The sequence below is a fragment of the Nocardioides sp. S5 genome (genome assembly GCF_017310035.1).
Classification (GTDB): domain Bacteria; phylum Actinomycetota; class Actinomycetes; order Propionibacteriales; family Nocardioidaceae; genus Nocardioides.
Genome location: NZ_CP022296.1, coordinates 2265674 through 2321095, shown reverse-complemented (window position 1 = coordinate 2321095; position 55422 = coordinate 2265674). Strand labels below are relative to the sequence as shown.

52 protein-coding genes and 1 pseudogene (2 of these 53 only partly in view) are annotated in these 55422 nt (G+C 72.2%); 22 read left to right on the top strand and 31 right to left on the bottom strand.

The window, feature by feature from the left end:
• The 3 genes in view from CFI00_RS11460 to dut are tightly spaced (at most 39 nt apart) and all read right to left on the bottom strand, a layout consistent with a single transcriptional unit that may run on beyond the window.
• Window positions 1–196, bottom strand: the 5' portion of a protein-coding gene (locus CFI00_RS11460; protein ID WP_207085251.1) for an OB-fold nucleic acid binding domain-containing protein. Its footprint begins 167 nt before the window's first position; the window shows 196 of its 363 coding nt (coding positions 1–196); its start codon is at window positions 194–196; its stop codon lies beyond the left edge, outside the window.
• An 8-nt stretch (window positions 197–204) separates the two neighbouring features.
• A complete protein-coding gene (locus CFI00_RS11455; RefSeq protein WP_207085250.1) occupies window positions 205–843 on the bottom strand; it encodes a DUF3710 domain-containing protein in 639 nt (212 codons plus the stop codon).
• A 39-nt stretch (window positions 844–882) separates the two neighbouring features.
• Window positions 883–1371 carry a dUTP diphosphatase gene (gene dut, locus CFI00_RS11450; RefSeq protein WP_277988374.1) on the bottom strand — a complete coding sequence of 163 codons (489 nt, stop codon included), beginning with the start codon at window positions 1369–1371 and terminating at the stop codon, window positions 883–885.
• 27 nt (window positions 1372–1398) lie between these two features.
• Between dut and CFI00_RS11445 the strand changes: the two genes are divergently transcribed.
• Together CFI00_RS11445 and CFI00_RS11440 are read left to right on the top strand one after the other, a co-directional pair.
• The gene (locus CFI00_RS11445) at window positions 1399–1845 is read left to right on the top strand and encodes a DUF3093 domain-containing protein (RefSeq protein WP_207085249.1); all 447 of its coding nucleotides are present in this window, start codon (window positions 1399–1401) and stop codon (window positions 1843–1845) included.
• Between the two features lie 21 nt (window positions 1846–1866).
• Window positions 1867–2193 carry a DUF4235 domain-containing protein gene (locus CFI00_RS11440; protein ID WP_207085248.1) on the top strand — a complete coding sequence of 109 codons (327 nt, stop codon included), beginning with the start codon at window positions 1867–1869 and terminating at the stop codon, window positions 2191–2193.
• 73 nt (window positions 2194–2266) lie between these two features.
• Here the strand turns inward: CFI00_RS11440 and CFI00_RS11435 are convergent, their stop codons facing one another.
• The 3 genes from CFI00_RS11435 to CFI00_RS11425 all read right to left on the bottom strand — a co-directional run bounded on the left by CFI00_RS11435 (window position 2267) and on the right by CFI00_RS11425 (window position 4707).
• Window positions 2267–2557, bottom strand: a complete 291-nt coding sequence (locus CFI00_RS11435; protein WP_207085247.1) for a DUF4193 domain-containing protein — start codon at window positions 2555–2557, stop codon at window positions 2267–2269.
• A 228-nt stretch (window positions 2558–2785) separates the two neighbouring features.
• On the bottom strand, window positions 2786–3598 hold the full coding sequence (locus CFI00_RS11430; protein WP_242532807.1) for an inositol monophosphatase family protein: 813 nt from the start codon (window positions 3596–3598) through the stop codon (window positions 2786–2788).
• On the bottom strand, window positions 3595–4707 hold the full coding sequence (locus CFI00_RS11425; RefSeq protein WP_207085246.1) for a ferrochelatase: 1113 nt from the start codon (window positions 4705–4707) through the stop codon (window positions 3595–3597). The genes CFI00_RS11430 and CFI00_RS11425 overlap by 4 nt, the downstream gene beginning before the upstream one ends.
• 33 nt (window positions 4708–4740) lie before the next feature.
• Between CFI00_RS11425 and CFI00_RS11420 the strand changes: the two genes are divergently transcribed.
• Together CFI00_RS11420 and CFI00_RS11415 are read left to right on the top strand one after the other, a co-directional pair.
• Window positions 4741–5937, top strand: coding sequence for an MFS transporter (locus CFI00_RS11420; protein ID WP_207085245.1), 1197 nt, complete (start codon window positions 4741–4743; stop codon window positions 5935–5937).
• Window positions 5934–7244 (top strand): D-arabinono-1,4-lactone oxidase, encoded by a 1311-nt coding sequence (locus tag CFI00_RS11415; protein WP_207085244.1) that lies wholly within the window; start codon window positions 5934–5936, stop codon window positions 7242–7244. The genes CFI00_RS11420 and CFI00_RS11415 overlap by 4 nt, the downstream gene beginning before the upstream one ends.
• A 148-nt stretch (window positions 7245–7392) precedes the next feature.
• Here CFI00_RS11415 and CFI00_RS11410 read toward each other — a convergent pair.
• A pseudogene (locus tag CFI00_RS11410) lies at window positions 7393–7893 on the bottom strand (TRIC cation channel family protein); the annotation flags it as partial.
• Between the two features lie 182 nt (window positions 7894–8075).
• Here CFI00_RS11410 and sepH point away from each other — a divergent pair.
• Complete coding sequence (sepH, locus tag CFI00_RS11405; protein WP_207085243.1) at window positions 8076–9062, top strand: septation protein SepH; 987 nt, start codon at window positions 8076–8078, stop codon at window positions 9060–9062.
• A gap of 4 nt (window positions 9063–9066) precedes the next feature.
• Window positions 9067–9900, top strand: coding sequence for an MOSC N-terminal beta barrel domain-containing protein (locus tag CFI00_RS11400; RefSeq protein WP_207085242.1), 834 nt, complete (start codon window positions 9067–9069; stop codon window positions 9898–9900).
• Here CFI00_RS11400 and CFI00_RS11395 read toward each other — a convergent pair whose 3' ends face one another.
• Window positions 9901–10725, bottom strand: a complete 825-nt coding sequence (locus CFI00_RS11395) for a sulfurtransferase (RefSeq protein ID WP_207085241.1) — start codon at window positions 10723–10725, stop codon at window positions 9901–9903.
• A gap of 54 nt (window positions 10726–10779) precedes the next feature.
• Between CFI00_RS11395 and CFI00_RS11390 the strand changes: the two genes are divergently transcribed.
• Window positions 10780–11433 (top strand): thymidine kinase, encoded by a 654-nt coding sequence (locus tag CFI00_RS11390; protein WP_207085240.1) that lies wholly within the window; start codon window positions 10780–10782, stop codon window positions 11431–11433.
• A 9-nt stretch (window positions 11434–11442) separates the two neighbouring features.
• On the opposite strand, the gene CFI00_RS11385 is transcribed toward CFI00_RS11390, so the two are convergent.
• The 3 genes from CFI00_RS11385 to CFI00_RS11375 are packed head-to-tail and all read right to left on the bottom strand — an operon-like array spanning window position 11443 to window position 15903.
• Window positions 11443–12564 (bottom strand): nucleotide pyrophosphatase/phosphodiesterase family protein, encoded by a 1122-nt coding sequence (locus tag CFI00_RS11385; protein ID WP_207085239.1) that lies wholly within the window; start codon window positions 12562–12564, stop codon window positions 11443–11445.
• Between the two features lie 10 nt (window positions 12565–12574).
• Complete coding sequence (locus CFI00_RS11380; protein ID WP_207085238.1) at window positions 12575–13156, bottom strand: DUF5998 family protein; 582 nt, start codon at window positions 13154–13156, stop codon at window positions 12575–12577.
• 26 nt (window positions 13157–13182) lie between these two features.
• A complete protein-coding gene (locus CFI00_RS11375; protein WP_242532806.1) occupies window positions 13183–15903 on the bottom strand; it encodes a bifunctional GNAT family N-acetyltransferase/acetate--CoA ligase family protein in 2721 nt (906 codons plus the stop codon).
• Window positions 15904–16093: 190 nt separating this feature from the next.
• Here CFI00_RS11375 and CFI00_RS11370 point away from each other — a divergent pair, with 190 nt between their 5' ends.
• The 3 genes from CFI00_RS11370 to CFI00_RS11360 are packed head-to-tail and all read left to right on the top strand — an operon-like array spanning window position 16094 to window position 21092.
• Window positions 16094–18598 carry a DNA topoisomerase IV subunit A gene (locus CFI00_RS11370; RefSeq protein WP_207085237.1) on the top strand — a complete coding sequence of 835 codons (2505 nt, stop codon included), beginning with the start codon at window positions 16094–16096 and terminating at the stop codon, window positions 18596–18598.
• Between the two features lie 5 nt (window positions 18599–18603).
• Window positions 18604–19332: an LppX_LprAFG lipoprotein gene (locus tag CFI00_RS11365; RefSeq protein WP_207085236.1), complete on the top strand. Its 729-nt coding sequence runs from the start codon at window positions 18604–18606 to the stop codon at window positions 19330–19332.
• Window positions 19329–21092 carry an MFS transporter gene (locus CFI00_RS11360; protein WP_277988373.1) on the top strand — a complete coding sequence of 588 codons (1764 nt, stop codon included), beginning with the start codon at window positions 19329–19331 and terminating at the stop codon, window positions 21090–21092. The genes CFI00_RS11365 and CFI00_RS11360 overlap by 4 nt, the downstream gene beginning before the upstream one ends.
• 36 nt (window positions 21093–21128) lie before the next feature.
• On the opposite strand, the gene CFI00_RS11355 is transcribed toward CFI00_RS11360, so the two are convergent.
• Window positions 21129–22958, bottom strand: a complete 1830-nt coding sequence (locus CFI00_RS11355) for an NAD(P)/FAD-dependent oxidoreductase (RefSeq protein ID WP_207085235.1) — start codon at window positions 22956–22958, stop codon at window positions 21129–21131.
• A 100-nt stretch (window positions 22959–23058) separates the two neighbouring features.
• Here CFI00_RS11355 and CFI00_RS11350 point away from each other — a divergent pair, with 100 nt between their 5' ends.
• Both CFI00_RS11350 and CFI00_RS11345 read left to right on the top strand, forming a co-directional pair.
• Window positions 23059–24336 carry a GAF domain-containing protein gene (locus CFI00_RS11350; RefSeq protein WP_207085234.1) on the top strand — a complete coding sequence of 426 codons (1278 nt, stop codon included), beginning with the start codon at window positions 23059–23061 and terminating at the stop codon, window positions 24334–24336.
• Window positions 24315–24809: a carbonic anhydrase gene (locus tag CFI00_RS11345; protein ID WP_242532804.1), complete on the top strand. Its 495-nt coding sequence runs from the start codon at window positions 24315–24317 to the stop codon at window positions 24807–24809. The genes CFI00_RS11350 and CFI00_RS11345 overlap by 22 nt, the downstream gene beginning before the upstream one ends.
• 19 nt (window positions 24810–24828) lie before the next feature.
• On the opposite strand, the gene CFI00_RS11340 is transcribed toward CFI00_RS11345, so the two are convergent.
• Window positions 24829–25029, bottom strand: a complete 201-nt coding sequence (locus CFI00_RS11340; protein WP_207085233.1) for a hypothetical protein — start codon at window positions 25027–25029, stop codon at window positions 24829–24831.
• A gap of 131 nt (window positions 25030–25160) precedes the next feature.
• Between CFI00_RS11340 and CFI00_RS11335 the strand changes: the two genes are divergently transcribed.
• On the top strand, window positions 25161–25412 hold the full coding sequence (locus CFI00_RS11335; protein ID WP_207085232.1) for a DUF4242 domain-containing protein: 252 nt from the start codon (window positions 25161–25163) through the stop codon (window positions 25410–25412).
• Between the two features lie 18 nt (window positions 25413–25430).
• Here CFI00_RS11335 and CFI00_RS11330 read toward each other — a convergent pair whose 3' ends face one another.
• The 3 genes from CFI00_RS11330 to CFI00_RS11320 form a co-directional block, all read right to left on the bottom strand.
• Entirely contained in the window at window positions 25431–26945 is a 1515-nt protein-coding gene (locus tag CFI00_RS11330) for an aldehyde dehydrogenase family protein (RefSeq protein WP_207085231.1), read from the bottom strand.
• Window positions 26942–28525 carry a GMC family oxidoreductase N-terminal domain-containing protein gene (locus CFI00_RS11325; protein WP_207085230.1) on the bottom strand — a complete coding sequence of 528 codons (1584 nt, stop codon included), beginning with the start codon at window positions 28523–28525 and terminating at the stop codon, window positions 26942–26944. The genes CFI00_RS11330 and CFI00_RS11325 overlap by 4 nt, the downstream gene beginning before the upstream one ends.
• A 190-nt stretch (window positions 28526–28715) precedes the next feature.
• A complete protein-coding gene (locus tag CFI00_RS11320) occupies window positions 28716–30788 on the bottom strand; it encodes a DNA topoisomerase IV subunit B (protein WP_207085229.1) in 2073 nt (690 codons plus the stop codon).
• Between the two features lie 290 nt (window positions 30789–31078).
• On the opposite strand from CFI00_RS11320, the gene CFI00_RS11315 reads away from it, so the two are divergent.
• From CFI00_RS11315 to CFI00_RS11305, 3 genes are all read left to right on the top strand, one after another.
• The gene (locus CFI00_RS11315; protein WP_207085228.1) at window positions 31079–31303 is read left to right on the top strand and encodes a hypothetical protein; all 225 of its coding nucleotides are present in this window, start codon (window positions 31079–31081) and stop codon (window positions 31301–31303) included.
• Window positions 31304–31414: 111 nt separating this feature from the next.
• Window positions 31415–31891 carry a DUF456 domain-containing protein gene (locus CFI00_RS11310; RefSeq protein ID WP_242532802.1) on the top strand — a complete coding sequence of 159 codons (477 nt, stop codon included), beginning with the start codon at window positions 31415–31417 and terminating at the stop codon, window positions 31889–31891.
• The gene (locus CFI00_RS11305) at window positions 31891–32715 is read left to right on the top strand and encodes a DMT family transporter (RefSeq protein WP_207085226.1); all 825 of its coding nucleotides are present in this window, start codon (window positions 31891–31893) and stop codon (window positions 32713–32715) included. Before CFI00_RS11310 ends, CFI00_RS11305 begins: the two co-directional genes overlap by 1 nt.
• Window positions 32716–32721: 6 nt before the next feature.
• Here the strand turns inward: CFI00_RS11305 and CFI00_RS11300 are convergent, their stop codons facing one another.
• Window positions 32722–33267 (bottom strand): hypothetical protein, encoded by a 546-nt coding sequence (locus CFI00_RS11300; RefSeq protein ID WP_207085225.1) that lies wholly within the window; start codon window positions 33265–33267, stop codon window positions 32722–32724.
• 80 nt (window positions 33268–33347) lie between these two features.
• On the opposite strand from CFI00_RS11300, the gene CFI00_RS11295 reads away from it, so the two are divergent.
• Window positions 33348–34505: a CapA family protein gene (locus CFI00_RS11295; protein ID WP_207085224.1), complete on the top strand. Its 1158-nt coding sequence runs from the start codon at window positions 33348–33350 to the stop codon at window positions 34503–34505.
• Window positions 34506–34512: 7 nt separating this feature from the next.
• Here CFI00_RS11295 and CFI00_RS11290 read toward each other — a convergent pair whose 3' ends face one another.
• From CFI00_RS11290 to CFI00_RS11275, 4 genes are all read right to left on the bottom strand, one after another.
• Window positions 34513–35520, bottom strand: a complete 1008-nt coding sequence (locus CFI00_RS11290; RefSeq protein WP_207085223.1) for a M28 family metallopeptidase — start codon at window positions 35518–35520, stop codon at window positions 34513–34515.
• 8 nt (window positions 35521–35528) lie between these two features.
• Window positions 35529–37079, bottom strand: a complete 1551-nt coding sequence (locus CFI00_RS23595) for an RNA polymerase sigma factor (protein ID WP_242532800.1) — start codon at window positions 37077–37079, stop codon at window positions 35529–35531.
• Between the two features lie 121 nt (window positions 37080–37200).
• Window positions 37201–37761 (bottom strand): HhH-GPD-type base excision DNA repair protein, encoded by a 561-nt coding sequence (locus CFI00_RS11280; protein ID WP_207085222.1) that lies wholly within the window; start codon window positions 37759–37761, stop codon window positions 37201–37203.
• Between the two features lie 63 nt (window positions 37762–37824).
• Window positions 37825–38226, bottom strand: a complete 402-nt coding sequence (locus tag CFI00_RS11275; protein WP_207085221.1) for a universal stress protein — start codon at window positions 38224–38226, stop codon at window positions 37825–37827.
• Between the two features lie 124 nt (window positions 38227–38350).
• Here CFI00_RS11275 and CFI00_RS11270 point away from each other — a divergent pair, with 124 nt between their 5' ends.
• Window positions 38351–38803, top strand: coding sequence for a hypothetical protein (locus tag CFI00_RS11270; protein WP_207085220.1), 453 nt, complete (start codon window positions 38351–38353; stop codon window positions 38801–38803).
• A 7-nt stretch (window positions 38804–38810) separates the two neighbouring features.
• On the opposite strand, the gene CFI00_RS11265 is transcribed toward CFI00_RS11270, so the two are convergent.
• Window positions 38811–40274 carry a glutamate-cysteine ligase family protein gene (locus tag CFI00_RS11265; protein ID WP_207085219.1) on the bottom strand — a complete coding sequence of 488 codons (1464 nt, stop codon included), beginning with the start codon at window positions 40272–40274 and terminating at the stop codon, window positions 38811–38813.
• A gap of 65 nt (window positions 40275–40339) precedes the next feature.
• Window positions 40340–41350: a DUF4192 domain-containing protein gene (locus tag CFI00_RS11260; protein ID WP_207085218.1), complete on the bottom strand. Its 1011-nt coding sequence runs from the start codon at window positions 41348–41350 to the stop codon at window positions 40340–40342.
• Between the two features lie 175 nt (window positions 41351–41525).
• On the opposite strand from CFI00_RS11260, the gene CFI00_RS11255 reads away from it, so the two are divergent.
• Both CFI00_RS11255 and CFI00_RS11250 read left to right on the top strand, forming a co-directional pair.
• Window positions 41526–42830: a DNA polymerase IV gene (locus tag CFI00_RS11255; protein WP_207085217.1), complete on the top strand. Its 1305-nt coding sequence runs from the start codon at window positions 41526–41528 to the stop codon at window positions 42828–42830.
• A 615-nt stretch (window positions 42831–43445) separates the two neighbouring features.
• Window positions 43446–44408, top strand: a complete 963-nt coding sequence (locus tag CFI00_RS11250; RefSeq protein ID WP_207085216.1) for a sigma-70 family RNA polymerase sigma factor — start codon at window positions 43446–43448, stop codon at window positions 44406–44408.
• A 114-nt stretch (window positions 44409–44522) separates the two neighbouring features.
• On the opposite strand, the gene CFI00_RS11245 is transcribed toward CFI00_RS11250, so the two are convergent.
• Genes CFI00_RS11245 through CFI00_RS11235 form a run of 3 tightly spaced genes read right to left on the bottom strand, consistent with a single transcriptional unit; the run spans window position 44523 to window position 46925 of the window.
• Window positions 44523–45839: a glycoside hydrolase family 3 N-terminal domain-containing protein gene (locus CFI00_RS11245; protein WP_207085215.1), complete on the bottom strand. Its 1317-nt coding sequence runs from the start codon at window positions 45837–45839 to the stop codon at window positions 44523–44525.
• Window positions 45840–45879: 40 nt separating this feature from the next.
• Window positions 45880–46476, bottom strand: a complete 597-nt coding sequence (coaE, locus tag CFI00_RS11240; protein WP_242532798.1) for a dephospho-CoA kinase — start codon at window positions 46474–46476, stop codon at window positions 45880–45882.
• Window positions 46473–46925 (bottom strand): MarR family transcriptional regulator, encoded by a 453-nt coding sequence (locus CFI00_RS11235; protein ID WP_207085214.1) that lies wholly within the window; start codon window positions 46923–46925, stop codon window positions 46473–46475. The genes coaE and CFI00_RS11235 overlap by 4 nt, the downstream gene beginning before the upstream one ends.
• A gap of 83 nt (window positions 46926–47008) precedes the next feature.
• On the opposite strand from CFI00_RS11235, the gene CFI00_RS11230 reads away from it, so the two are divergent.
• Window positions 47009–48862, top strand: a complete 1854-nt coding sequence (locus tag CFI00_RS11230; RefSeq protein WP_207085213.1) for an ABC transporter ATP-binding protein — start codon at window positions 47009–47011, stop codon at window positions 48860–48862.
• A 7-nt stretch (window positions 48863–48869) separates the two neighbouring features.
• Here the strand turns inward: CFI00_RS11230 and CFI00_RS11225 are convergent, their stop codons facing one another.
• Together CFI00_RS11225 and CFI00_RS11220 are read right to left on the bottom strand one after the other, a co-directional pair.
• Window positions 48870–50147 carry an aminotransferase class I/II-fold pyridoxal phosphate-dependent enzyme gene (locus tag CFI00_RS11225; protein ID WP_207085212.1) on the bottom strand — a complete coding sequence of 426 codons (1278 nt, stop codon included), beginning with the start codon at window positions 50145–50147 and terminating at the stop codon, window positions 48870–48872.
• Window positions 50148–50227: 80 nt separating this feature from the next.
• Window positions 50228–51178: a helix-turn-helix domain-containing protein gene (locus CFI00_RS11220; protein ID WP_207085211.1), complete on the bottom strand. Its 951-nt coding sequence runs from the start codon at window positions 51176–51178 to the stop codon at window positions 50228–50230.
• Between the two features lie 113 nt (window positions 51179–51291).
• Here CFI00_RS11220 and CFI00_RS11215 point away from each other — a divergent pair, with 113 nt between their 5' ends.
• Window positions 51292–52557 (top strand): class I adenylate-forming enzyme family protein, encoded by a 1266-nt coding sequence (locus CFI00_RS11215; RefSeq protein WP_207085210.1) that lies wholly within the window; start codon window positions 51292–51294, stop codon window positions 52555–52557.
• A 27-nt stretch (window positions 52558–52584) separates the two neighbouring features.
• Here the strand turns inward: CFI00_RS11215 and CFI00_RS11210 are convergent, their stop codons facing one another.
• The 3 genes from CFI00_RS11210 to CFI00_RS11200 all read right to left on the bottom strand — a co-directional run.
• Window positions 52585–53427, bottom strand: a complete 843-nt coding sequence (locus CFI00_RS11210) for a patatin-like phospholipase family protein (RefSeq protein WP_207085209.1) — start codon at window positions 53425–53427, stop codon at window positions 52585–52587.
• Between the two features lie 89 nt (window positions 53428–53516).
• A complete protein-coding gene (gene rpsA, locus CFI00_RS11205) occupies window positions 53517–55004 on the bottom strand; it encodes a 30S ribosomal protein S1 (RefSeq protein ID WP_207085208.1) in 1488 nt (495 codons plus the stop codon).
• 229 nt (window positions 55005–55233) lie between these two features.
• On the bottom strand, window positions 55234–55422 hold the 3' end of the coding sequence (locus CFI00_RS11200; protein WP_242532796.1) for a phosphotransferase. It continues 714 nt past the right edge of the window; only the last 189 of its 903 coding nucleotides appear in the window; the start codon falls outside the window, past its right edge — the gene reads right to left on this strand; the stop codon is at window positions 55234–55236.

The window sequence follows — 55422 nt, the reverse complement described above, 5'->3', positions numbered from 1 at the left end:
GGGCGGGGACGCCCCCGCGGGGGCGCAGCGTCACGGTGCGGACCACTCCGTTGACCACGACGTGCTCGCGCTCGGGAGCCTCGGAGATGCACACGGCCTCGTCGCTGGTCTGCGACTGGCGCAGGTCACGCTGGTGGGCCTCCGAGCTGTCGGCCCACTTCGACAGCGCCTGTCGCAGGCGGCTCTTCTCGGCCACGGCTGGGCTCACCTCACCCGGCGGGCGTCGTCCGGCAGGCGCACCGGCAGCGGCTCGCCGACCGGCATCGCGCCTTCGCCACGGCGTACGACGACCTGGGCGAGGGCGTCCTCCCACTCCGAGGCGGCGTCGGGCTCGACGGCCGGCCGTCCGAGGAACGACGCGCGGAGCATCCAGCGCTCGCCGTTGATGCCGATGATGCGCGAGGGCTGGGTGGCGGCGGTGCCGTCGGGACGCTGGACCGGCATCGCGCAGACGAGCTCGGTGCCCCAGCGGCCCTCACGCTCGGTGGCGTGGCCACCGCGACGCGCCATGTCGGCCGCGATCTGCGGTCGGACGTCGGACCAGAGGTCGCCGTTGCGCGGCGCGGCGAAGGCCTGGAACTCGACGGCGCCGTCCTGGCCGGCGAGCATCACGGCCCGCACCTGACCGCTCTGCTCGTCGACCTGCAGCCGCAGCTCGCGGTCGGCGATCGCGGGCACCAGCACCGAGCCGAGGTCGGCGCGATCGATGCCGTCGCCCTCCACCTCCGAGACGTCGAACGGCCCGGACGCCGTCGTGGCAGGGGTCGGCTCGTCCGCGGCGGTGGTTGCGTCGTCGGCCGTCACGGCCGGGTCGGTGGCCTCTGCCTTGCGGCGGAACTTCACGTCAGCACTCCTTGTCGATGGGTCCGAGGCGCGCAGGACTCATGCGCGCACACCCGTACCAGTAGAACCGTAGCCCCCGGCGCCCCGCACCGACTCGGGCAGCACCCCCACCTCGACGAAGCGCGCCCGCTCGAAGCGCTGCACCACCAGCTGGGCGATGCGCTCGCCGCGGCGCAGCGTGACCGGCTCGACGGGGTCGTGGTTGATCAGCAGGACCTTCACCTCACCGCGGTAGCCCGCGTCCACGGTGCCGGGGGTGTTGACGATGGACAACCCGTGGCGCGCCGCGAGCCCGGAGCGCGGGTGCACCAGCGCGACGTAGCCGTCGGGCAGCGCGACCGCGATGCCCGTCGGCACCAGGGCCCGCTCACCGGGGGCGAGGGTGACGTCCACGGTGGTGTGCAGGTCCGCGCCCGCGTCGCCCGGGTGGGCGTAGGACGGCAGCGGCAGGTCGGGGTCGAGCCGCACGACCTGGATGTCGAGCTGGATGTCGAGCTGGGGCTCGGGCGTGAGGTGGGCGTCGGGCACGAGGAGAGAATCTATAGGCTCTGCGGCGTGGACTACGCCGAACGCCTCACCGTCCCGCTGCGCTGGTGGGTGCAGGGCACCATGCTCGTGGCGTCGCTCTGGTTGGCGGTGCTGGCCGCGACGCCCGAGGTCGTCGCGTGGTCGGTCACGGCGGTCGCGCTGGCACTGCTCGTGGCGCTGCTCGGCACCTACGGCAGCCCGAAGGTCTCGGTCGACGGACGCACCCTGCGGGCCGGCCGGGCGCACATCGGCCTCGAGCACGTCGGGGCAGCGACCGCCCTCGACGCGGACGGCGTACGCCGCCAGGCCGGGGTGGACGCCGACGCCCGCGCCTACCTCCTCCTGCGGCCCTACCTCAAGCGCGGCGTGCGGGTGGACATCACCGACCCGGCCGATCCCACTCCCTACTGGCTGATCAGCTGTCGGCGGCCCGACGCCCTCGTCTCAGCCCTAGAGGCGACGCGGACGCGCTGAGACGCTGGATAGGGTGCGTGCATGGCTTCCCAGGACTCCTCCAGCAAGTTCTTCTCCGCGTTCTCGCTCGTCGCTGCGATCGGCGCGGCGGCGATCGCCAAGAAGGGGCTGAACACCACGTGGCGCGCCACCACCGGCAAGAACCCGCCGACCAACCCGGCGGACCCCGACGTCGGGCTCGGCGAGGCGGTCATGTGGGCGGCCGTGAGCGGCACCATGATCGGCGTGGTCCGGATGCTGGCGGCACGTCGCGCGGCGGGCTACTACGCCAAGTCCACCGGGCACCTGCCCCCGCAGCTGGCGAAGGACGGACAGGACGCCTCGAAGGCCCCTGCCGCCAGCTCCTGAGCGCACCTTCCCGCACGTCACAGCGCCCGCCCCTCGTGCGAGGGGCGGGCGCTGTGCGTCGTACGTGGTCTGCTCAGACGCAGTCGCGGCAGATGAGCTTCTTCTCATCGGCCAGCTGCGAGCGGTGGTGCACCAGGAAGCAGCTCATGCAGGTGAACTCGTCGTCCTGCCGCGGCATGACCTCGACCGCCAGCTCTTCGTGCGAGAGATCGGCACCGGGAAGCTCGAAGGACTCGGCCGCCTCGGTCTCGTCCTCGTCGACCTTGCCGGAGTTCTTGTCGTGGCGGCGGGCCTTGAGCTCCTCGATGCTCTCCTCGCTCTGGTCCTCCTCGGACTTGCGCGGTGCGTCGTAGTCGGTGGCCATCGAATCCCTCTCCCCATGCAGTGGCTCAGACCGGCCGGATCGGCACGGGCGTGAGACCGAGTTGTTGCTCGTCGTCGGCGCCAGATTGTGCACCATGAACCGCCTCCGTGGTGAGCCGGTCCGCAACGTGTCGCCTGAACAGTGCACGACGTCCCGCTATTCCCGGCGTGGCACCCGTGGTCCAGCCCGGCGGACGCCACCCGTCCGGGCGTGACGCGGGCCACCCCTTCAGGCGAGGAAGCCGGTGCCTTGCAGGGCCTCGACGAAGGTGCCCCAGCCCTGCGCGGGAGCCCCCACGACGACGTTGCGCCGGGGAAACCCGGGAAGCGTCATCGTGCCGTCGAGGAGCTCGAAGCGACCCCCCGCCTCGCGCAGCACGAGACCGCCGGCCGACCAGTCCCACGGCTGCGGACCGGCCTCGACGTAGGCGTCGGCGCTGCCCTCGGCGACATGGCACAGGTCGAGCGAGCACGAGCCCATGCGGCGGATGTCACGCACCTCGGGCAGCAGCCGCGCGACGCATGCGGCCTGGTGCTCGCGGACGGCGCGCTGGTAGCCGAAGCCGGTGAGGACCAGTCGCTCGGCCAGCGGCGGGGTGGGGCGTACGCCGATGGGGGCACCGTCCCGGGTGGCGCCGAGGCCGCGGGCGGCGGCGTACTCAGTGCCGGTGGGGATGGCGACCACGGCGCCGGCCACGACCTCGCCGTCGACCTCCGCGGCGATGGACACCGCGCAGTCGGGCAGGCCGTAGAGGTAGTTGACGGTGCCGTCGATCGGGTCGACGACCCACCGCACTCCGCTGATGCCGGGCCGGTCGTCGCCCTCCTCGCCGAGGATCGCGTCGTCGGGACGCGCGGCCGTGATGCGCTCGCGCACCAGCACCTCCACGGCCCGGTCGGCCTCGGTGACCACGTCGACGGCGCTCGTCTTGGTGTCGGCGACGTCGATGCCGCCGACTCGCATCTGCCGGGCCAGCGCGGCGCCCTCGTGGGCGACGGCGCGGGCCAGGTCCCGCAGGGCGGCGGGATCCGCAGGGCTCACGAGTCGCGACCGCACAGGGCGGGGCGCGGACCGCGCGGGTTGGGGCAGCAGCCCGCCCCGCAGACGTCCGGACCGGCCGGCATCGAGCCCACGGCCGGCCGCTCGGGAGCCTCGCCCCGCTCCGCTGCGGCGCGCTCGAGGAGCAGGTCACGCACCATCGCGACGAAGCGCGGGTCCACCCCGGCGGTCGCGGCGCGCACGGCCGCGATGCCGAGGCGCTCGGCGGTCTCCATCGCCTCGGTGTCGAGGTCGTAGATGACCTCCATGTGGTCGGAGACGAAGCCGATCGGCATCAACACCACGCTGCTCACACCGTCGGTGGCCAGCTCCTCGAGGTGGTCGTTGACGTCGGGCTCGAGCCACGGCGTCGACGGCGCACCGGAGCGCGAGCAGTAGACGAGATCGTGGCGGTGGGCGCGACCCGTCGCCTCGTGCACCCGCCGAGCGACCTCGTCGACGGCGCTGCGGTGCTGGCGGACGTAGGCCTCGCGGGGCTGGCCCAGGGGGTCCTCGGAGCCGCTGGTCTCGGCCATCGCGGTCGGGATCGAGTGGGTGACGAAGACGAGGCGGGCCCGGTCACCGTCGTCGGGGAGCTCTGCGAGCGCCGCGAGGCAGGCGTCGACGGCCGGCTCGATGAAGCCGGGGTGGTTGTAGTACTGCCGCAGCTTGTCCAGGCGCGGCGCACCCTCGACCTGCTCGACGGCGTCGAAGAGGTTCTCGCGGTACTGCCGGCACGACGACCACGACGAGTACGCCGACGTGGCGAACACCGCGGCCCGCTGCACGCCGTCGGCGGTCATCTGCGCGAGCGTGTCGGCGAGGTAGGGGTCCCAGTTGCGGTTGCCGAAGTAGACCGGCAGGTGGATCCCCTGGTCGGCGAGGTCCTTCTCCAGCTCCGCGATGAGCGCGCGGTTCTGGTCGTTGATCGGGCTCTTGCCGCCGAAGAGGAAGTAGTGCTCCCCGACCTGCTCCAGGCGCTCGCGGGGGATGCCTCGCCCGCGGGTGACGTTCTCCAGGAACGGCACCACGTCCTCGGGCTTCTCGGGGCCTCCGAAGGAGAGCACCAGCAGCGCGTCGTACGGCTTCACGTCGGGTCCCGCAGGATTCATGGCGCCAGCCTAGGCGGGCCTACCATCACCTCGATGCTCGACTCCTACGCCCGGGTGCTCAGGCGCCCGGGTGCCCTCGCCTTCAGCAGCGCCGCCCTCGTCGCGCGCCTGCCCATCTCCATGGTCGGTCTCGGCATCGTGCTGCTCGTCCAGCAGCGCACCGGCTCCTACGGGCTCGCCGGCACGGTCGCCGCCGTCTTCGTGCTGGCCGAGGCAGCCTTCGCCGTGCTGCACGGCCGGTGGGTCGACCACTTCGGCCAGTCGCGCGTCCTCCCCCTCGCGATCTCCGTCTTCGGCGTCGGGCTGGCGCTGATGATGACGGCGGTCGAGCAGGACTGGGGGCGGGTGTGGACCTACGTCTTCGCCGCCCTGGCGGGCGCCTCGCTCCCCCAGGTCGGCGCGAGCGTGCGGACCCGCTGGTCGCACCTGCTCGACGAGCCGGGCGAGAAGCAGACGGCCTTCGCGCTGGAGGCGGTGCTCGACGAGGTCGTCTTCGTGGTCGGCCCGGTGCTCGTCACGCTGCTGGCCACCGGCTACCACCCCGTCGCCGGGCTCACCTTCGCCCTCGTCAGCGGCGTGCTCGGGACCTACGCCTTCGCCGTGCAGCGGCGCACGGAGCCCCCGGCCGGTCGCAGCTCGACCAGCGGCGGACCGAAGCCGCCCATGCCGTGGCGGCTGGTGCTGCCGTTGGCACTCGTCTGCCTCACCCTCGGCGCCCTGTTCGGGGCCGCGGAGGTCACGACCGTCGCGTTCGCGGAGGAGCAGGGCCAGCGCGGGGCCGCCGGCTGGCTGCTGGCCGCGTGGTCGCTCGGCAGCCTGCTGGCGGGCCTCGTCACCGGCGCGATCGCGTGGCGCAGCGGGCCGGACGTCCGCCTGCGATGGGGTTCGGCGGCGATGGCGCTGGCCATGGCGCCGTTGATGTTCGTCTCCTCGATCCCCCTGATGGCCGTCGTGCTGCTCGTCGGCGGGCTCGCCATCGCGCCCACGATGATCGGCGCGATGACGATGGTGGAGCAGGGCGTGCCCTCGGGCCGGCTGACCGAAGGCATGGCGATCCTGCACACCGGGATCGTCGCCGGCGTCGCACCGGGCGCGAGCATCGCCGGCTTCGTGGTGGACCACAGCGGGGCGTCGGCGGCCTACGCCGTGGCACTCGCCGGCGGCGTGCTCGGCGCGCTCGCCGCGCAGGCGGCCCGGCCGTCGCGCACATTGGCTACCGTTCGCTCATGACGGCGACCTGCTGGCGCAACTGGTCCGGCCTCGAGGAGGCGGCTCCCCGCGAGGTCGCGACGCCGGCGTCCGTCGAGGCGGTCGTCGAGGCCGTACGCCACGCGCGGGAGGCCGGCACCACCGTCAAGATGACCGGCACCGGGCACTCGTTCACCGCGATCGCCGCCCCCGAGCACACGATGCTGCGTCCCGACGCTATGCGCGGCGTCGTCGAGGTCGATCGACAGGCGATGACCGTGACCGCTCGCGCCGGCACCCCGCTGAAGGACCTCAACCTTGCCCTCGAGCGCCTGGGCCTGTCGCTGCACAACATGGGCGACATCGCCGAGCAGACCCTGGCCGGCGCCACGTCGACCGGCACCCACGGCACGGGCGGCACCGCCGCCGGCCTCTCGGCCCAGCTCGCCGGCCTCGAGCTGGTCACCGGCACCGGCGAGGTGCTGCGCGCGTCGGCGGAGGAGAACGCCGACGTCCTCGACGTCGCCCGCGTCGGGCTCGGCGCCCTCGGCATCCTGACGAGCCTCAGCTTCCACGTCGAGCCGCTCTTCGTGGTGGAGGCCCACGAGCAACCGATGACGTGGGACGCCGCGCTCGCGTCGTACGACGAGATGGTGGCTGCGGCGCACCACGTCGACATGTACTGGTTCCCCCACACCGACGCGATGGTGGTCAAGCAGAACGTCCGCACCGACCTCGAGCCCGGCGAGCAGGAGCCGCCCTCGCGCCTGGCGGCGTGGTGGGAGGACGAGCTGGTCGCGAACACGGTCTTCGGTGCGCTGTGCCGCGTCGGCTCCCGGTCGCCGGGCCTGGTCCCGCGGATCAACCGCGTCGCCGGCCGGGCGCTCTCCGATCGCCGCTACAGCGACCTCGCGCACCGCGTCTTCGTCAGCCCGCGCCGGGTCCGCTTCCGCGAGATGGAGTACGCCGTCCCGCGCGAGGTCGGCCTCGACGTGCTGCGCGAGTGCCGACGGGTGATCGAGGCCAGCGACTGGCGCATCGCCTTCCCCGTCGAGGTCCGCACCGCTCCGGCCGACGACGTCCCGCTGTCGACCTCCCACGGTCGCGACAGCCTCTACCTCGCCTTCCACGTGCCGGCCGACACCGACCACCGCCCCTACTTCGGCGGCCTCGAGCCGCTGCTGCGCGAGGCGGGCGGACGACCCCACTGGGGCAAGGTCCACACGCGCGCGGCCGCGGACCTCGCGCCGGTGTACGACCGCTTCGACGACTTCCTCGCGATGCGCGACCGGCTCGACCCGGACCGGGTGTTCGCCAACCCCTACCTCCGGCGCGTGCTGGGCGTCTGAGCCGCCCGGCCGCCTCAGACGTTCGCCGGGCCCTTGGGAGCGGGGCGCGCCAGTCCCGCACGAGGGCGAGCAGACGCCACCCGAGGCAGGTCGTGAAGCCCGCCGCGGCGACCACGACCAGCGGCAGGTCCGTGCGGTCGAGCAGCACCGCGACGCTCGCCCCGGCCAGCGCGGGCGTCGCGTAGAGGACGCCCTCGAAGATCACCGGCACGCTGCCCGAGAGCACGTCGCGGAGCATGCCGCCGCCGATGCCGGTCAACATGCCCATGAGCGCGGCGGGGAGCGGGTCGAGACCGTAGTCGACCGCCTTGAGGGCGCCGGTGACGCAGAAGAGTGCGAGCCCGAAGGCGTCGAAGAGGGTGACGAACCGTTCGAGCCGGCCCACCGTGGGGTGGAAGACGAAGGTCAGCAGGCCGGCGGCGACCGGCACCAGGAGGTAGCGCCAGTCGGCCAGCGCGGCGGGCGGCGTCGCGCCGATCAGCACGTCGCGGATGAAGCCCCCGCCGAGCCCGGTGACGCCGCCGAGGACGAGCGCGGCGAAGAGGTCGAGGTTCTTGCGGACGGCCACGAGCGCCCCAGCGACCGCGAAGGCGAAGATGCCGACGAGGTCGAGGACGACGAGCGTCGCGGCGAACTCGGTCTCGGGCACGCTCGAAGGCTAGATCGCCGCGGCGGCTGCCCGCCAACCAGCCGTCAGGGGTGGACACGCCCCCTGACCGAGCGGCCCCGGCGCGCCGCAGGCGCAACCAGACCCGGGCCCCGCGCTGGCGTAGGCTCGACGCGATCGGATGCCTCGCATCGATGACCACCTCAGGCAGGAGCCCTCCGTCCATGGCCAAGCTGACGTTCACCGGACGCAGCAAGGACGGCAAGCGCCTGCTGCTGGTGGACGAGTCGGGCCAGGAGCACACCCTGGTGATCGACGCCCGGCTCCGCCGCGCCTTCACCGGCGCACCCGAAAGCAACGGCCAGTTGGAGATCCCGATGGAATCAACCCTCCGTCCCCGCGACATCCAGACGCGCATCCGGGCGGGTGAGTCGCCCGAGGCGGTCGCCCACGCCGCCGGCACGTCGGTGGAGAAGATCATGGCGTTCGCGGCGCCGGTGATGGCCGAGCGCGCGCACGTCGCCCAGCGCGCCCAGCTCGCCTCCGTACGCCGTCGCGCCACCGAGTCCGGCGCCCGGACCCTCGGCGAGGCGGTCACCGCGCAGCTGCGGGCGCACAACGCCGACCCGAACAGCGTCGAGTGGGACGCCTTCCGCCGCGAGGACGGCCGCTGGACCCTGACCGGCCTGTACGACGTCGCCGGCCGCACCGGTGCCGCGACCTTCTCCCACGACCCGCGCGGCAACTTCGTGACCGTCGACGACGAGGACGCCCGCTGGCTGGTCGGCGACGCCGCCGCGGCTGCGCCCGCCGAGCCTGCCTCCGACGACCTGGCCCTGGCCCGCCAGCGCCGTCTCAGCGCGGTCGACGGCGACGTCCCGCTCGGCGAGGACGCCATCGAGATGGTGGCCGACGGCGCGGTGAGCGACGGGGTGACCGACGAGGAGTCCCCCAACGAGACCACGATGGAGATGTCCGGTGCCGCCGGCTCCGAGCAGTCGATCGAGGCCTACCTCGAGGGCACCGACGGCACCCCGTCCGAGGACGCCGACGCCAACCGCTCGGCGGACCCCGAGCCCGAGCAGGAACCCGAGCCGGGGCAGCCCGCCGCGCAGGCACCCGCCGAGCCGGCCGCCAAGCCCAAGAAGCGTGGTCGCGCATCGGTCCCGAGCTGGGACGAGATCATGTTCGGCGGCGGCAAGGGCGACTGAGGCCGTGCGGCTGGTCCGCCTCAACGTCCACCCGCTGAAGTCCGCAGCGATCCGGCCGGTCGAGGCCGCCCACGTGCTGGCGCGCGGCCTCGCCGACGACCGCTCGTGGATGCTCGTCGGGCCCGACAGCCGGCTGGTCTCCGCGCGGGAGGTGCCTGCGCTCATGCGTGTCGTCGCCGACACCCCCACCACCGATCCGACGGTGTCGTCGGCGCTGCGCCTGCGTGCAGCCGGTCACGCCGACCTGGACGTCAGCCTGCCCGAGGGTCGCGAGATGCCGGTGCACCTGTTCTCCCTCGACCTGCCCGCGACGCCCGCCGGGCCGGGGGCCGACGCGTGGCTGCGCGACGTCCTCGGGGTCGACGTACGCCTCGTGTGGTGCCACGACCCGACGCGCCGCCGCCTGCAGCCCGGGTTCTCCTCCCCCGGCGACCACACCGCCTTCGCGGACTCGTTCCCGGTCACCGTCGCATCGCTCGCCTCCCTGCGCCGGCTCCACGACTGGATGCTCGAGCGGGCCATGGAGGGCGGAGAGGAGCCCCCGGAGCCGCTGCCGATCGAGCGGTTCCGCGCCAACCTCGTCGTCGACGGCGACGAGCCGTTCGCGGAGGACCACTGGGGCGAGATCCGCGTGGGCGAGGTCCGCTTCCGCCTCGCCAAGCCTGTCGGCCGCTGCGTGATGGCCACCCTCGACCCCGCCACGCTCCGCACGGCGAAGGAGCCGACCCGCACGCTGGCCCGCCACCGCCTCGTCGACGGCAAGACGCTCTTCGCCGCCCACCTGGTCCCGCTGACCGAGGGCAGGATCCGGGTCGGCGACGAGGTCACCGCTGGCTGATCAGCGGCCTGTCGCGACGGGCCGCCCGGGGTCGGTGATCCACCCGCTCCAGCTCCCGGGGTAGAGCGCGGCCCGGATGCCCGCGACCTCCATCGCCAGCACGTCGTGGGCGGCGGTCACCCCCGAGCCGCAGTAGGCGGCGACGGTCGCGGCGTCGGTGGCACCCGCGCGGGCGTAGACCTCGCGAAGGTCCTCCGGCGAGCGGAACCGGCCGCGCCCATCGAGGTTCTCGGTCGTCGGCACGTTGACGGCGCCGGGGATGTGCCCGGCGACCGGGTCGACGGGCTCGGTCTCCCCGGCGAAGCGCTCGGGCGCGCGGGCGTCGACCAGCACGTCGACGTCGCGCACGTCGCCCGCACCGACCACCGGCATCCGGCCGGGCGAGGCGGCAGTGAAGTCACCGGGCTCGACCAGCGCAGGGCCCTGCTCCACCGGGTGCCCGCCCTCGCGCCAGGCGCTCCAGCCACCGTCGAGGACGCGTACGTCGTCGTGGCCGTGGTGGCGCAGCAGCCACCAGGCCCGCGCCGCAGCACGCCCCTGCCAGTCGTCGTGGACCACGACGGACCGTGCGTCGCGCACGCCGGCCCGACGCATCGCTGCCTCGAACGCGCCGACGTCCGGCAGCGGGTGCCGTCCCCCCGCGCCGGGCGGGGCGGCCAGGTCACGGTCCAGGTCGACGTACGCCGCTCCGGGCACGTGGCCGGCCTCGTGCAGCCCGCGGCCGGGCGGGCCGCCCATCACGTAGCGCACGTCGAGCACCGTGACGTCGTCCAGCGTCGCCGCCAGCTCCTCGGGACTGATGAGCGGGCCGAAGTCGTGGTCCATGCCCGGCACGGTAGCCGCCGGTCGGCGCCCGGGCTGTGACAAGATCGGCCGGTCATGGCTGAACTGCACTTCTTCACGGGCACGATGGACTCCGGCAAGTCGACGCTGGCGCTCCAGACCAACCACAACCACGCTGCCCGAGGACGCGTCGGCCGCATCTTCACCACCCACGACCGCTCCGGCGCGGCGGTCGTCTCGAGCCGCCTGGGCCTGACCCACGACGCGCTCGAGGTCGGCACCGACTTCGACTTCTGGGCCTACGTCGTCACCACGCTCACCCGCGGCGGTCGCATCGACTACCTCATCTGCGACGAGGCCCAGTTCTACTCCGCCGACCAGATCGACCAGCTCGCCAAGGTCGTCGACGAGCTCCAGATCGACGTGTTCGCCTTCGGCATCCTCACCGACTTCCGCAGCGTCCTCTTCCCCGGCAGTGCACGGCTCGTCGAGCTCGCCGACCGGATGAACGTGCTCCAGGTCGAGGCGCTGTGCTGGTGCGGCAAGCGCGCCACCCACAACGCGCGCACCGAGAACGGCGCGATGGTCACCGACGGCGAGGTGATCGTCGTCGGCGACGTCGAGCAGGCCGACGAGCCGCCCGCGGACGTGGCCTACGAGGTCCTGTGCCGCCAGCACCACCGCCGCCGGCTCACCGCCGCGCGCGCCAAGGCCGTCAGCCTCGCCCCGGAGCCGCTGCCCTTCGGCTGAGGCCGGTCCTCACCCCACGAGGATGGGGATCAGCATCTCGGTCGAGGTCAGGGAGCCGTGCAGCCCGACGAGGGTGTCCTCGTAGGCGAAGTCGCGGGTCGACACGATCGCGGTGTCGTCGTGGCAGGCGACCATCACGTCGCCCAGCCGGGGCAGCACGCGCGCATCGACCGCCCCGAACCATCCGCGGTCGACGGCGTCCTCGCGGGCCAGGACCGTCGCCCGCTCCCCCAGCACCTCGCGCCACGTGGCGAGGACGTCGTCGACGGCGCGCCCCGAGCAGTAGAGGTGGCGGAAGCGGGCCTCGCCGCCGAGCAGCCAGACCCCGTCGCGCATCCCGTCGACGGCGTCGACGTCCACGCGTGCGTCGCGCGGGCTGTCGACCATCCCGTGGTCGGCCACCACCAGCAGCCGGGTCGCGGCGGGCAGCGCCTCACGCAGCTGCTCGGCCTCGGCGTCGACCATCGCGAGCTGCTGGAGCCACTGCGTGGAGGCCACGCCGAACTTGTGGCCGGTCCAGTCGAGGTCGGAGTCGTAGACGTAGGTCAGCGACGGCTGGTGGGCCGACGCGCTCACGGTCGCGGCGATCCGCTCACCGACGCGGTCCGCGCCGACGTACGTCGCTCCGCGCTGCGAGGCCACGGTCAGCCCCGAGCCGTCGAAGTCGCGCCTGTTCACCGACGTGACGTGCACCCCGGCGTCCGCCAGGCGCCCGAGGGCGGTGGGGTGCGGCTGCCACTCGACCGGGTCGATGCCCTTGTCCCACCACAGGTGGTTGAGCAGGCGGTCGGTGCCGGGGATGCGGGCGGTGAAGCCCACCAGCCCGTGGGCACCGGGCACCAGACCGGTGCCGAGCGAGGTGAGCGAGGTCGCGGTGGTCGAGGGGACCCCGGCGGTGCCGGTCGAGCCACCCTCGAGGAGGGAGGAGAGGTACGGCGCCGCGTGGGCGTGGCGGACGAGCAGCTCGGCGCCCATGCCGTCCACGAGGAACACGACGTACGACGGCGCGGGCGGCAGCTCGAGGCCGACCGGGTGACCGTCCAGGGGCGTGCCCAGCGCACGGGCCACGGACGGCACCACGTCGGCGAGCGAGCGGTCGCCGTACGCCGGCGGGGTGAACGCGCCCGTCACCGGGGAGCGTTCATCCACGCGTGCGCGCGGACAGCGCGTCGGAGAAGGCCAGCAGCCCGGCCACCGCGTCCGAGCCCTCGGCAGCCGCGGACACACGCAGGGTGTAGTCGTCGCCGGCCAGCGTGCCGGTGTAGCCGTGGTCGGCGTCGCACTCGGGGTCGGAGCACGCGGCGGGCTCGAGGTCGAGGCGACCCACGCCGCCCCACCCGATGGTCAGCACGGCCTCGGCCGGCGGCGCGACGCCCTTCGTCGGGTTGGCCACCATCCGGGTCACGACGACGGTGCGGATCGAGGTCAGCGTGACCGCCTCGGTCGTGGTCGAGGTGTAGGGCTCGGGCAGCAGGTCGTCGCCGGGGTGCTCGTCGGTGTGGGCGATCACCAGCCGGGTCGGGGTGAGCAGCAGCGCCGTGAGGTGGCGGCGCACCTCTTCGTGGTCGAAGGTCGTCTCGTGGTGGACGAAGTAGGAGACGACCTCCTCACCGCCCGCGGCCGAGAAGACGCCGTCTGCGACGACCTCGGGGTAGTAGCCGGTGCGGTGGATCTCCTTGCGGAGGTCCTGGGAGACGTCCGCGTCACGGGTGGAGCGAGGCATGGTGGCAGTCTGTCACGCAACCGGCCTCAGTCGGGGAGCGTGTCCCCCGGCATCGTGCTCAGGCGGCGCACGAACCAGTCCGACCGGGCGTCCTGCACCTGCTCGACACGCACCGACGCACCGAGCACGCTGGCCCCCTCGGCGCCGGCGAGGACGAGCGGCAGGTGGAGCGCGCGCACCTGGGGCAGGTCGTGCTGGAGCTGGGCGACCTGGCGCACCAGGCGCTCGATCTCCGCGACGTCGACGATCTCGCTGCCGCGGTAGCCGAAGAGCAGCGGCGAGGCCTTGATCTCGCGCACCATGTCCTGGGCGTCGTGGTCGGCCAGGGGCGGGATCCGGTAGGACCGGTCTGTGAGCAGCTCGGTCAGCGGGCCCCCGATGCCGAAGGACAGCACCGGGCCGAAGAGCGGGTCCTCGATCGTCGAGATCGTCACCGGCACCCCGGGGGGCGCGTTGCGCTGCACGACGAAGCCGGCGCGCTCGGGATCGGTGATCACCTGATTGAGGGAGGCCCAGGCGTGGGCCATCTCGTCGGGGGTGTCGATGTTGCGCCACACGTGCGCGAGGTCCGGGCGGTCGCGGAGGTGCTCGGCGGTGGCCTTGAGCACCACGTCCCACTCCAGCGCCTCGCCCGCGGCGACTGCCTCGTCGATCGTCTCGACGGCATAGGTGTCCCACAGGTCGATCCCGTAGGCACCCAGCAGGCGGCGCTGCTCGACGAAGTCGAGGTCGCGTCCCTCCGGGTGTCGCATCAGCACCTCGTTGACGAGGTGGCGCGCGTCGTCGCGGTCGTTGGACGGCAGGTCGCCGACCGTCGACTGGGGCACCCGCAGCCACACGGCGTACTCGACGACGTGGGCGAGCGCGCGCACGGCGGCCTCCACGGCCGGGTACGACGGCACCGACCCGCGACCGGCGCTCGAGCCGGCGACGTCGGGCACGCGCAGCAGCTCGGGCACGCCCTCGGTGCCGAGGAAGGTCGAGACGATCGGCTTGTCGGACTGCTCACCGACCGCAGCCAGGACGTTGGCGACCTCCTCGCGCGCGCCGGTCACGTTGAGCGGCGGGATGAAGATGGCCGCGACGGCGTCGACCTCCGGGTCGTCGATCGCCGCGTCGAGCGCGTCCTCGAAGTCCTCGGCCGTGGCGTCGGCGCCGAGCGCCTCCTGGCGGTTCACCACGAGGCCCACGGAGTTGGCGGCGTCGGCAGCGAGCAGGCCGAGCGCGTCGGAGTTGCCGACGATGGCCACCCGGCGCCCCCGCGGCAGGGGCTGGTGGGCCAGCAGCTGGGCGACGTCGAACATCTCCTCGAGCGACTCGACCTGGATGATCCCGGCCTGGCGGAACATCGCATCGACGGCCTGGGCGGGCGCGCCGATCTTGCGGACGGCGTGGCCCATCGGCACGCCCTGCGAGCTGCGTCCGGAGCGCACGGCAACGATCGGCTTGCGACGACTCACGCGGCGGGCGATCCGGGAGAACTTGCGCGGGTTTCCGATCGACTCGAGGTAGAGCAGCACCACCTCGGTGGCGTCGTCCTCCTCCCAGTACTGCAGGAGGTCGTTGCCCGAGACGTCGGCGCGGTTGCCGGCGCTGACGAAGGTCGTCAGGCCCAGGCCCCGGTTCTGCACCTTCTCCAGGATCGCCGAGCCGAGCGCGCCCGACTGGCAGAAGAAGCCGGCACGACCGCGGGGCGGCATCACCGACGACAGCGAGGCGTTGAGCGAGACGTCGGGGTCGGTGTTGATGATGCCGAGCGCGTTCGGGCCGATCAGGCGCAGGCCGTAGGAGCGCGAGAGCCCCACGAGGCGGCGCTGGCGCATCCGGCCCTCCTCGCCCGTCTCGGCGAAGCCCGACGAGATCACCACGAGCCCGTGGACACCCTTGGCGGCGCAGTCGAGCACGACGTCCTGCACCGCGTCGGCGGGCACCGCGACGATGGCGACGTCGACGTCGCCGGGGATCTCGCCCACCGACTTCCACGCCGGCATGCCCGCGACCGAGTCGGCGCTGGGGTTGACGACGTGGATGCGACCGGAGAAGTTGCCGAGCACGAGGTGGCGCACGAGCGCGCGGCCGATCGTGTCCTGGCGGCGGCTGGCGCCGATGATCGCGACCGACTTCGGGGAGAAGAAGCGCTCGATCGAGGCGTACTCCGCACGGTGCTCGCGCTGCTCCATCACCCCGATCGCCGTGTCGGTCGGGTCGATGCGGAACACCAGCTCCATCACGCCGTCCTCGAAGGCGCTCTTGACCTGGTAGCCGGCGTCCTTGAACGTGTGGATCATCGCCTGGTTGTCGGGCAGCACCTCGGCGACGAACTCCTCGACCCCGCGCTCGCGGCCCGCCTGAGCGAGGTGCTCGAGCAGCAGCTGCCCGATGCCGCGCCCCTGGTGCTTGTCCTCGACCAGGAAGGCCACCTCGGCGTAGCCGGGGCGGATCGTGTCGTAGCGGCCGACGGCGATCATCTGCCCGGCCACGGTGAGGATCATCGCGACCCGGTCGCGGTGGTCGACGCGGGTGAAGCGGTCGAGGTCGCGCTCGGACAGCTCGGGCATCGGCGAGAAGAAGCGGTAGTACTTCGACTGGTCGGAGACGCGGCTGTAGAACTCCACGAGCAGCTCGCGGTCCTCCGGCTGCATCGGCCTGATGTGCGCGGTCCGGCCATCGCGCAGCAGCACGTCCGCCTCCCAGTGGCGGGGCGGGGGCGTCGTCCCCACGTCTGCAACAGCGTCCGCTTCGGTCACGACAGCAATCTATCGGGCACCGGACGAACTCGCTGGCCGCGGCGCCGAGGGCGCCTTCCTCGCTGGTCGAGCAGCCAAGCCTCCCCTTCGCTGGTCGAGTAGCCGAGCGAGGAACGAGCGAGGCGTATCGAGACCCACCTTCGGCGAGCCCCGGACCGATCCCCGCCGCCGACCGGGGAGAATGACGCCCATGGCACGACGTACGAAGCAGGAGCCCCTCCCGGACGACTTCGAGGAGCACATCCTCGACACCGACATCCGCGACGAGATGCAGACGTCGTTCCTGGAGTACGCCTACTCCGTCATCTACTCCCGGGCGCTGCCCGACGCGCGCGACGGCCTCAAGCCGGTGCAGCGCCGCATCCTCTACACGATGGACGAGATGTCGCTCCGTCCCGACCGGGGCCACGTGAAGAGCGCGCGCGTCGTCGGCGAGGTCATGGGCCGGCTGCACCCGCACGGGGACGGCGCGATCTACGACGCCCTGGTACGGATGGCGCAGCCGTGGTCGATGCGTCTGCCCACGGTCGACGGGCACGGCAACTTCGGCTCGCCCGACGACTCCCCCGCCGCGATGCGCTACACCGAGTGCCGGATGGCGCCTGCCGCGGTCGCGATGACGGCCTCCATCGACGAGGACACCGTCGACTTCAAGCCCAACTACGACTCGCGCGAGACCGAGCCGGTCGTGCTGCCCGCTGCGATCCCGCACCTGCTCGTCAACGGCGCCGCGGGCATCGCCGTGGGCATGGCGACCAACATCGCCCCCCACAACCTGGTCGAGGTGGTGCAGGCGCTCAAGCACCTCATCACCCACCCCAAGGCCCAGCTCGACGACCTGATGCGCTTCATCCCGGGCCCCGACCTGCCCACCGGCGGCAAGATCGTGGGGCTCGAGGGGATCCGCGACGCCTACGAGTCGGGCCGCGGCACCTTCAAGATGCGCGCCACGGCACGGATCGAGTCGGTCACCGCGCGCCGCAAGGGCATCGTGGTCACCGAGCTGCCCTACGGCGTCGGCACCGAGCGCGTGATGGAGCAGATCAAGAAGCTCGTCCTGGCCAAGAAGCTGCAGGGCATCGCCGACATCAAGGACCTCAGCGACCGCGAGCACGGCCTGCGCCTGGTCGTCGAGGTCAAGAACGGCTTCGTCCCCGAGGCGATCCTCGAGCAGCTCTACCGCCAGACCGCGCTCGAGGACTCCTTCGGCATCAACGCCGTCGCGCTCGTCGACGGCCAGCCGCGCACGCTGGGCCTGAAGGAGATGCTCGAGGTCTTCCTCGCCCACCGCTTCGAGGTCGTACGCCGCCGCTCGGCGTTCCGCCGCAAGAAGGCCGCCGACCGCCTCCACCTCGTCGACGGCCTGCTCATCGCCATCCTCGACATCGACGAGGTCATCCAGGTCATCCGCGGCTCGGACAACGCGGCCGCGGCCAAGGAGCGGCTCATCGAGATCTTCGAGCTCTCCGACGTCCAGGCCGACTACATCCTCGACATGCCGCTGCGCCGGCTGACGAAGTTCAGCAAGCTGGAGCTGGAGAAGGAGAAGACCGAGCTCGAGCGCACGATCGAGTACCTCGACGCGATCCTCGCCGACGAGAAGCTGCTGCGGAAGGTCGTCTCCGACGAGCTCACCGATGTCGCCAAGGAGCACGGCACGCCGCGGCGTACGGTCCTGCTGGCCTCGGCCGGCAACACCGTCACCGCCACCACGCCGGTCGAGGTGGCCGACGACCCGTGCTTCGCGCTGCTGTCCTCCAGCGGCCTGCTCGCCCGTACGACGTCCGGCGCCGCGCCCGGCCAGGGTGAGGGCCGTGCCAGCCACGACGTCGTGACCAGCGCCGTACGCACCACCGCCCGCGGTGAGGTCGGGGTGCTCACCAGCCGCGGCCGGCTGCTGCGGGTGGGCGTGCTCGACATGCCCGAGCTGCCCGACTCGGCCAACGACCCCAACCTCCAGGGCGGCTACCCGCTGAGCGAGCTGCTTCCCCTCGGCACCGGTGAGCGCGCCCTCGCGCTCACCTCGCTGGCCACCGACGGACCCGGTCTCGCGCTCGGCACCCGCGACGGCATCGTCAAGCGGGTCAACCCCGAGGTGCTCAACCGCGACGAGTGGGAGGTCATCGGCCTCAAGGAGGGCGACGAGGTCGTCGGCGCCGTCGAGCTCGTCACCGGCGAGGAGGAGCTGTGCTTCATCTCCTCCGACGCCCAGCTGCTGCACTTCCCCGCCTCCGGCGTGCGCCCGCAGGGCCGCTCGGGCGGTGGCATGGCCGGCATCAAGCTCGGCGCGGGCCAGCACGTCGCCTTCTTCGGCGCGTTCGACCCCGCCGACGCCGTCGTCGTCACCGCGTCGGGCTCGTCGACCGCACTTCCCGGCACCGAGGCCGGCGCCGTCAAGGTCACCCCGTTCACCGAGTACCCGGGCAAGGGCCGTGCCACCGGCGGGGTGCGCAGCCACCGCTTCCTCAAGGGCGAGGACACCCTCGTCACCGCGTGGGCCGGACCGGGCCCCGCCCGCGCTGCCGCGGCCAGTGGTGCACCGGTCGACCTGCCCGAGGCCAACGGTCGCCGCGACGGATCCGGCGTACCTGCCCCCCAGCCGATCGCGGCCGTCGCCTCCCCGGTCGCGCTGCAGGTCGCATCGCAGGTCGCCGTGCAGGTCGGCGGCTCCCCGACCACCGCTGTGGAAGGCTGAGCACCATGTCAGCCCCAGCCCGCGCCCGCACCGCTGGACGCCTCGCCGCCACGGCCACGTCGGTGCTCCTCGCCCTGCCACTGCTCGTCGCCTGCTCCGGTGACGAGGGCGGCGCGGAGGCCGAGGGCAAGACGCCCGAAGAAGTCCTGGCGGAGGCCGCGACGCTGCTGTCCGAGACCAGCGGGGTCGACCTGACCCTGTCCACGGACGCGCTGCCACAGGGCGTCTCCGGCATCACCCGCGCGGTCGGCACCGTGACCGACGCCCCGGCCTTCGAGGGCTCGATCACCGTCGTCTTCGCCGGTCAGACCGTCGACGTGCCGGTCGTCGCCGTCGACGACACCGTCTACGCCCAGCTTCCGTTCACGCCGGGCTACGACAAGGTCAACCCCAAGGAGTACGGCGCACCCGACCCGTCCGGCCTCGTCGGCGAGGACGGGTTCGCCGGCCTGCTCGGCCTGACCGAGTCGCCCGAGGAGGGTGAGAGCGTGCGCGGGGGCGCGGACAACTCCGAGGTCCTCACCACCTACACCGGCACGGTTCCGGGCGAGGCGATGGAGGCGATCATCCCGTCGTCGTCCGGGGAGTCCTTCGACGTGGAGTGGCAGGTCACCGACGAGGGCGAGCTGCGCACCGCGACCCTGACCGGGGTCTTCTACCCCCGCGCGGAGGAGATGACCTACACCGTCGAGTTCGCCGACTACGGCATCGAGCAGGAGATCGCCGCGCCGTGAGCGTGGGTGAGCAGGCGCAGGTCACGCGCACCTCGCGGCTGCTCCTCGCGATGGCGGCGGTCGCCGTCGCCTTCGCGGCCGCCGACACCTACGTCGTGGTGCTGGCACTGCCCGACATGATGACCGGCGTCGGGGTGCCGATCGACCAGCTCCAGCGTGCGGCACCGATCGTCAGCGGCTTCCTGCTCGGCTACGTCGCGATGCTGCCGCTCATCGGCCGGATCGCGGACCTGCGCGGACGGGTGCCGGTCCTGGTCATGGCGCTCGTGCTCTTCGCCCTCGGCAGCCTGATCACGACGCTGTCCTACGACATGCCCAGCATCGTCGCCGGCCGCTTCCTCCAGGGTGTCGGCGGAGGCGGGCTCGTGCCGGCGACGCTGGCCCTGGTCGCCGACCTCTACCCCGCGGAGCGCCGCGGCGTGCCGCTCGGCATCGTCTCCGCCGTCCAGGAGATCGGATCCGTGCTGGGCCCGCTCTTCGGCGCGGCCGTCCTCGCCTTCTCCGACTGGCGCGCAATCTTCGCCATCAACCTCGCTGTCGGGCTGGTCCTCGCCGCCGCGATCCGGGCGCTGGCCCCGCACGAGCGCACGGCTCCCGGACGGCGCCACGTCGACCTCGTCGGCCTGCTCCTCGTCCTCGCCACCATGGCGGGCGGCGCCGTCGTCTTCCTGCGGCCCGCGCCGCTGATGCGCGACCTCACCTGGGGCCGTCTGTTCATCCCGTTCGCAGGCGACGGGCGCTGGCTCACGCCGAGCGGCGCGGCCACTGTCATGGCGCTCATCCTGCTCGTCGCGTGGTGCTGGTTCGCTGCGCGGCCGCTGTTCGACCTGCGCGGTTGGGTGCGGGTGCTCGTCGAGGCCGACCTCACGGGCGCGCTCCTGCTCGCCGCCGCACTGGGCGGGGTGATCCTCGCGTTCGCCACCGCCGACCCCAAGATCGAGGTGTTCTCGCCGCGCGGGCGGTGGTACCTCCTCGGCGCCGCGGTCGCGACGGCCGCCTTCGTCTGGCACGTACGCCGTGCCGCGAACCCGCTCGTGCCGCGCGGGGCGCTGCGGCGCACGCCGGCGTGGGGGGCCCTGCTGGTCAGCTTCTTCGTCGGCGCCGCGCTGATCGCCGCGCTCATCGACATCCCGCTCTTCGCCCGCACCACGGTCTATCCCGACGACCAGCTGCCCGCCGCGCTCGTGCTCGTCCGGTTCCTGCTCGCGCTGCCGGTCGGGGCCGTCGCGGGCGGCTACCTCATCCGCACGGTCTCCCCCGCGATCGTCACGGCGGGTGGGATGCTGATGGCGGCGGCCGGCTTCGTGCTCATGACCCGCTGGGGGCTGACCACCATCGAGGAGCCGATCGCCAACGTCGCGCTCATCACCGGTGGCCTCGGCTTCGGTCTCGCGCTCGCCCCGGTCAACGCCGCGCTCCTCGCCCACACCGATGACGACGTGCACGGCGTCGCCAGCGCCTTCGTGGTGGTGGCGCGGATGGTCGGCATGCTCGTCGGCATCTCCGCGCTCACCACGATCGGTCTGCGCCGCTACTACGCCGAGCAGGGCGAGGTGCCACCCGTGCAGGAGGTCTGCGACGGCAGGAGCAGGTGCGAGGAGTTCTCCGACCTGCTGCGCGTCGCCGGGATCGCCCAGGAGCACGCCGTCTTCTGGGGTGCGGCCGGCTGCGCGGTCGTCGCGGCGGTGCTCGCCCTCGTGGTGTTCCGGGGCGTGCGCCCCGACCGGGTCAGCACCCGCGAAGCCCTGTCGGGGCACTGAGCGCAGCTACCGCACCGGCCGGGCTCGCCGCCGCGTTCACGAGGTGTGGTGCACCTCCTGCAAGGCGTACACCGGCGTCTCGATCCCCTCGAAGCGCGCCTTGAGCTGCAGCGCGAGGTAGAGCGAGTAGTGCCGGGACTGGTGAAGGTTGCCGCCGTGCATCCAGAGGTGCTCGACCTGGGTCGGCTTCCACATGTTGCGCTGCTCGCCCTCCCACGGCCCGGGGTCCTTAGTGGTGTCCGACCCGAGGCCCCACACCTTGCCGAGCCGGTTGGCGGTCTCCTGGTCGATCAGGTCCGCCACCCAGCCGTTCATCGACCCGTAGCCGGTCGCGAGGACCACCACGTCCGCCGGTAGCTCGGTGCCGTCGGCCAGCACGACGGCGTCCGCCGTGAGGTGGTCGATCTGGCCGTTGACGAGCTTCACGTCGCCGTTGGCCACCAGCTCGGCCGCGCCGACGTCGATGTAGTAGCCCGAGCCCCGCCGCAGGTACTTCATGAACAGTCCCGACCCGTCATCACCCCAGTCGTGGTCGAAGCCGGACGCCTCGAGCCGCTCGTAGAAGTCCTTGTCCTTCTCCGCCATCGCCTCGTAGGCCGGGATCTGGAAGGTGTGCAGGATCCGGTAGGGCAGCGAGGCGAAGATCAGGTCGGCCTTCTCCGTGGTGACCCCGGCCGCGACCGCGCGCTCGGAGTAGAGGTCGCCGAGGCCGATCTCCATCAGGCTGTCGCTCTTCACGACGTGGGTGGAGCTGCGCTGGACCATCGTCACGTCGACGTCGTTCTCCCACAGCGCCCCGCAGATGTCGAAGGCGGAGTTGTTGCTCCCGATGACGACCACCTTCTTGCCCCGGTAGGCGTCCGGTCCGGGGTGCGCGGACGAATGGTGCAGGTCGCCGGCGAAGACGTCCATGCCTGGCACCTCGGGGATGTTGGGCTTGCCGGACATCCCGGTGGCGAAGACGAGCTCGGTCGGGCGCAGGGTCAGCGGCCTGCCCTCCCGCTCCACCTCGACCGTCCACTGACCCGTCTCCTCGGAGTAGAACGCGCTGGTGGCCGTCGTGCTCGACCAGTAGGGCACCTCCATGATCTTCGTGTAGGACTCGAGCCAGTCGCCGATCTTGTCCTTGGGCGCGAAGACCGGCCAGTTGTCCGGGAACTTCAGGTAGGGCAGGTGGTCGTACCAGACGGGGTCGTGGAGGCACAGCGACTTGTAGCGGTTGCGCCACTGGTCGCCCGGCCGCGGGTGCTTGTCGATCACCAGGCTCGGGACGCCGAGCTGGCGCAGCCGGGCACCGAGCGCGATCCCGCCCTGGCCGCCGCCGATCACGAGGACGTACGGCTGGGTCGTGCTGCCGAGGCTCTCGGCCTCCTCCTGCCGGCGCTCGAGCCACGTCCGACGCTGCTTGTCGGCACCGTGCTCCGCGCCGCGCGGGCGGTGTTCGTTGCGAGGCTCCTCGTGGCCCTTGAGCTCGTAGAGCGTGGTGAGGAAGGTGAACGCGCGGTGCCGGCCCTCCTCCTCGACCAGGCGCACCAGGCCGCGGCCCCGGCCGACCGCGGTCTCGAAGACGAACCACGCGGTGGTCACCCCGTCCGCCTCGTCCGCGGGCTCGTCGAGGGCGAAACCGGACGGGTCGGTGCGCTCCAGGGTGCTGGTGAGCAGGTCGCCCACCCCGTCGCGGCCCTCGACGGTCGTGAGGTTCCAGCTGAAGGAGACGAGGTCCCTCCAGTACGACTCGGTGGCGAACATCGCGGCTGCTCTCGCGGTGTCGCGCGCGGCGAGGGCCGCCTCGAATCCCTCCAGCCAGGCTTGGGCGACCTGGCTCGCGTCGTTCGTGGTGGTGGGTGGCTCCAGGGTCTGGGTCATGGTGTCTCCTTCCGACGTGACCCACGACACACCCGGTCGTAGGATCGGCGGGAGGGTTGCAGGAGGTTGCAACGCCGGGGAGGCCAGGCCGGGAGGCACGATGGGCGACGACGTCGGCAGCTCGCACCGCGCTCGCGACCGGGCACTGACCGACGACACCGCGACTGCTGCCCGTCCGGAGATCAGCGCCTCCTGGCGCCGGGTCCGCGCGGGTGGCCTGGCGCCTGGGGCCGAGCCCGAGGTGGCGCCGCTGTCGGAGGCCGAGGTGGTGTCCCGCCGCTCGACGAGCACGCTCGCTCCCCTGCTGCCGAGCATCACCGCCTCCCTGGAGCCCGTCGTCGACGACGGGCTGCTGATGGTGGTGACCGACTCGGACGGTCGGGTCCTGTGGCGCCGCGGGCGCACCGGCGTACGCCGTCTCGCCGACCGACTCGGCTTCGTGTCCGGGTCGGCCTGGACCGAGGCCAACGTCGGCACCAACGCGATCGGCACCTGTCTCGTCCTCGGCGAGCCCGTGCACATCCGGGGGCCCGAGCACTACGTCGAGTCGCACACGCGGTGGAGCTGCGCGGCCGCACCGGTGCGCGACCCCTGGACCGGCGAGACACTCGGCGCGATCGACATTAGCGGACCCGCGCGGTCCGTCCAGCGCTCGGTGCTGGCCCTGGTCGGCGTGAGTGCCCGCCTTGCCGCGGCGGAGGTGCGCACCGAGCACGCGCAGACCCTCGACCGTCTCAGGGCCTACGCCGCACCTGTGGTCGCCCGGGTGGGTGGACGCGCCCTCGCCGTGGACGCGGCCGGCCACATCGCGGCCGTGACGGGGTTCACCGCTCCGGAGCGCCTGGTCCTCCCGGCCGACTTGTCGGTCGACTCGACGTGGCTGCCCACCCTGGGCGCCGTGACGGTGGAGCCCCTGCCGGGCGGGTGGCTCGTCCGTCTCGGCGCCGAGGTGGCGGCGGCGACCGACCTGGTGCTCGACCTGCGCGAGCGACCGGTGCTGCGGGTCCGCACGCCCAGCCACGCGTGGGAGCACCGGCCCAGCCCCCGGCATGCGGAGATCCTGCTGGCGCTCATCGACGCCCGCGAGGGGCGAACGGCGGCCGAGCTCGCGGACGACCTGTTCGCCGACCCCACGCGCGTGGTGACGGTGCGCGCGGAGATGTCACGCTTGCGCCGCACCCTGGGGTCACTGCTGGAGGCGCAGCCCTACCGCATCGCGCCTGCGGTCCTGGCCAGCGTGCTGCTCCCCTCCGCTGGCGTGGCCATCGAGGGCTCCAGCGCCCCGGTCGTCTCGGCGTCCAGTCCACCGGACGGCTCCGTGCCTCACGGGGCCGACGAGTTGGATAATCTGCGTCCGTGGACGACTTCGACGACCTGATGCAGGCGAACCGCGCTTTCGCGGACACCTTCGACCTGGGCGGATTCGACGGCAAGGCGCACGCCGGCATCGCCCTCGTCACGTGCATGGACTCACGCATCGACCCGCTGCGGATGCTCGGGCTCAAGCACGGCGACGCCAAGATCTTCCGCAACCCGGGCGGCCGGGTCACGCCCCAGGCGCTCGAGGCCCTGGTCCTCGGCGTGCACCTGCTCAACGTGCAGCGGATCCTGGTCGTGCCGCACACCCGCTGCGCGATGGCGTCGGCCTCCGAGGCCGAGCTGCGGGTGCGCGTCGGCGAGTCCGCCGGCGTCGACGCCAGCTGGCAGACCTTCGGTGTGGTCGCCGACCAGCTCGAGCAGCTGCGCGAGGACGTCGTCAAGGTCCGCACGCACCCCCTCATCGGCGAGCGCGCGGCAGTCGGCGGCTTCCTCTACGACGTCGACACCGGCCTGCTGACCCAGCACGCCTGAGCGCGCTCACTCGGGTTCCTCACTCGGGTTCGGAGCCGCCGTACGTCGCCTGGTGCCGCCGGATGGTCTCGGAGATCTCGGCGCGCTTGCGATCGCCCTGACGGATCCGATGGGCGTCCTCCATCCCGTGTCGGACCGCCAGCCGGATCACCCAGTAGAGGACGAGCAGCGCCGGCCCCCACACGATGGAGGTCAGGAGGATCTGAGCGACGAGGTCCATGACGGGACATTAGCGAATCGGCTTCCCGCGGGTGTCAGGACCGACCGCGTCGGCAGGTCCAGACCGGGCTGTCGGCCGGGCCCGACCCGAGAGCAGACTGCTGTCGTCCACAACCGGAAGGAGGTGGCGAGATGCCCTTGTTCATTGACGTCCACCACATGGAGGGCGGGGTCGCGGTCGGTGACGTCGCCCAGGCGCACATGGCCGACCTGCAGGAGCAGTCCCAGCACGGCGTGAGCTACCTGAAGTACTGGGTCAACGAGGCCGAGGGCAAGATCTTCTGCCTCGTCGACGCGCCCGACGCGGAGTCGGCCAACACCGTGCACCGCGAGGCGCACGGCCTGGTCGCCGATGAGATCTACGAGGTCAGCGAGGGGTCCTGACCCGCTGCGACGGGCGGCCTACCTGAGCGTCTGCTTCCCACCGTGCAGCAGCGTGATGAGCTGGGCGACCTTGCCGTCGGTCGCTGCGTCGCGGGCGAAGGACGTCAGGTTCATCACCGGCGCGAACTTCTGCCGCGTCACGGCCTTGGCGTAGGTGAACTCCCGCAGGCCGTCGGGGCCGTGGATCCGGCCGAAGCCCGACTGGCCGACCCCGCCGAACGGCAGCCCCGGCACGGCCGCGAAGGCGATGACGGAGTTCACCGAGGTCATGCCCGAGCGGATGCGGTGGGCGATCGACAGGCCGTTGCTCTTCGAGAAGACCGCCCCGGCCAGGCCGTACTGGGTGGCGTTGGTGAGGCGTACGGCCTCGTCCATGCTCTTCACCGGGTTGATGGCCAGCGTCGGGCCGAAGGTCTCCTCGGTGATCTCCGTGGAGTCCTCGGGCACGTGGGTGAGGATCGTGGGCTGCACGAAGCGCTCCCCCACCGCGTCGGGACCGCCGAGGACGACGCGGGCACCGCGGGCGACCGCGTCCTCGATGTGGCTCCTGATCACGCCCAGCTGGGACGGCATGGTGATCGGGCCGATCTTCGCCCCCGCGTCTGAACCGGCGCGGAGCCCGTCGGCCTGCGCGAGGATCTCGGCCAGGAAGGCGTCGAAGACCTTCTCGTGGACGTAGACCCGCTCGGTGCCGATGCAGGTCTGGCCGGCGTTGGACATCCCGCCCCACAGTGCCGCCTCGGCGGCCTTGGGCAGGTCGGCGTCCTCGTCGACGATCAACGAGTCCTTGCCGCCGGCCTCGATGACGACCGGGGTGAGGTTCTCCGCGCAGGCCGCCATCACCTTCTTGCCCGTGCGGCCGGAGCCGGTGAAGGCGAGCTTGTCGATCCGCGCACGGCACAGCGCGTTGCCGGTGTCGCCGAGTCCGGTCACCACCTGCAGCACGTCGCGACCGTGCACGACCTCGCGGAAGCTGTCGGCGAGCCACTGGCCGACGCCGGGCGTGAACTCGCTGGGCTTGAAGACGACCGAGTTGCCGGCCGCGAGCGCGTAGGCGATCGAGCCCATCGGCGTGAAGACCGGGTAGTTCCACGGCCCGATCACGCCGATCACCCCGAGTGGGTGGTAGGCGACGGTGGCCGCCTGGTTGGCCATCAGCAGGCCGGAGGAGACCTTGCGCGCCCCCAGCACCTTCTTGGCGTTCTTCGCCGCCCACGCGATGTGGTCGATGGCGAGCACGATCTCGAGCTGGGCGTCGCCGTGGGGCTTGCCGGTCTCGCGGTGGACCAGGTCGGCGAGCTGGGCTATGCGCCGGGTCATCACGCTGCGCCACGTCAGCAGGTGGTCGGCCCGCTCGTCGAAGGAGAGGTTGCCCCACCAGTCGACGGCGTCGCGGGCGCGCGCCACCGCCGCGTCGACCTCGTCACGGCCCATCACCGGGTGCGTGCCGACGAGGTCGCCGGAGGCGGGGTCGAGCGAGTCGAACGTCTCGGTCGCGCCCGAGGTGGCGGTGGGATCGAGGGTGGCGGTCATCGGGACTCCTTGATGAGGTCGGCGCACTTCTCGCCGATCATGATGGTGGGGGCGTTGGTGTTGCCGCGCGGGACGCGTGGCATGACCGAGGCGTCGGCGACCCGGAGTCCCTCGACGCCGTGGACCCGGAGCTGCGGATCCACGACGCTGCCCTCGACCGTGCCCATCGCGCAGGTGGCGACGGGGTGGTAGAGCGTCTGGCCGAGCCGGCCGATCCCCTCGATGATCTCGTCGTCGCTCGGGTCGGCCGAGGCGGGGATCCACGGCTCGTCGACGTAGGTCGCGATGGGCCCCTGGCGCAGGATCTCGAGCGCCGTGCGGAAACCACCGATCATGGCCTCGAGGTCGGCGCGGTCGTCGAAGTAGCCCGGGTCGATCTCGGGGTGCCAGGTGGGGTCGGCCGAGCGCAGCCGCACCTGCCCCGAGCTCTGTACGTTGACCAGCGTCACCGCTGTGGTCAGCGCACGGCGTACGGGCTCGTGCATGCCGTTGTCGTAGAACCCGGTCGGCGCGACGTGCAGCTGGATGTCCGGCAGACCGAGGTCGTCGCGCGAGGCGTAGAAGGCGCCGGTCTCCGCCACGTTGGAGCTGAGCGGGCCCTTGCCGGTGGCCTTCCACTTCAGGAGGTTGCCGACGCCCAGCATCTCGGCGATGTCGGTGGTGTCCTTGGTGTAGCTCAGGATCCCGGCGACCGGGTGGTCCTGGAGGTTCTGGCCCACCCCGGACGACTCGACCGCCACGTCGATGCCCAGGTCGCGCAGGTGCGCCCCCGGCCCGATGCCCGACAGCATCAGCAGCTGCGGGCTGTTGATCGCACCGCCGCTGAGCACGACCTCGGCGTCGACGCGGACGACATGGTCCTCACCGCCCCGGGTGTACGCCACGCCCACGGCGCGGCTGCCCTCGAGCAGGATCCGCGTCACGAAGGCCTCGGTGCGGACCGTGAGGTTGGGGCGCTTGTCCGCCGGGTGGATGTAGGCGTCGGCGACCGACCAGCGACGACCCTTCTTGCACGTCACCTGGTAGCGGCCGATGCCGTCCTGCTCGGCGCCGTTGAAGTCGTCGTTGCGCTTGAGCCCCGCGGCGACACCGGCCTCGATGAACGCCGTGCTGAGCTCGTGGTCGTAGGTGCGGTCCTCCACGTGGAGCGGGCCGTCCGTGCCGTGGTAGCGACCACCGAGGCGGGTGTTGCCCTCTGCCCTCACGAAGTAGGGCAGCACGTCCTCGAAGCCCCACCCCGAGGCGCCGTACGCGTCGCGCCACTCGTCGTAGTCGGCATGGTTGCCACGGATGTAGATCATCGCGTTCATCGACGAGCACCCGCCGAGGGCCTTCATGCGCGGCCAGTAGGCCCGGCGCCCGTCGAGGTGCTTCTGGGGCGTGGTCTCGTAGTTCCAGTCCCACTTGGTCTTGAACAGCATCGAGAACGCGAGCGGGATGTGGATGTTGTCGTCGTCATCGGCCGGCCCCGCCTCCAGCAGCAGCACCCGGACGTCCGGGTCCTCGGTCAGCCGGGCGGCGACGACACCGCCGGCGCTGCCCGATCCGATGACGACGTAGTCGAACTTCTCGTCGGGCATGTGCTCCCTCTCGACCTGCTGTGACGCGGGCCACAAACCTACTCAGAGGTAGATCGCGACACAAGAAGTGTCAGGGTCGATCCGGCGCGTCCGACGACCAGAAGTGTCGATCGGCCGTCGGCGCCACGCTCCGATGACGTCGTCAGACCGATTTGTGGTCGTCCGACGCGCCGGGGCAAGTTCACGCGTCCTATGCGTCGAGGGTCTCGACGTCCACCTCATAGGCACCTTGCACGATGAACTCCTTGCGGGGTGCGACGTCCGAGCCCATCAGCAGCTCGAAGACACGCGTGGCCTCGTCGACGTCGTCGATGGTGAGCTTGCGCAGCGTGCGGTGACGGGGGTCCATGGTGGTCTCGGCCAGCTGGTCGGCGTCCATCTCACCGAGGCCCTTGTAGCGCTGGACCGGGTCCTTCCAGCGCACGTTCTTCCTCTTCAGCTCGGCGAGGCGGCGCTGCAGCTCGTCGTCGGAGTAGGTGTAGATGTACTTGTCCATCCCCTTCTTGGGGTTGGACAGCTCGATGCGGTGCAGCGGCGGCACGGCCGAGTAGAGGCGACCGTCGCGCACGAGCTCGGGCATGTACTTGAAGAACAAGGTGGCCAGCAGGCACCGGATGTGGGATCCGTCGGAGTCGGCGTCGGCCATGAGGATGATCCGGCCGTAGCGGGCCGCCTCGAGGTCGAACGTACGCCCGGAGCCGGCACCGACGACCTGGATGATCGAGGCGCACTCGGCGTTCTTGAGCATGTCGCCGACCGAGGCCTTCTGGACGTTGAGGATCTTGCCGCGGATCGGCAGCAGCGCCTGGAACTCGCTGCTGCGGGCGGCCTTGGCGGTGCCCATGGCGGAGTCGCCCTCGACGATGAACAGCTCGGTGCGCTCGGTGTCGCTGCTGCGGCAGTCGAAGAGCTTCGCCGGCAACGCCGAGGACTCGAGCGCGTTCTTGCGGCGCTGGTTCTCCTTGTGCTGGCGAGCCGCCAGACGGGTCTTGGAGGCTCCGGCGACCTTCTCCATCAGGAGCTTGGCCTGTGCCTTCTCGGCGCGCTTGGTCGAGGTGAGGAACGCCTTGAGCTCGCCGGCCACCACCTTGCGCACGACGCCGCGGGCCGCGGGGGTGCCGAGGATCTCCTTGGTCTGGCCCTCGAACTGCGGCTCGGCCAGGCGGACCGTCACGACGGCGGTGAGGCCCTCGAGGACGTCGTCCTTGATGACGTCGGTGTCCGCGGCCTTGAGCACCTTCGCGGCGCGCATCGCGTCGTTGAAGGTCTTGGTCAGCGCGCTCTCGAAGCCGCTGACGTGCGTGCCGCCCTTGGGCGTGGCGATCACGTTGACGAAGGAGCGGACCTCCGTGTCGTAGGCGGTGTCCCACCGCACGGCGACGTCGACGGTGAGCTCGCGCTCGACCTCCTGGGGCGTCATGTGGCCCTTGTCGTCGAGCAGCGGCACGGTCTCGGTGAAGGTGTCGGCGCCCTGCAGGCGCAGGATGTCGGTGACCGGCTCGCCGTGGGAGAGGAAGTCCACGAACTCGGCGATGCCGCCGTCGTGGCGGAACTTCTCCTCGACCATCTCGTCGGTGCGCTGGTCGCGGATGACCAGCTCGAGGCCCGGCACGATGTACGACGTCTGGCGCGCGCGGCCGATCAGGCCCTCCATCTCGAAGCGCGCGTCCTTGGTGAAGATCTGGCGGTCCGGCCAGAACCGGATCCGGGTGCCGGTCTTGCCCTTGGCCACGCGCTTGCCCTTGCGGGTCAGCCCGGACTGCGGGGTGAAGGCCGCCGCGGGCCCGTCGCCGTCGAAGACGCCCGGGACGCCGCGCTGGAAGGACAGGCCCTGCTGCGAGGGCGAGCGGTCGACGTCGATGTCCATTCGCTCCGACAGCGCGTTGACGACCGACAGGCCGACACCGTGCAGGCCGCCCGTGGCGACGTAGGAGCCTCCGCCGAACTTGCCGCCCGCGTGGAGCTTGGTCGCCACGACCTCGACGCCGGAGAGACCGGTCTTGGGCTCCTTGTCGGTCGGGATGCCGCGCCCGTCGTCGTACACCTCGACGGAGCCGTCGTCGTGCATCGTCACCTCGACGCGGTGCGCGACGCCGGCCAGCGCCTCGTCGACACCGTTGTCGATGATCTCCCACAGGCAGTGCATCAGGCCGCGGGTGTCGGTCGAGCCGATGTACATGCCCGGCCGCTTGCGCACGGCGTCGAGGCCCTCGAGGACCAGGAGGTGTGCTGCGTTGTAGGTGTTGTCTGCCGGTGCTGCCACGGACGTCCTGTCGTGCGGTGCGGGTGTGCTGCGAACACGCCGAGACTACCCGCGACACGCCGTGGCCCGGCGGAGGCACGCCTGCCCCGGCGAGGGCTCCGGCAGGGCTAGCGTGGGTGACCTCACCAGGTTTCACTTCGGCAACGGCTCGTCCACGGATGGGGACAACGCCCACGGCGGAGGTGTGACGTGATTGACTGAAAGCCGTTCTCGATCTACACCGCCGGCGGGAATCTTTGTCCCACTGGCTACGTTGGGCCAGACACCGATGAACAAGAAATGAGGCTGACGTGACCACTGCCACCGCACCCACCCAGGCCGTCCTGACGGCCGGTGACCGCTGCGACCGCTGCGGCGCCCAGGCCTACCTCCGCGTGGAGCTCCAGTCCGGAGGTGAGCTGCTCTTCTGCGCCCACCACGCCCGGGAGCACGGCGAGAAGCTCCGTGAGGTCGCCGCCACCGTGCACGACGAGACGCACAAGCTCGGCACGCCGGCTGCGAACCCGGAGGCCTGACCCGCACCCGACCACCCACCGACTTCCCGAACGGCCCCGGACTCAGCTCTCCGGGGCCGTTCTGCGTCCCGGGGCGGCTCCGACCGGATGGACGTCTGGGAGGCTACGCACGTGAGCGCTACCGAGATCCTCCTCGCCCTCGTCATCGCCGTCGGCGTCGTGGGCGTGATCGTCCCCGTCCTGCCCGGGACCGTCCTCGTGCTGGGGGCGGTCCTCGTGTGGGCCCTCGACATCGGCACCGCGACCGCATGGGCGGTCTTCGCCGTGAGCGCCACGTTCCTCGTCGTGGGCGCGGTCGTGAAGTACCTCGTCCCCGGTCGGCAGCTCAAGGCGTCCGGGGTGCCCAACCGGACCCTGCTCGCCGGAGCCCTGCTGGGCTTCGTCGGCTTCTTCGTGATCCCGGTCGTCGGGCTCTTCGTTGGCTTCGTGCTCGGCATCTACGTCGCCGAGCGCGCGCGGGTGGGCGGCGCGGCCGCGTGGCCCTCCACCAAGCACGCCCTCCGGGCGGTCGGCGTGTCGATCCTCATCGAGCTCGTGGCGGCCGCCTTGGCGGCCGCGACGTGGGTCGTCGGCGTGGTGGTCACCTGATGGCGGTGCTGCTGTCGCTCGCGGCGGCGCTGGCCTACGGCCTCTCCGACTTCGTCGGCGGCATCGCCTCGAGGCGTACGTCGGCGTGGCCGGTGGCGTTCGTCGGCACGGTGGCGGCCCTGGCGGGCGCAGTCGTCCTGGTGCTGGTGACGCCCGGCGTGCCGACCACCGTCCACCTCTGGTGGGGAGCCCTGGCGGGCGTCGGCTCCGGCGCTGGCGGCGCCTTCCTCTACCGCGGGCTGGCCGCCGGCCGGATGGGCGTCGTCGCGCCGATCTCCGCCGTCGGCGCCGCGCTGCTGCCGGTCTGCGTCGGGGTCGCGACCGGTGAGCGCCCGGCCCTGCTCGTGTGGCTGGGCATCGCCGCGGCCGTCCCGGGGATCTGGCTGGTGAGTCGCGAGCCGGGTGCCGGCGACCTCGCTGCCGGGATCCTCGACGGCGTCCTCGCGGGCCTCGGCTTCGGGCTGCTCTTCGCCGCGATGGGCCAGGTGCCGGAGGAGGCCGGCTTCGCGCCCCTGGCCGTGGCGCAGGCCGTGGCCGTGGTCGGCGTGGCGCTCACCGCCACGACCCTGGGCGGACGCTGGGTGCCGTGGCACCGGTCGCAGGCCTGGGGCGCGGTGGCCGGCCTGCTGGCCTCCGCGGCCGCGGTCGCCTTCCTGCTCGCGACCCAGACCGGGCTTCTCACCGTCGCCTCGGTGGTGACCTCGCTCTATCCCGCGATCACCATCGCCCTCGCCGCCGTGGTCCTGCGCGAGCGCATCCACGGCCCCCAGGGCCTCGGGCTGCTGCTGTGCGGCGTCGCTGTCGGTCTCGTCGCCGCCGGCTGACCGCGGTCAGGCTCCCAGGCCGGACTCGATCGGCAGGCTCCACCGACGGCGCTCCGGCGACCAGTCGACGACCCGGGTCGAGCCGTCAGTCGGGTCGGCCATCTTCACCGACACCCTGACGGTGGCCGGGGTCTCGAGGCAAGCGCGGTCGATCCGCACCCGCACCGAGTTCTTGATGCCCCAGCCGTACTTCGCGTCGTAGTCGCACTCGACCCGCTCGTCGGTGCCGCGCCACCCCTTCGCGGTGGTGAGCACGTAGTCGGTGCCGTCGTTCAACCCGCTGCTGAGGACGTACTCGGCCCCCTTCTCGCCCCGATCGGTGTCGACGAAGACCGACAACCCCGCGGCACTCGAGCGGGTCAGGTCCTGGAAGCGCACCTTCACCACGACGTTGGCGGCGCCGTGCTTGGCCCGCACTGCTCGGACGTCGGTGAGCGAGCCGCTCGCGTCGGCCGGGTCGGACGTGCTGTAGAACTCCGCGTGCGCCGGCGCAGCCACGAGGCTCGCGAGGACGACGGCGGAGCAGGCGGTCAGGGCGGTCCGAGATCTCATGGGCCCCACTGTGGCACCACCACCATCCGCGCTCCACCTACCTGAGGGGGTGGACCGCCTCCGGGTGGCACGATGACGCCATGGCGTGCGAGCGGACCGGGGGCGTACGCCACCGGACGATGCTCACCGCAGGCCTCGTCGCGGTGCTCACCCTCACTGGCTGCACGCCCCAGGACGGGCCCGACGACGTGGCACCGACCTCGACGCCCTCCTCGACCACCTCGGCGCCGCTCCCCTCCCCGACACCTCCGCCCGAGCCCGTACGCCGCCCGGTGCGGATCGCGGTAGCGGGAGACATCCACTTCGAGGGCGTCCTCGCGGACCGCCTGCGGGGCCCGGCGACGGCGCTGGCCCCCGCGGCCGCCGCACTGCGCGCGGCTGACGTCGCGGTCGTGAACCTGGAGACGTCGGTGGGCACGGGCGGTCAGCCGGAGGCGGGCAAGCGGTTCACGTTCTCCGCCGGGCCGGCGGCGTTCGACGCACTCGCAGCGGCGGGGGTCGACGTCGCGAGCATGGCCAACAACCACGCGCTCGACTTCGGCCGCGCCCGGCTGCCCAGCACCCTGCGGGCGGCGAGGAGGGCCGCGGACGCCACGCCGGCCCTCGCCGTGGTCGGGATCGGGCGCACCGCGCGCCAGGCGTACCGTCCGGCGTTGGTCGACGTGCGCGGCACGGTCGTGGCGACCCTGGCCGCCTCCGTGGCCGACCAGGACCCGACCGCCGACCCCACCGGCCGGTGGGCGGCCACCGACGAGCGCGCGGGCGTCGCCACCGCGCTGGACCCGACACGGCTGCTGGCGACGGTCCGCCGCACGGACCGGCGCGCCGACGTCGTGGTCGCCTACCTCCACTGGGGCGTGCAGGGCGAGCGGTGCCCCAGCGCCGACCAGCGGAACCTCGCGACCCGGCTCGTGCGAGCAGGCGCCGACGTCGTGGTCGGCAGCCACGCCCACGTCGTCCAGGGCGACGGCCGGCTCGGACAGGGCTACGTCGCCTACGGGCTCGGCAACTTCGCGTGGTACTCCCCCGGCACCACAGCGACCGCCCGCACCGGGGTGCTCACCCTCGCCGTACGACCGCCCAGCACGCGGTCCAGGCGCGCCCGGGTGCTGCGCTCCTCCTGGTGGCCGGCGCAGATCGGCGTGGACGGTCTGCCGTCGCGGGTCCGCGGCGAGGACCTGGACGCCTTCGCTGCCGAACGCCGCTCGCTCCGCTCCTGCGCCGGGCTGGGCGGCTGACCCGGTGCTACCTCGGCGCCAGCCACTCCAGGACGAGTCGCCCCACGCGTTCCAGCTGCTCGGCGGACACGACCTCGGGGACGTCCGCCGCCGAGTGGTAGCCGACGTAGGGCGTGGAGCCGAGCCGTGCGGCCGGCAGGCCGTTACGGACGAAGGACCAGTGGTCGCTGCTGCGCTGCTCGGGGTCCGCGACCACGGGGACCTCGGCGCGGCGGGCCGCGGCGAGCAGGCTGCGCTGGACGGGGTCGGACGCGGTGGCGGAGCCGACCGGCACGCGATCGCCCACGCCCACGCGGTCGAGCGAGACCATCGCGCGCAGTGCCCGGCGCTCCTTCGGTCCCATCAGGGCGACGTAGCGCCGCGAGCCGTAGTGGTGGTCGGTGTCGCTGGGCCCGCGCGGCTCCTCGGCCCCGAAGGCGACGAGCACGACGGGCAGGCGCGTACGCCGCTGTGCGACCGCCTCCGCGACCGCGAGCAGCACGCCGACGCCCGAGGCGTTGTCCTCCGCACCCGGGGCCTGCGGGACGGTGTCGAGGTGCGCACCCACGACCAGGTGCGGGTCGCCCGGCTCCAGCCCGGGCGGTGTCGCGACGACGTTGACCGACCTGCCGGCCGGCACCGCGATGCCCCAGGACTCCCCGGCGGGCACGTCCACGCGCTGGCGTACGACGTCGTAGCCCAGCCGGTCCAGCCGGCGTGACACCCAGCCGGCAGCCTGCCGGTAGGCGGGGCCGGTCGCCTCGCGGGGCCCCACCACCCCGGCCAGGTGGCGTACGGCTGCGACAGCGATCGTCCGGTCGAGGTCACCCGCCCGCACCGGGTCCACGACCGCCACCTCCGGCTCGGCGGGCTCCGGAGCCACGGACGCCGAGGTGCTCGGGGACGGCGTCGTGGGATCGACGCTCGCCTGCGCCGGCGGCGGGGCGGGGCGTACGACGCCGCTCGAGCACCCCGAAATGGCGAACAGCGCCGCCGTGAGGGCGACGCTGCTCGCGAGACGGCGCGTGTCCGTCATGGCGCGGATCAGTCCAGGTAGTCGCGCAGGACCTGCGAACGGCTCGGGTGCCGCAGCTTCGACATGGTCTTCGACTCGATCTGGCGGATGCGCTCGCGCGTCACGCCGTAGACCTTGCCGATTTCGTCGAGGGTCTTGGGCTGGCCGTCGGTGAGGCCGAAGCGCATCGACACCACGCCGGCTTCGCGCTCGGACAGGGTGTCGAGCACCGCGTGGAGCTGCTCCTGGAGCAGGGTGAACGACACGGCGTCCGCCGGGACGATGGCCTCGGAGTCCTCGATGAGATCACCGAACTCCGAGTCGCCGTCCTCGCCGAGCGGCGTGTGGAGCGAGATGGGTTCGCGGCCGTACTTCTGGACCTCGATGACCTTCTCGGGGGTCATGTCGAGCTCCTTGGCGAGCTCCTCGGGCGTGGGCTCGCGCCCCAGGTCCTGCAGCATCTGCCGCTGCACGCGGGCCAGCTTGTTGATGACCTCGACCATGTGGACCGGGATGCGGATGGTGCGTGCCTGGTCGGCCATCGCGCGGGTGATGGCCTGGCGGATCCACCACGTCGCGTAGGTCGAGAACTTGTAGCCCTTGGTGTAGTCGAACTTCTCGACCGCACGGATCAGGCCGAGGTTGCCCTCCTGGATCAGGTCGAGGAAGAGCATGCCGCGACCGGTGTAGCGCTTGGCCAGCGAGACGACCAGACGCAGGTTGGCCTCGAGGAGGTGGTTCTTCGCACGGCGACCGTCCTCGGCGATCCACTCGTACTCCTCGAGCATCTTCGGGCTGATCCGCCCGCCCTTGCCGAGCTTCTCCTCGGAGAAGAGGCCGGCCTCGATGCGCTTGGCGAGCTCGACCTCCATCTCGGCGTTGAGGAGGGGGACCTTGCCGATCTGCTTGAGGTAGTCCTTGACCGGGTCTGCGGTGGCGCCGGCCACCATGACCTGCTGCTCGGGCTCATCGGTCTCGTCGGCCGCGGAGACGGTGAAGGCCTGCTTCTCGTCCTCCTTGATCGTCGGGTCCTTGACGACATCCTTCTCGAACACCTCGTCGGGGATGTCGGGGAGGATCTTCTTGCCGTCGGCCCCGAGGACGGGGGTCGCGACCGCGCCGAGGTCGACGACCTCGTCGGGGGCAGCCTTCTTGGCGGGCGCCTTCTTGGCGGCGGCCCTCTTGGCGGCGGCCTTCTTGGCGGGCGCCTTCTTCGCGGGCACCTCGGCGACGGGCGCTGCCGCAGCGTCGGTCGCAGCGGCCTTGGCCGGCGTCGCCTTCGCAGCAGCCTTCTTGGCCGGGGCCTTCTTCGCCGCGGCGGTGCTGGCTGAGCGCTTGCTCGTCGCAGCGACCGCGCGCAGGCTCGCGGCGTCGACCTGGACCGAGATCCCCAGGCCGCTCAGGTGCACGAGGAGTGCCTTCAGGTGGCGGGGCTCGACACCGGCCTCGTCACTGGCGCGACGCACGTCCTCGGGGGACACGGTGCCGGTGGGGGTGCCGTCGGCGACCAGGGTGGTGATGGAGGGGTGCGTGAGCACCTCCGCGGGGAGCAACTTGCGTGCGTGTGAAGACACGAACACCTCTCGTCGGACAGCTTCGGGGCGCGGCGAGGCCCGGTGACGTCAAGAGCCGCGCCGTCATTCTGCCACGGCCGTCCACGACCCGTCGCATCCGGTCCGATCCGGGGCCGACGACGGTGGGTCAGGACCCGGCCCGGGCCTTCTTCGCCTTCTTGAAGTCGCGCACCTTCTGCAGGGAGTCCGCATCGACCACGTCGGCGACGGAGCGGTGGCCCTCGAGGGCGTAGTCGCCGACCGCAGCCTCCCACCCGTCGGGGCGTACGCCGAGCTGCTTGGCGAGGAGGGCCACGAAGATCTGGGCCTTCTGCTTGCCGAAGCCCGGCAGCGCCATCACGCGCTTGAGCAGGTCCTTGCCGTCGGCAGCCTCGGTCCACAACCGGGACGCGTCACCGCCGTAGGTCTCCTCGACGATGCGGGCGAGCTCCTGCAGGCGCGAGGCCATCGACCCCGGGAAGCGGTGGATGGCCGGCGGGGTCGACGCCATCGCGGCGAACACGTCGGGATCGGCCGCGGCGATCGCCCCGGGCGCGATCGTGCCGAAGCGGTCCAGCACCTTGGCGGGGCCGCGGAACGCATGCTCCATCGGGTACTGCTGGTCGAGCATCATGCCGGCCAGCAGCGCGAAGGCGGAGTCGTCGAGAACCTTGTCGGCGGCGGGGTCGCCGGTGATCTGGAAGCCCATGGGTCCATCCTGCCCGACGAGGTGCCGGGCCGGGGCCTGCCCGGGTTGCCCTCCTGGGCTGACCTACTGGGCCTTGACCGCCAGCACCGGGCAGGGGGCATCGAGGAGCACGCGCTGGGCGTTGCTGCCGAGGATCAGCTTGCCGACCGGCGAGCGGCGACGCAGGCCGATGACGAGCAGCTCGGCGTTGTTGGCCTCGGCGATGCTGATGAGGTCCTCGGCGGGCTCGAAGCCGCGCACGAGCTGGCGGATGTCGTGCTCGACGCCGGCCTCCTCGAGGGTGGCGCGGACTGCTGCCATGTCGTCCTCCGCGCTGCGCGCCCGGGTGCCGTCGAACTCCTGGCCTCCCCTGTGGGAGTTCACCACCACGAGCTTGCTGCCACGCAGCTTCGCCTCGCTGATGCCAGCAGACAGGGCGGCTTCGCCCTCCGGCTTGGGGACGTACCCGACGACGACGGTGCCCATGGTGTCTCCTCTCGTGGCCGCAGCGCCACGCCGCTGACCTGTTGGCACCGTAACGGAAACCGGCTGCCTTGGGCAGCCTGTGGACAGGCGCGTTGCGCACGCCCTCCTCCGGCAGGGTGAGGGCATGGCGTCCGCACGTGCACGTCTCGGAGGGCCCGTCGTTGGCACCGAGGCCCCGATCGACCGGGCCACTCACGCGGTGCTCCGCGCCGCGACCCTGGAGCTGGTCGAGGCCGAGGCCCGGCGCCACTTCCCGACCGTCCTGCACGCCGGCGTCCCCGGTCGCGCCGCACGCCACTGCGACGACCCGCACACCGCCGACCCGGGCCTGCGGGCCGACCTCGTGCTGGCTCTGCTGCGCCACGCGTCGGCGCTCGCCCCGCGCCCCTACCTCTGGCTCACCCGGCCCGGTGAGCTGTCGACGCACGACGAGGACCTGCGCTGGCTCGGACCTGCCGCTTGGGCGACGTCCGCCCTCGGGACGCACACGCCGCTGGTCGTCGTGACGCGCCGGGGCTGGTTCGACCCCGTCAGCGGTGTACGTCGCGAGTGGCGGCGCCTGCGGCGACGGGCGTGAGGTCGCCTCAGTCCCAGAGGTGCACGGGCTCGTTGCTGTGCATGCGGTCCTTGTAGTCGAGCAGCGTGGCGCGCAGGGCGTCGAAGCGGTCCTCTCCCCCGCGTGCGCGCACCCGCTCGACGAACCACGCGGCGCCGCTGGTCTCCAGCAGGCACCGCTGCTCGATGATCCCGAGGTAGCGGTCGCTCTCCTCGGTCGGCACGCCCCACGCGTCGAGACCGGCCTTCGCCATGGGCAGCAGCCGGCGCAGCACGAGCTCGGTCGCGCGCGCCTGGCCGATGCCGGGCCAGTAGACCTGGGCGTCGACGCCCATCTGGGCGGCGACGTGGAAGTTCTCCTCCGCAGCGGAGAACGACATCTGCGACCACAGGGGCCGCTCGCTCTCGGCGAGGAAGCGGATCAACCCGAACCACAGGGCCGCGTTGGCGATGGTGTCGGCCACGGTCGGGCCAGCGGCGAGCAGCCGGTTCTCGACGCGCAGGTGCGGGACACCGTCCGCCACGTCGTAGACCGGTCGGTTCCAGCGGTAGATGGTGCCGTTGTGCAGGCGCAGCTCGTGCAGCAGTGGCGTGCCGCCGGACTCGAGGACCTCGAGCGGGTCCTCATCGTCGGTCACCGGCAGCAAGGCCGGGAAGTAGCGGACGTTCTCCTCGAACAGGTCGAAGACCGAGGTGATCCACCGCTCGCCGAACCACACGCGCGGTCGTACGCCCTGCGCCTTGAGCTCCTCGCTGCGGGTGTCGGTCGCCTGCTCGAACAGCGGGATGCGGGTCTCGCGCCACAGCTCCTTGCCCAGCAGGAACGGGGAGTTGGCCGAGACGGCGAGCTGCACGCCCGCGATGGCCTGGGCGGCGTTCCAGTAGGCCGCGAACTGGTCGGGTGAGGTCTGCACGTGGAACTGCGTGCTGGTGCACGCAGCCTCCGGCACGATCGAGTCCGCGGTGGTGGTGAGCCGCTCGCGACCCGAGATGCTGATGGTGATGTCCTCCCCACGGGCACTCAGGATCTGCTCGGACAGCAGGTTGTAGCGCGGGTTGGCGCTCAGGCTGGCGCGGTTCATGTGGCCCTCGGCGAGCGTCGGCAGGATGCCGATCGCGACCTGGTGCGCCCCGACCTGCGCTGCCTTCTCCTCGGCGTCGTTGAGGGAGTGGCGCAGGCTCTGCTCGAAGGTGCTGAGCCCGCCCTCGCGCAGCTTGGCCGGGGCGAGGTTGATCTCGATGTTGAACTGGCCGAGCTCGGTCTGGAAGTCGGGGTCGGCGATCGCCTCGAGCACCTCGGCGTTCTTCAGCGCCGGGTCACCGGCATCGTCGATGAGGTTGAGCTCCATCTCGAGCCCGGTCATCGGGTCGTCGGTGTCGAAGCGCGCCTCGCGCAGCATGCGCGCGAAGACGTCGAGGTTGCGGCGCACCTTCTCGCGGTGCCGCGTCCGGTCGGCGCGACTGAACTCCTGCTGGTCGACCTCTTCACCCATGCCCGAACCCTAGTGTCGTGGGCACACCGCGGGAACCGTCCCGAGGGCTGGTCCACGCCGGGTGATCAGGCGGCCGGATCCGCGGTCCCACCGAGCCGGGGTCGCAGCAGCTCCCAGTCGTCGGGCGACGTGGCGGACTCGAGCAGCTGGGCGACCAGTCCGGCCAGGGAGTGGTCGGGATCGACGTCGTGGCAGCGGTCGACCGCGCACCACGCCAACGCGCCGTCCCCTGCGAGCCAGGCCGCGAAGGCCAGCACGGCTGCGGGGGCGGCGACGTGGCTCGCCGGCAGGCGGCGCAGGGCGTCGGACCACAGCTCGACGGCGGCACGTGCGTCGGTGCGTCCGAGCCCCGCCCATGCCTCGTCGCGGAGCGAGCCGGCCGTGACGGTCACCGCAACGGCCGCCAGCTCGGCGTGGGTGAACCTGGTGCCGGCTGCCAGGTGCCGGCGCACCAGCGTCCCCAGCGCACCGACCGGCAGGGTCGCGGCAGAGCGGATCTCGTCCTCGACCTCACGGGCGAGGACGGGGTCGAGGCCGATCGTCGCGCGCAGGGCCTCGCGGCTGGCGTGGGTGACGCGCCCGTCGAAGACCGCCTGGGCCGTGAACGGGTGCTCGGCCAGCTCGAACGGCACGCCGCGGTAGGCCGCGAGCGGCGCGCCCGGCAGGACGGCGTACCAGTGGTCGTCGTGGACCCGCAGCACCTCCCGCACCTCGACGCCGGCCGCGGTGAACTCCTCGTGGATCGCCCACGCGGCCTCGTCGGCCACGGTCGTGTCCTCGTCGTAGACCACGACGACGACCTCCCGCACGCCGTGGCGGCGAGCCGGGCGCAGGAGTGCCTCGACGACGTCGTCCACGTCGTCCGGGTCGTGCGGCAGGTCGACGCGGGCCTGCATCCCGCCGGGTGCCCCGGTGCTCACCATCACCACGGAGTGCTCGGGCACGAACCCGAGGGCGAGAGGGACGAAGGCGGCGATGTCGGCGGGGGTGCGTGCCCGCAGGAGCGTCGGGGGCGGCGAGCCGCGGTCGGCAGAGGCAGGGGCGGACGGGGACGAGGTGCTGTCGGCTGTATCCATGACCAGGACGCTTCCCGCGTCCACCGACCCTCCATGCCCGCCCGGCTCCGACCCTGTGGAGAACCGGTCCCAGTGCCCGCCTGTGGATGGTTCGTGGCCCACGACCCGCCACCTGAGCACCGTGGACGAGTCCCTGAGAGGATGCAGCGGTGACCGGACAGACGACGCGCGGCTGATGCGTTCGACCGCCTCGGTCCTGCACCTGGACCTCGACGCGTTCTTCGCCGCCGTCGAGCAGCGCGACAAGCCGTCGCTGCGCGGGAAGCCGGTGATCGTCGGCGGGACCGGTGGGCGCGGCGTCGTGGCCACGGCGTCGTACGAGGCACGCACCTTCGGCGTCGGGTCGGCGATGTCCGGGCGCGAGGCGCGCGCGCGGTGCCCGCACGCAGCGTTCCTCAGCGGCCGCTTCCACGCCTACCGCGAGACCAGCACCCGCGTCATGCAGGTGCTGCGCGAGCTCTCCCCCCTCGTCGAGCCGCTGTCGCTCGACGAGGCCTTCGTCGACCTGGCCGCCGCCGGCCTGCCCGACCTCGAGGTGTCCACCGTGACCGCGGCGGGCGAGCGGCTGCGCCAGCGCGTGCACGAGGTGACCGGTGGCCTGACCGCGACGGTGGGCATCGCCTCGTCCAAGTTCCTCGCCAAGGTCGCCAGCGAGCTCGACAAGCCGGACGGGATGACGGTGGTGCCGCCGGGCACCGAGCTGGAGCTGCTGCGGCCGATGAAGGTCACCGTGATCCCGGGCGTGGGACCGGCGACCGCCGAGCGGTTGCGGCGTGCGGGGATCCACACGATCGCCGAGCTCGAGGCGGTCGAGGAGGACGAGCTCGTACGCCTGCTCGGCCAGGCGCAGGGACACGGACTGTGGCAGCTGGCGCGCGCCCGCGACCCGCGGCCGGTCCTGGCCGAGCGGGAGACGAAGTCGATCAGCGTCGAGGGCACCTACGACACCGACCTCAACGACCGCCGGGTCATGGAGGGCCTGCTCACCCGCCAGGCGCGCGACGTGGGCGCCCGGATGCGGAAGAACGGCTTCTCCGGTCGCACCGTGACGATCAAGGTGCGCCTGCACGACTTCACCACCCTCAGCCGCTCCAGCACGCTGTCCAGCCCCACCGATGACGGCGCGACGATCGCCCGCATCGCCCGGTCGCTGCTCGCCGACCTCGACACCACGGGGGGCGTGCGGCTCCTCGGCGTCGGGGTCTCGGGGCTGGCCGACTGGGTGCAGGAGGACCTGTTCGGCTCCACTCCGGACGAGGACGAGGCCGAGGCGGTGGTGCTGCCCGAGCCACCGCGACGCACCTGGCCGCCCGGCGCGGACGTCGTGCACGACGAGATGGGCCAGGGCTGGGTCTGGGGATCGGGCTCCGGCGTGGTCACCGTCCGCTTCGAGACCGCCCACACTCCCCCGGGTCCGGTCCGCAGCTTCCGCGACGACGACCCGGCGCTGCGCCGGCTCGAACCGCCCGCCGAGGACTGAGCCGAGGACCGAGCCGTCGCCGGGTGTTCACCGGTCGCGGGTTGCGCGCCGCCGGCCGGGTCGGGCAGCCTCGAGGGGCACACAGGTTGAGGGGCTCCAGATGGTATGAGCATCGGGAGCCCCTCGATGTGTCCGGCGGTGGTGGCGTCCGGACCACCGCACCGGCATCCCGGTCCCCGCCGACCCCGCCACCGGGTCTGCGCGGCGAGCACGCTCGCCGGGTGGGACTGATCGTCCGATGCGATCCCCGGCCCCGCCGAAGCGGCACCGGTAGGGAGAGTTCTATGCCCGCCAGCACCACTCCGCAAGACCTTGCCCCGACAAACCCTCGGTCCCACAGGGTTGCCCACAGATGTCGGCGCGCTCTCCACAGGCACGGCGCACTCATCCACAGCGGTGGTCCGCCCGTACTCGCGCGGTCCGCGCATGATTCCCGTGGGGAGGGGAACCCCTGAGAAGTCCCTGAGAGTTCCGGAATCGTGGAATTCCGGCAGCCACTGGCGCGTCACATCTGGTGAAGGCACCGAGCAATCCGTTCGGGAATCCCGCAACGGACACAGGCGTTGGATCAGACGTGCGACACAGGGGTGGCCGCACGAGGAGCAGGAGGACCAGATGAGCACTGCACAGGCCAAGCGCACCACCACCACGCGTGAGATCGAGGGCCGCGACAGCGTCGGCCTCTACCTCGACGAGATCGCTCGCACCCCGCTCCTCGACGCCGAGACCGAGGTCGAGCTGTCCAAGACCATCGAGGCGGGCCTGCTGGCCCAGCACCTCCTCGACACCGGTCGCATCGGTCGCCGCAAGGGTGGTGCTCCGATGAGCGCCAACGAGGAGGAGCTCGAGTGGCTCGCCGAGCAGGGCCGCCTCGCGGTGGACCGCTTCATCGAGGCCAACCTCCGGCTCGTCGTCTCCATCGCCCGCAAGTACGGCCGCTCCCAGATGCCGATGCTCGACCTGATCCAGGAGGGCAATACCGGACTGATCCGCGCCGTGGAGAAGTTCGACTACACCAAGGGCTACAAGTTCTCGACGTACGCCACCTGGTGGGTGCGCCAGGCCATCACCCGCGGCATCGCCCAGCAGGCCCGCGTCGTCCGCCTCCCCGTCCACGTGGTCGAGGAGCTCAACCAGGTCGGCAGCGCGCGTCGCACGCTGGAGCGCCAGCTCGGCCGCGACCCGGAGCCGCAGGAGATCGCCACCGAGCTCGGGATGGAGCTCGACCGGGTGCTCGACCTGATGAGCTGGGGTCGCGACCACGTCTCGCTCGACACCCCCGTCGACGAGGACGGCGACACCTCGCTGGGCGACCTGATGGCCCAGGAGACCGCGCCGGGTCCGGACCTCAACTTCCTGGACGTCGAGGCACGCCAGCGGCTCGAGGACCTTGTGGGGATCCTGGACGAGCGCTCGGCCGACATCGTGCGGGCGCGCTACGGCCTGGCCGACGGACGCCAGCACAAGCTCGCCGACATCGGCGCGCGCCACGGCATCTCCGCCGAGCGGGTCCGCCAGCTCGAGCGAGAGGCGCTGCAGAAGCTCCGCCGCGCCGGCGACCCGGACCTCGCGGCCTGATCGCACACACCTGGCTGCGTTCTCCGCGCTCGAAGGCCCGCTCCGCTCAAAGGCCGTCGTCGCGCGTCCGCCTTGCCAGGCACGCACCCTCAGACCGCGACGCCGCCTGATCGACTAGTACGCCGCGGACAACAGGTCCGCACTCGCGGCCCGTGCCCGTTCGACCACGTCGGCGGGCACGGGCCGCTGTGCTGCCACGCGTGCCTGCCACACCTGGAGCGCGACCACGCGGGCCGCTGCCTCCTCGACCCGCTCGCGCGAGACGTCGCCTGCGTTGATCGCGTCGGTGACGATCTGGTGCGTCGTTGCCGTCTCGACCGGCATCAGCAGCAGGTCGGCGCCCGCCTCCAGCGCCTGGAGGGCGGGCGTCGGCCGACCACCGACCGCACCCATGCCGAGCGAGTCGGTGATGGCCACTCCCTCGAAGCCGAGGTCGTCGCGCAGCAGGTCGTAGACCTCGGGAGCCATGCTGGCCGGAACGCCTGGTGCGATGGCGGTGAGGTCGAGGTGGCTCAACATCACGGCGGGGGCTGCCTTGTCGATCGCGGCCTCGAAGGGCGGCAGGTCGTGCGACTCGATCTCCCCGAGGGGCGAGTCCACGACGGGAAGGGTGTCGTGGCTGTCGCTGGTTGCCGTCCCGTGACCAGGGAAGTGCTTCACGGTCGACACGATGCCGGCGGCGTCGTAGCCCTTGATCGCAGCAGCGACGGCGTCGGCCGCGAGCTCCGGGTCCGTCGACGGGGAGCGAGCGCCGATCGTCGGGTCGGCGGCGCCGATCGTCACGTCGGCGACGGGCGCGAACACCCAGGTGAAGCCGAGGCCGCGCAGCTCGAGGGCCGTGGTCAGCGCGGCCACCCGGGTCGCCCGCCGCCCCTCCTTGGGATCCGCAGCGATGGCCTGGCCGGCGGAGGCGAAGTGCGGGAACTCAGTGGCAATGCCCCGCAGGTGGGAGACGTAGCCTCCCTCCTGGTCCACGCCGATCACGGGCGGGAAGTCACGGCCGTCGTCGGCCGCCGCCTTCGCGATGCCGGCGGTCATGGCCCGCACCTGGTCGAGGTCGGCGACGTTGGCCCCGGTGACCGAGACCCCCGCGAGGTGGAGGTCGCGCACCATCCGCGCCGGCTCCGCCGGATCGGTGCCGTGGAAACGACCCACGATCACACCGCCGGCGAGCTGTTCGGGGGTCCAGGTGCTGACGAGCTCGCGGGCCGCATCGAGCTCGCCCACGGTGGGTCCCCAGGAGGTCGGGGCGTCCGGGTCCTCGGCCTCCGCGGCCCCAGCCTCTGGCGAGGCGGCGCCGGACGGGGCGGATGACGACGGCGCGGAGGTCGCGGGCGCCGCGTCGTCGGACGTCGGGCTGAGGCCGGCACAGCCGCTCACGAGCAGGACACCCGTCGCGATCGCGGCCAGTCGGGGTCGGATCGGAAGCACGCGTGGAGGGTACCGGCCGCACCCGCGCGAACCGGAAACGTCAGGCCCGCGCGGCCAGCTCGGCGTACACGTCCTCCACGCGGCGGCGCAGGTCCTCGAGCGAGCCGGTGTTGTCGATGACGTGGCTCGCGATCGCCCGTCGGTCCTCCCGTGAGGCCTGGGCGGCGATGCGCGACTCGGCGTCCTCCTTGGTCCACCCTCGGTCGCCGACCATGCGCGCCACCTGTACCTCGGTGGGTGCGTCCACCACGATCACGGCGTCGAACGACCCGGCCCGGCCGACCTCGGCCAGCAGCGGGATGTCGTGGACCACCACCGCGTCGGCGCCGGCTGCGGCCTCGAGCTCGGCGCTGCGCCGGTGCACGAGGGGGTGGATGATCGCCTCGAGGCGCTTGCGGGCGTCCGGGTCGGCGAAGACCAGGGCACCCATGGCCGGACGGTCGAGGTCTCCCCCGGGCGTCAGCAGGCCGGGACCGAACTCGGCCACCACGGCCTCCAGCCCCGGTGTGCCCAGCGCGACCACCTCGCGCGCGATCGCGTCGGCGTCGATCACCACGGCGCCGAGCTCGACGAGGATCGCCGACACCGTGCTCTTGCCGGAGGCGATGCCCCCGGTCAGTCCCACCCGGACGGTCACTGGTCCTCCCCCACGACGACGGTCAGCATCTCGTGGAGCGTACGACGCTGCGCCGGCGTCAGCACGTCCAGGACCCGCTCGGACGCCTCGAGGCGCACCTGCTCGATCCGTCCGACGAGGTCGCGGCCGGAGTCGGTGAGGGTGAGCGTGGTGGCCCTCCGGTCGCTGGGGTCGGCCGCGCGTCGCAGCCAGCCGTGGTGCTCGAGGGCGTCGACCACCTCGGTGGCCGACCGCGGGGCGATGCGCAGCTCCTCGGCGAGCGTCGAGGGACGCATGCCCCCGGGAGCGGAGTCGAGCACGCGGAGTGCCCGGGACTGAGCCGGGGTGACGTGCCACTCGGCGAGCGCGTCGGCGTAGGCACGCCGCACCCGTCGCGCGAGGGCCATGACGAGGTCGCCGGTGTGCTCCTGCGACCCCGGGTGCGGGTGTGGGCGCCGCTGGAGCTCCATGGAATATCTCCGCATCCTGTCCGGTTGTGACCTCATAGTGAGGTTACCTCACATAGCCCTCGTCCCAGAGAGGAGCTGGTCCCATGGATGACCTCTCCCGACCCGGATCCCGGTCCGACTCCCCCTCGAGCCGCTCCCGCCGCGGCGGGCGGCCCGACCCCGCCGACGTGCGGCAGCTCGCGGACTCCCCCGTCTCGCTGCGGCGCGTGGCCCGCCTCTTCGCACCCCACCGCTCGACGCTCACCGTCGTCGTGGCCCTGATCGTGCTGAGCTCCACCGTCTCGCTGGCCCAGCCCTTCCTCGTGCGCCACGTCATCGACGAGGCGCTGCCGCGCCAGGACGTACGCCTCCTGCTGCTCCTGGTCGGCGCGATGCTCGCCGTCGCGATCGCGACCGCCGCGATCGGCGTCGTGCAGACCTGGCTCTCGACCTCCGTCGGCCAGCAGGTGATGCACCGCCTGCGCAGCGACCTCTTCGCCCACCTGCAGCGCCAGTCGCTCGACTTCTTCACCCGCACCCGCGGGGGCGAGGTGCAGTCGCGCCTGGTCAACGACATCGGCAGCATGCAGGGGGTCGTGACCCAGACCGCGACCTCGATCGCCGCCAACGTCACCGTCGTGGCGGGCACGGCGGTCGCGATGGTCGCCCTCAGCTGGCGGCTCGCGCTCATCTCGCTGGTGGTCCTGCCGCCGGCCGTGCTGCTCACCCGGCAGGTGGCCCGGATGCGCCACCGCATCACCGGCGAGCGGCAGCGTCGCCTGGCCGACCTCCACGTCCAGATCGAGGAGGGCCTCTCCGTGAGCGGCATGCTCCTGTCCAAGACCCTCGGCGCGTCACCGCGACTGACCGCGAGGTTCGACGAGACCTCCTCCGACCTCGTCGGGCTGGAGATCCGCTCCCGGCTCGCCGGCCGCTGGCGGATGGCGACGATGAACGTCGTCTTCGCCGCCGTGCCGGCCGCGATCTACCTCGCCGCCGGCCTGCCCGCGACGTCGGGCGGGATGACCATCGGCACCCTGGTGGCCTTCATCGCCCTCCAGGGCAACCTGTTCCGCCCGCTGATGGGCCTGCTGAACGTCGGGGTCGATCTCACCGCCTCGATGGCACTCTTCAGCCGCATCTTCGAGTACGCCGACCTGCCGGTCGACCTCCTCGAGGCGTCCGACCCGACCCCGCTCGAGCGCGCCTCGGCCCGCGGCGAGGTGCGGTTCGCGGGCGTCGGCTTCGGCTACGACCCCGACCGGCCGGTGCTCACCGACATCGACCTCGTCGTCCCGGCCGGCACCACGCTGGCGCTGGTGGGCGAGACCGGCAGCGGCAAGTCGACCCTGGCCTCCCTCGTCCCGCGCCTGCGCGACGTGACGACCGGGAGCGTCACCGTCGACGGGATCGACGTCCGCGACCTGGCCTCGGCCGACCTCGCCGAGCTCGTGGGCGTCGTGACGCAGGAGACCTACCTGAGGCACGCCAGCGTGCGCGACAACCTGCGCCACGCCCGGCCCGACGCCACCGACGCCGAGATCGAGGACGCCTGCCGCCGGGCCCGCATCCACGACCTCGTGGCGTCGCTCCCCGACGGCTACGACACCCTCGTGGGCTCCCGCGGCCACCGCTTCTCCGGCGGCGAGCAGCAGCGCCTGGCGATCGCGCGTACGCTCCTGCGCGACCCGGCGGTCCTGGTCCTCGACGAGGCCACCAGCGCACTGGACAACGAGACCGAGCGGGCCATCCTCGAGACGTTCGCGGCCGTGGCTGCCACCCGCACCACCATCACGATCGCGCACCGCCTCTCGACCGTCCGCGACGCCGACCAGATCGCCGTGCTCAACGACGGGCGCGTCGTCGAGGTCGGCACCCACGAGGAGCTGCTGCTCCGCGGTGGGCGCTACGCCGAGCTGGTGCGCGGCGGCCTCGAGCGCGAGCACGCCGCCGCCTGAGCCTGGTTCAGGCGGACGCCTTCTCGGCGGCGGCGAGCAGCACGCAGGTGGCGACGGCCTCCATCGCCTCGGTGACCTCCGCGAGCGGCGGCATCGTCGGCGCGAGGCGGATGTTGGTGTCGTCCGGGTCCTGCTTGTACGGGAAGGACGAGCCCGCGGGCGTGAGCGCGATGCCCGCCTCCTTGGCCAGCGCAACCACGCGTGACGCGGTGCCCGGCACGACGTCGAGGTTGACGAAGTAGCCGCCGGCCGGCTTGTTCCAGGTGGCCACACCGCGCCCGCCGAGGCGCTCGGTCAGCACCCGGTCCACCTCGGCGAACTTCGGCGCGATGATCTCGCGGTGCTTGCCCATGTGCTCGCGCACGCCCTGCGGCGAGCCGAAGAACTCGACGTGTCGCAGGTGGTTGACCTTGTCCGGTCCGATCGAGCCGTTGCCGAGGTGGCCGAGGTACCACGCGACGTTGGCGGTGGACGCCGCCAGGAACGCCACGCCCGCGCCGGCGTAGGTGATCTTGGACGTCGAGGCGAACATGATCGGGCGGTGCGGGTGCCCCGCGGCCGACGCCAGGGTGAGGATGTCGGCGCTCTTCGCCTCGTCCTCGGTCAGGTGGTGCAGCGCGTAGGCGTTGTCCCAGAAGATCTTGAAGTCCGGCGCTGCGGCCGGCATCGCCGCCAGGCGCGCGGCGACGTCCTGGCTCACGACTGCGCCCGTCGGGTTGGCGTACGTCGGCACGATCCACATGCCCTTGATGCTCGGGTCGTCCGCGACCAGCGCGGCGACGGCGTCGACATCGGGGCCGTCGTCGTGCATGGGCACGGTCACCATCTCGATGCCGAGGCTCTCCAGCAGGGTGAAGTGGCGGTCGTAGCCCGGCACCGGGCACACGAAGCGCACCTTCTCCTCCCGGCTCCACGGCCGCTCGGAGTCGACGCCGCCGAACAGCATCAGGTAGACGAGGCAGTCACGCATGACCGTGAGGCTCGAGTTGCCGCCCGCCACGAGCTGGTCGGGCTCGACCCAGAGCAGCTCGGCGAACATCTCGCGCAGCTCGCGCAGGCCCTCGAGCCCGCCGTAGTTGCGTACGTCGACCCCGGCCGCGTCCTTCGTCGAGGTCGGCAGGTGCAGCAGCGCGTCGGAGAGGTCGAGCTGCTGCGACGAGGGCTTGCCGCGCGTGAGGTCGAGCTTCAGCCCGCGCGCCTTCAGCTCCTCGTAGGCGGCGCGCTGCTGCTCGAGCAGGGCGGCCAGGTCGTCGGCGGACAGGTCGGTCAGCGCAGTCGCGGTCACGCGGGCAAGGCTACCGAGGACCGTCCTGCGCCCTCAGGGGTGGAGCCACGGATCGGGACGCACGCCGCCCGACGACGGCCTCAGGCGGTCAGCCGGAACGTACGCCGGTACTCCTGCGGGCTGACCCCGCGCGAGCGACCGAAGTGGTGACGCAGCGTGGCGGCGTTGCCGAACCCGACCTCACCGGCGACCCAGTCCACCGGGTGGTCGGTCTGCTCGAGCAGCTCCTGCGCCGCGCGCACCCGCTCGCCGAGGATCCAGCTGTAGGGCGTCGTCCCGGTCTCCTCCTTGAAGCGGCGGGCGAAGGTGCGCGCCGACATGTGCACCTGGCGCGCCAGCGTCTCGACGTCGAGGTCCTCGGACAGGTGCTCGCTGATCCAGGCCAGCAGCGGCGCGAGCGCCTCGGACTCGCAGACCGGGACCGGTCGGGCGATGAACTGCGCCTGCCCGCCGTCGCGGTGCGGCGGCACGACCATCCGTCGAGCGGTGGTCGCGGCCACCTTGGCGCCGAACTGCTGGCGCATCACGTGCAGCGCCGCATCGAGCGCGGCCGCCGAGCCCGCGCCGGTGACGATCGACCCGTCCTGCACGTAGAGTACGTCGCGGTCGACGATCGCCTCCGGGTGGCGCTCGGCCAGCTCGGCGGCGTAGCGCCAGTGCGTGGTGCAGCGACGGCCGTCGAGGAGGCCGGCCTGCGCCAGCATGAAGGTCGCCGAGCAGTGCGCGAAGAGCATCGCGCCCCGGTCGTGGGTGTCCCGGAGCAGCTGGGAGACCTCCGGGGACGTCTCGAGGTAGTTGCCCTTGGGCGCGAGGCAGACCAGGTCGGCGTCGGCCGCCTCCTCCAACCCGTGCTCGACCACCAGGTCGAAGCCGGCCCGCGTACGGAGCCTGCCGGGCTCGGGCGTGACGACGACGAAGTCGAAGACCGGGTTGTCGTCCTCGGGGTGGTAGGGCTCGGCCCAGACCTCGCACAGCGCTCCCAGCCCGAACGGCTCTGGCTGGCCCTGCACCAGGACGGCGACCTTCTTCATGGCGCCAGCATGCACCGCCTATGGCAGGAACTCAACTGACGGTGCGATTCCTGCCACGGGTATCGCTGCTCCCCCCGACCGGAGGTCCCGGGGCGACCCGGCACAATGCGGGCATGGGCGACGCAGGGCTGGGCGAGGGCTCGCGGGTCGCCCTGCTCGTGCCCGGCTCGCCGGCGCACGTCGACCTGGTGCTCGCGCTGCTGGCCGACGGGATCTTCCCCGTGCCGCTCGACCCCGCCCTCACCCAGTCCGAGCGCGAGCGGATCCTCGCCCCGATCGAGCCCGACCTCGTCGTCACCTCGCAGGAGCAGGTCGACATGCTCCTGGCCGGGCGCGCGGACCGTCGGAGGTCACTCCCCCGCGGGCGCCCCATCCACTGCACGAGCGGGACCACCGGCACGCCCAAGGGCGTCTGGTCCGGCCTGCTGGACGACGCAGAGGCCTCGGCGCTCGTGGCGGAGGAGCGCGACCTCTGGGGGTTCGAGGCGTCCGACGTCAACCTCGTCCTCAGTCCACTGCACCACTCCGCACCCCTGCGCTTCGCCATGGGGACGCTGCTCGCCGGCGGCCGGATCGAGGTGCCCGGGAAGTTCGACCCGGCGGCCGTGACCGCCGCCATCGAGGCCGCTCGCCCCACGACGATGTTCTGCGTCCCGACGCACCTGCAGCGGCTCTTCGCGCACTGGGACCAGGTCGGCGTACCCGACCTGTCGTCCTTCCGGCTCGTCGCGCACGCCGGCGCGCCGTGCCCGGCCGTGGTCAAGCACCGCCTCGTCGAGCTGTTCCCCGACGGCTCCACGTGGGAGTTCTACGGCTCGACCGAGGGCCAGTTCACCGCGTGCCGGTCCGAGGAGTGGCTCACCCGACCCGGCACCGTCGGGCGGGCCCGCCCGGGTCGCGCGCTGACCACCGACGAGGACGGGCGGATCTGGTGCGCGGTGCCGTCCCACGCCCGGTTCACCTACCTCGGTGCCCCCGAGCAGACCGCCGCAGCATGGCGGGACACGCCTTCCGGGCCGGCCTTCACCGTCGGCGACGTCGGCCGGATCGACCCCGACGGCTACGTCCACCTCGACGGGCGGCGTACCGACCTGATCATCTCCGGCGGGGTCAACGTCTATCCCCTCGAGGTCGAGAACGCACTGCGCGAGCACCGCGGGGTCGAGGACGTCGCGGTGTACGGCGTCGCCGACGAGCGGTGGGGCCAGCGGGTGTGCGCCGCCGTCGTCGGCACCGCCTCGCCCGACGACCTCGCCGCTCACGCGCGCCGGGTGCTCGCACCCGCCAAGCGGCCCAAGGACTACGTCACCGTCACCGAGCTGCCGATGACCGCGACCGGCAAGGTACGCCGCGACGCACTGGCCGACCTCTCCGGCTGACGCGGCGGAGCCGGGGTCCGCGCAGGCTCAGGCCGTCCACACGTGGCGGATCTCGTCGACCAGACCGCGCGACTGGCGCAGCCCGGCCTCGGCGGCGTCCTTGCGCTTCGCCGGGTCGAGCAGGTTGCGCCCGAAGGCTGCCAGCGCCTCGGGATCGGGCGTCACCACCGACCACTCCCGCGGGGCCACGCGCTCGAGCTGCGCCCGGATGGACGTCTTCTTGCTCAGCGACCTCGGCAGCGGCGCCAGCACGACCACCCGCTCGACGTCGCGGGCCACGTCGACGTTGGCGGTCGAGCGCATCCCGCCGTCCATGTAGGACCGGCCACCGATCTCGACCGGCGGCCACACCGTCGGCACGGCGCAGCTGGCCGCCACCGCCGAGACGAGGTCGACCCCGGAGTCGGCGGTGAAGACGGTGAACTCACCGCTCTCCGCGTCGACGGCGGTGATGCGCAGGTCGCGATCGGGCCAGGCGTGGACGGGCAGCCGGGAGCGGATCACGCCCTCGCGATCGACGCTCCCGGGCTCGTGGGCTGCGCGCGCGACGCGGCCAACCCGGGCCAGCTTGTCGCGACCGCTGCCGGGCAGGAGGTAGGGCGGTGCGAGCTTGAGCGCGGCGATGCGCGACAACCGACCACCCAGCTCGGCGTCGGGCGGCTCGAGCTGTGCGGCGTAGAGGTCGGCGGGGGGTACGTCGTTCGCGACCTGCGCGCCGACGACCGAGCCCGCAGACGTTCCCACCACGATGTCTGCGTCAGTGAGGTCGACCCCCGCCTCGGCGAGGCCGGCGATGATGCCGATCTCCCACGCGATGCCCGTGATCCCGCCGCCGCCGAGGACGAGTGCCGTACGCCCGTGTCCTGTCATGCCGCAGTTCTACCCCACGCACGACGACGGCCCGCCGGGGATCCCCGGCGGGCCGTCGTGCTGTGCGTTCGGATCAGGGGGTCAGCCGATCAGGCCTGGCCACCCGTGAGCTTCTCGCGGAGCGCCTGCAGCGCCTCGTCGGAGGCCAGCGAGCCGCCGGTGTCGCCACCGGACTCGCCACCCTCGACGACGTCGCCACCCGAGGAGTAGGACGTGGCCTCGCCGGCCTCGGCCTCGGCGACCTTGGCGTCCGCCTGCTGCTTGACGTGCTGCTCCCAGCGCGCGTGCGCCTTGGCGTACTGGTCCTCCCAGACCGCACGCTGCTCGTCGAAGCCCTCGAGCCACTCCCCCGTCTCGGGGTCGAAGCCCTCGGGGTAGACGTAGTTGCCCTGCTCGTCGTAGGTCGCAGTCATGCCGTAGAGCGTGGGGTCGAACTCCTCCACGTCAGCGGCGGCAGCGGTCTCGTTGGCCTGCTTGAGCGACAGCGAGATCCGGCGACGCTCGAGGTCGATGTCGATGATCTTGACCATCACGTCGTCGTTGACCTGGACGACCTGCTCGGGGATCTCGACGTGACGCTCGGCGAGCTCGGAGATGTGCACCAGGCCCTCGATGCCCTCCTCGACGCGGACGAACGAGCCGAAGGGCACCAGCTTGGTGACCTTGCCCGGCACGATCTGGCCGATCTGGTGGGTGCGGGCGAAGTGCTGCCACGGGTCCTCCTGCGTCGCCTTCAGCGACAGGGAGACACGCTCGCGGTCCATGTCCACGTCGAGGACCTCGACGGTGACCTCGTCGCCCACGGCGACGACCTCGGACGGGTGGTCGATGTGCTTCCACGACAGCTCGGAGACGTGGACCAGGCCGTCGACGCCACCGAGGTCCACGAAGGCACCGAAGTTGACGATCGAGGACACGACACCCTTGCGGATCTGGCCCTTCTGGAGCTGGGTGAGGAAGCCGTGACGCACCTCGGACTGGGTCTGCTCGAGCCAGGCACGGCGCGACAGGACCACGTTGTTGCGGTTCTTGTCGAGCTCGATGATCTTGGCCTCGAGGACCTGACCGACGTAGGGCTGCAGGTCGCGGACGCGACGCATCTCCACGAGCGAGGCGGGCAGGAAGCCGCGCAGGCCGATGTCGATGATGAGGCCGCCCTTGACGACCTCGATGACGGTGCCCTCGACGACGCCGTCCTCCTCCTTGACCTGCTCGATGGTGCCCCAGGCACGCTCGTACTGAGCACGCTTCTTGGACAGGATCAGACGGCCTTCCTTGTCCTCCTTCTGGAGGACCAGGGCCTCGACCTTGTCGCCCACGGAAACGACCTCGTTGGGGTCGACGTCGTGCTTGATCGACAGCTCGCGCGAGGGGATGACGCCCTCGGTCTTGTAGCCGATGTCGAGGAGGACCTCGTCGCGGTCCACCTTGACGATGGTGCCCTCGACGATGTCGCCGTCGTTGAAGTACTTGATGGTCGCGTCGATTGCCGCGAGGAAGTCCTCTTCGGACCCGATGTCGTTGATCGCGACCTGGGGCGCGTCGTAGTCCGGAAGAGTGGAGAGCGTGCTCGTCATATGGAAGGAATTTCCTTGGATGGATGGAGTCGTGCGGACGCGCGCAAAGCCTGTTTCACTGGGCCACGACGGTGACGTGTCACTGACGAGAGCTCGGCGAGCCGGGGTTCGCTCGGTACGGAAACCGGGCAGACGTCTGGCGCAGCACACAAGAGTACGCGCCTGCGACCGCGCACGTCCAACCGGGCAGGCCCCCTCGCGCCACGCTCACCTCACGCTCACGGCACGCTCAGCGGCCGAACGGCCACGCGTGCACGTCAGCGGTCTCCGCGATGGCCAGGAGCAGCGTCTCGGCGCGGTCCGCCACCGGGTTCTCCCCCGCCCGTGAGGCGAGGTCCACGAGGGACCAGAGATCAGCGGCGCGGGCGCCCTCCAGGACGACGTCCGGGTCTCCCCCGCGCACCGCGACCCAGGCGTC

Coding starts and splice junctions, on each gene's coding strand:
- CFI00_RS11440 (WP_207085248.1), top strand. CDS start 1,867: ATGGCTTCCCAGGACTCCTCCAGCAAGTTCTTCTCCGCGTTCTCGCTC.
- CFI00_RS11435 (WP_207085247.1), bottom strand. CDS start 2,557: ATGGCCACCGACTACGACGCACCGCGCAAGTCCGAGGAGGACCAGAGC.
- CFI00_RS11425 (WP_207085246.1), bottom strand. CDS start 4,707: ATGAATCCTGCGGGACCCGACGTGAAGCCGTACGACGCGCTGCTGGTG.
- CFI00_RS11420 (WP_207085245.1), top strand. CDS start 4,741: ATGCTCGACTCCTACGCCCGGGTGCTCAGGCGCCCGGGTGCCCTCGCC.
- CFI00_RS11415 (WP_207085244.1), top strand. CDS start 5,934: ATGACGGCGACCTGCTGGCGCAACTGGTCCGGCCTCGAGGAGGCGGCT.
- sepH (WP_207085243.1), top strand. CDS start 8,076: ATGGCCAAGCTGACGTTCACCGGACGCAGCAAGGACGGCAAGCGCCTG.
- CFI00_RS11395 (WP_207085241.1), bottom strand. CDS start 10,725: ATGGACCACGACTTCGGCCCGCTCATCAGTCCCGAGGAGCTGGCGGCG.
- CFI00_RS11390 (WP_207085240.1), top strand. CDS start 10,780: ATGGCTGAACTGCACTTCTTCACGGGCACGATGGACTCCGGCAAGTCG.
- CFI00_RS11380 (WP_207085238.1), bottom strand. CDS start 13,156: ATGCCTCGCTCCACCCGTGACGCGGACGTCTCCCAGGACCTCCGCAAG.
- CFI00_RS11370 (WP_207085237.1), top strand. CDS start 16,094: ATGGCACGACGTACGAAGCAGGAGCCCCTCCCGGACGACTTCGAGGAG.
- CFI00_RS11365 (WP_207085236.1), top strand. CDS start 18,604: ATGTCAGCCCCAGCCCGCGCCCGCACCGCTGGACGCCTCGCCGCCACG.
- CFI00_RS11355 (WP_207085235.1), bottom strand. CDS start 22,958: ATGACCCAGACCCTGGAGCCACCCACCACCACGAACGACGCGAGCCAG.
- CFI00_RS11350 (WP_207085234.1), top strand. CDS start 23,059: ATGGGCGACGACGTCGGCAGCTCGCACCGCGCTCGCGACCGGGCACTG.
- CFI00_RS11340 (WP_207085233.1), bottom strand. CDS start 25,029: ATGGACCTCGTCGCTCAGATCCTCCTGACCTCCATCGTGTGGGGGCCG.
- CFI00_RS11335 (WP_207085232.1), top strand. CDS start 25,161: ATGCCCTTGTTCATTGACGTCCACCACATGGAGGGCGGGGTCGCGGTC.
- CFI00_RS11330 (WP_207085231.1), bottom strand. CDS start 26,945: ATGACCGCCACCCTCGATCCCACCGCCACCTCGGGCGCGACCGAGACG.
- CFI00_RS11325 (WP_207085230.1), bottom strand. CDS start 28,525: ATGCCCGACGAGAAGTTCGACTACGTCGTCATCGGATCGGGCAGCGCC.
- CFI00_RS11305 (WP_207085226.1), top strand. CDS start 31,891: ATGGCGGTGCTGCTGTCGCTCGCGGCGGCGCTGGCCTACGGCCTCTCC.
- CFI00_RS11300 (WP_207085225.1), bottom strand. CDS start 33,267: ATGAGATCTCGGACCGCCCTGACCGCCTGCTCCGCCGTCGTCCTCGCG.
- CFI00_RS11295 (WP_207085224.1), top strand. CDS start 33,348: ATGGCGTGCGAGCGGACCGGGGGCGTACGCCACCGGACGATGCTCACC.
- CFI00_RS11290 (WP_207085223.1), bottom strand. CDS start 35,520: ATGACGGACACGCGCCGTCTCGCGAGCAGCGTCGCCCTCACGGCGGCG.
- CFI00_RS11280 (WP_207085222.1), bottom strand. CDS start 37,761: ATGGGCTTCCAGATCACCGGCGACCCCGCCGCCGACAAGGTTCTCGAC.
- CFI00_RS11275 (WP_207085221.1), bottom strand. CDS start 38,226: ATGGGCACCGTCGTCGTCGGGTACGTCCCCAAGCCGGAGGGCGAAGCC.
- CFI00_RS11270 (WP_207085220.1), top strand. CDS start 38,351: ATGGCGTCCGCACGTGCACGTCTCGGAGGGCCCGTCGTTGGCACCGAG.
- CFI00_RS11265 (WP_207085219.1), bottom strand. CDS start 40,274: ATGGGTGAAGAGGTCGACCAGCAGGAGTTCAGTCGCGCCGACCGGACG.
- CFI00_RS11260 (WP_207085218.1), bottom strand. CDS start 41,350: ATGGATACAGCCGACAGCACCTCGTCCCCGTCCGCCCCTGCCTCTGCC.
- CFI00_RS11255 (WP_207085217.1), top strand. CDS start 41,526: ATGCGTTCGACCGCCTCGGTCCTGCACCTGGACCTCGACGCGTTCTTC.
- CFI00_RS11250 (WP_207085216.1), top strand. CDS start 43,446: ATGAGCACTGCACAGGCCAAGCGCACCACCACCACGCGTGAGATCGAG.
- CFI00_RS11235 (WP_207085214.1), bottom strand. CDS start 46,925: ATGGAGCTCCAGCGGCGCCCACACCCGCACCCGGGGTCGCAGGAGCAC.
- CFI00_RS11230 (WP_207085213.1), top strand. CDS start 47,009: ATGGATGACCTCTCCCGACCCGGATCCCGGTCCGACTCCCCCTCGAGC.
- CFI00_RS11220 (WP_207085211.1), bottom strand. CDS start 51,178: ATGAAGAAGGTCGCCGTCCTGGTGCAGGGCCAGCCAGAGCCGTTCGGG.
- CFI00_RS11215 (WP_207085210.1), top strand. CDS start 51,292: ATGGGCGACGCAGGGCTGGGCGAGGGCTCGCGGGTCGCCCTGCTCGTG.
- CFI00_RS11210 (WP_207085209.1), bottom strand. CDS start 53,427: ATGACAGGACACGGGCGTACGGCACTCGTCCTCGGCGGCGGCGGGATC.
- rpsA (WP_207085208.1), bottom strand. CDS start 55,004: ATGACGAGCACGCTCTCCACTCTTCCGGACTACGACGCGCCCCAGGTC.